The sequence below is a fragment of the Nocardioides renjunii genome, assembly GCF_034661175.1.
GTDB classification, from domain to species: Bacteria; Actinomycetota; Actinomycetes; order Propionibacteriales; family Nocardioidaceae; genus Nocardioides; species Nocardioides renjunii.
Window position 1 is genome coordinate 1 of record NZ_CP141058.1, and the last position, 57,671, is coordinate 57,671.

The following is a 57,671-nucleotide window of genomic DNA, read 5'->3' on the forward strand; positions in this document are numbered from 1 at the left end:
GTTCACAGCTTGTGGAGAACTCTGTGGACTGTTGCGGCTGCAAGAGCCCGTGCGAGACGCACCGGGTCAGGCATCAGGGCACGACGACGGTGGAAAGCAAGGCGATCCGGTGGATGAGCAGCAGGTAGACCTCCAGACGGCGTGGCAGCAGATCGTCGAGGACCTCCAGCCCAACCAGCGGGCCTGGCTGCGACCCAGCGTCCCGATGACCGTGCACGAGAACACGGCGATCATCGCGGTGCCCAACGACTTCACCCGCAACCAGCTCGAGGGCCGGCTCCGCAACCACATCGAGGACGCGCTCAGCGAGGCCTTCGGTCGCGAGATCCGGATGCTCGTCACGGTCAACCCCGCGCTCGAGGACGCCGAACAGCTGGTCCCGGTCGATGAATCGCCAGATCGATCTGTCTCTTTGTCGACAAACGACCACCAAGCCTTCGACCCGACCCCGCCGGCCATGGTCGAGCACGAGCCGAGCCCCGGCCCCAGCGAGCGCCGCCCGTCAGCCCTGGAGACGCGGCTCAACCCCAAGTACACGTTCGAGACGTTCGTCATCGGGTCGTCCAACCGCTTCCCGCACGCGGCCGCGGTGGCCGTCGCCGAGGCGCCCGGCAAGGCCTACAACCCGCTCCTGGTCTACGGCGAGTCCGGCCTCGGCAAGACCCACCTGCTGCACGCGATCGGCCACTACGTCCGCAGCCTCTACAGCAACGCCAAGGTGCGCTACGTCTCGAGCGAGGAGTTCACCAACGAGTTCATCAATGCGATCCGCGACGACCGCCAGGACCGCTTCAAGCGGCGCTACCGCGACGTGGACGTGCTGCTGATCGACGACATCCAGTTCCTCGAGGGCAAGACGCAGACCCAGGAGGAGTTCTTCCACACGTTCAACACCCTCCACAACGCCAACAAGCAGATCGTGCTGACCTCCGACCGGGCGCCCAAGCGGCTCGAGGCGCTCGAGGACCGACTGCGCAACCGGTTCGAGTGGGGGCTGATCACCGACGTCCAGCCGCCCGACCTCGAGACCCGCATCGCGATCCTGCGCAAGAAGGCGGCGATGGACCGGCTCACGGCGCCGCCGGACGTGCTCGAGTTCATCGCCTCCAAGATCCAGACCAACATCCGCGAGCTCGAGGGTGCCCTGATCCGGGTCACGGCGTTCGCCAACCTCAACCGCCAGGAGGTCGACATGACGCTGGCCGAGATCGTCCTCAAGGACCTGATCCCCGAGGGCGGCGAGCCGGAGATCACCCACGCGCTGATCATCGCCCAGACCGCCGCCTACTTCGGCGTCTCGCTCGAGGACCTCACCGGCCCCTCGCGCGGTCGGCACCTGGTGATGGCGCGCCAGATCGGGATGTACCTCTGCCGCGAGCTGACCTCGATGTCGCTGCCCCAGATCGGGCGCGAGTTCGGTGGACGCGACCACACGACGGTCATGTACGCCGACCGCAAGATCCGCCAGCTGCTGGCCGAGCGCCGCGCTGTCTTCAACCAGGTCAGCGAGCTGACCAACCGGGTGAAGATGCAGGCCCGCCAGGCCTGAGGCCCGCCCCCACGAGGCGGCCGGTCCTGCGGACCGCGCCGCCAGCCACTGGCGTGTGGAGAACATGTGGTTCGGCCCGGCCCGTCGTCCCCACCCCCTGTGGATGCGCCGGGACGAACGACACGAACCGGCCCGGCGTCCACACCCGCCACCAGCGGGGCCGTGCTGCGTCCACACCCGTCATCCACATGGTTTCGGTGCCCTGACCTGCACGAACGCCGCTCATCCACAGTTTCCACGGACCCTATGACGACTATGGACCTGAAGACTGGTCCCCTCTCCCACCAACACCGAACGGCCCGTCCTCTGGGGAGAACCCTGCCGCGGCCACCGCGGCGCGTGGCAGGATGCACTTCCCACACGCTCATGTGTGGTTCCTGCCTGCCTGCCACCCGAACGCTCCACCCCTCCTCGAGGAGACCCTTGTGAAGTTCCGCGTCGAACGCGACGTCTTCGCCGATGCCGTTGCCTGGGCGGCCCGCAGCCTCCCGGTCCGCCCGAGCTCGCCGGTCCTCGCCGGGCTGCTCATCGAGGCGAGCGACGCCGGCCTGGTGCTCTCCACCTTCGACTACGAGACCTCGGCCCGCGCCACGCTGACCGCCGAGGTCAACGACGAGGGCAAGGCCCTCGTCAGCGGCAGGCTCCTCGCCGACATCTGCCGCAGCCTGCCCGCCAAGCCGGTCGAGCTGACCCTCGAGGGGCCCCGCGTCTCACTGACCTGCGGCTCGGCCCGGTTCAGCCTCCAGACCATGCCGGTCGCTGACTACCCCACGCTCCCCGAGATGCCGTCCGCCACCGGCACCGTGTCCAGCGCCGACTTCGCCCACGCCGTCTCCCAGGCGGTCACGGCGGCCGGTCGCGACGACATGCTGCCCGTGCTCACCGGCGTACGCATCGAGATCGACGGCTCCACGATGGCGCTGCTGGCCACCGACCGCTTCCGCCTCTCCCACCGCGAGCTGACCTGGAACCCGCAGTCGCCCGACGAGTCGGTCGCGGCGCTCGTGCCGGCCAAGGTCCTCGGCGACACGGCCAAGTCGCTCACCTCGGGCGCCGAGGTCACCATCGCGCTGAGCGCCAGCGGCGCCGGCGAGGGCCTCATCGGCTTCGAGGGCACCGGCCTGGGCGGCGTGCGGCGTACGACGACGCGCCTCCTCGACGGGGAGTTCCCCAAGGTCCGGTCCCTGTTCCCGGCCGAGCACCTCACCGTCGCCAAGGTCAACAAGGCCGAGCTCATCGAGACCGTCAAGCGCGTCGCGCTGGTGGCCGAGCGCAACACCGCGGTCCAGATGAAGTTCGGCGAGGACCAGATCGTGCTCGACGCCGGGTCCGGCGACGAGGCGATGGCCACCGAGGCCGTCGACGCCGACATCAACGGCGACGACCTGACCACCGGCTTCAACCCGCAGTTCCTGCTCGACGGCCTGACCGCCATCGACGGGGAGTTCGTCGACCTGGCCTTCACCCAGGCGACCAAGCCGGTCGTCATCTCCGGGACGGACGCCGCCGACGACGCGGGCACCTTCCGCTACCTGCTGATGCCGCGCCGCCTGCTCTCGTAACCTGGTCGAACAGCCGCGAGGCACAAGCGGTGTTTGGAGACTTCCTGATCAGGGGGTCTCGAGACAGCACGTCGCGACCTCGTCCCTGGGTCGTGGCGCCACTCGACCTCCCTCGACGCGCCGTGCACTCGTCCCTCGCGCCCGGCTAGTCTCGTGACATGGACATCGGACTCATCGGGCTGGGCAAGATGGGCGGCAACATGCGCGAGCGCATGCGCCGCGCGGGACTCACGGTCGTCGGCTACGACCGCAACCCCGACGTCAGCGACGTCGACTCGCTCGAGGCGCTGGTGGAGGCGTTGCCGAGCCCCAAGGTCGTGTGGGTCATGGTGCCGGCGGGCGACCCGACCCGCGCGACGGTCCAGGAGCTGTCCGGGCTGCTCGGCGAGGGCGACGTCGTGGTCGACGGCGGCAACTCCCGCTGGACCGACGACCTCGCCAACGCCGAGCTGCTCGCGGAGAAGAAGATCGGCTACGTCGACTGCGGCGTCTCCGGCGGCGTGTGGGGCCTGGAGAACGGCTACGCGCTGATGTACGGCGGCGACGAGGCCGACATCGCCAAGGTGCAGCCGGCCTTCGACGCCCTGGCGCCCGAGGGTGACTTCGGGTCGGTCCACGCCGGCAAGGTGGGCGCCGGCCACTTCTCCAAGATGGTCCACAACGGCATCGAGTACGCGATCATGCAGTCCTACGCCGAGGGCTGGGAGCTGCTCGAGGCGGTCGACATGGTCGACAACGTCACCGAGGTGTTCCGGTCCTGGCGCGAGGGCACCGTCATCCGCTCGTGGCTGCTCGACCTCATGGTCGCGGCGCTCGACGACGACCCCGGCCTGAGCAAGATAGCCGGCTACGCCGAGGACTCCGGCGAGGGCCGGTGGACCGTCGAGGCGGGCATCGAGCACGCGGTCGCCACCCCGGCGATCACCGCGGCGCTCTACGCCCGGTTCGTCTCCCGCCAGGACGACAGCCCCGCCATGAAGGCCGTTGCGGCGATGCGCAACCAGTTCGGCGGCCACGCCGTGCGGACCCCGGCCCCCAAGGGCGGCGACGCCGAGGGCGGCGGCCAGGCTCCCCAGACCGAGACGTCGCAGAAGGCCGGCGCCGGCACCACGGAGGAGCCCAGCGAGAGCTAGGGCCATGCCTTGCACGTAGCCCACCTCACCCTCCACGACTTCCGCTCCTACGCCGACATCGACGTCGCGCTCGAGCCGGGGGCGACGGCCTTCATCGGCCGCAACGGCCAGGGCAAGACCAACCTCGTCGAGGCGATCGACTACCTCTCGCGGCTGTCCTCCCACCGTGTCGCCACCGACGCGCCGCTCGTCCGCGCCGGCGCCGACCAGGCGATCGTGCGCGCCTCGGTGGTCAAGGAGGGTCGCACCGCGCTCCTCGAGGTCGAGCTCAACCCGGGTCGCGCCAACCGCGCCCGGATCAACCGCTCCCCGCTGCCGCGCCCCCGCGAGATCATCGGCCTGGTGCGGACGGTGGTCTTCGCGCCCGACGACCTCACCCTGGTCAAGGGCGACCCGTCCGACCGGCGCAAGCTCCTCGACGACCTGCTGATGCTGCGTACGCCCCGCCTGGCGGGGGTGCGCTCGGACTACGACCGGATCCTGAAGCAGCGCAACAGCCTGCTGAAGACGGCCGGGCTCGCCCGCGGCTCCTCGCGTGACGCGGCGCTGTCGACGCTCGAGATCTGGGACGACAACCTCGCGCGCGTCGGCGCCGAGGTCCTCGGCGCCCGCCTGGCGCTGGTCGAGGACCTGCGGCCCTACCTCGGCAAGGCCTACGAGGCGGTCGCACGCGGCGCGAGCCGCGACGACGCCGACCTCGAGTATCGCGCGAGCATCGACCTCACGTCGGTGGCCGCCACCACGGAGGCGTTGCAGGCCGCGCTGCTGGAGGCGGTCGCCGCGAAGCGCAAGGAGGAGCTCGACCGCGGCATCTCGCTCGTCGGCCCGCACCGCGACGAGCTGCTCCTCACCCTGGGCAACGCCGAGCTGCGGCTCCCGGTCAAGGGCTACGCCTCGCACGGGGAGTCCTGGTCCTTCGCGCTCGCGCTGCGGCTGGCGTCGTACGACCTGCTGCGCGCCGACGGCGACGACCCCATCCTCGTCCTCGACGACGTCTTCGCCGAGCTCGACACCGAGCGCCGCAGCCAGCTCGCGCAGCTCGTCGCCGGCGCCGAGCAGGTGCTGGTCACCGCGGCGGTCGCGGCAGACGTACCCGCGTCCCTGCAGGGAGTGCGCTACCTGGTCGCCGACGGGACCGTGACGCGCGATGAGTGACGAGCGCCCCGATCCCCCACACGAGGCGGACGGGGACGACGTAACCGAGCCAGGAGCCGCACCCGAGCCCGAGCACCAGCCGGACGGCCTCGACCTGGCGCGCGCCGCTGCCCGCGCCGCGGCTGCCAGCGCCGGTACGCCGCCCGCGCGGCGGCCGGCCTCCCGCACCCGGCGGCGGACCACCACGACGTCGTCCGGCGCGCGGCCCGACGACCGCGACCCCCAGCTGCTGGGGCAGGCGATGGGCCGGCTCGTCGCCAACCACGGCTGGGAGCTCGACCTCAAGGTGCAGGGCGTGTTCGGGCGCTGGGCCGAGCTGGTGGGCGACGAGGTCGCCGACCACTGCACCCCGGAGTCGTTCGACGACGGCCGGCTGGTGGTGCGGACCGACTCCACGGCGTGGGCGACCCAGCTCAAGCTGCTCGCACCCACCGTCGTACGACGCCTCAACGAGGAGCTCGGGCACGGCACCGTCACCCTGATCGAGGTCCTCGGCCCGCACCTGCCGAGCTGGAAGAAGGGCCGGCTCTCCAGCCGGGACGGACGCGGACCGCGCGACACCTACGGGTGACGCCGGGAGCCCCGATCTGCCGATCTGGGAGCCGCCGAACCGTATGGGGCCCCACCGACCCCCCTGTTCGGGCCTGTGAACGGGCACCATGGGGCCGCTGGGGGCATGTTTGCCGCCGAATCCATCCCCAGCCCGGGGCGGTTACTTCGGTGAAGCCCCGCTGAGGGGTAGCATGGGGCCTACGAGTCGCACGTCGTGTTGCCCCGCAACCGCAGCGACTCGACTCATGTCGAGCGCCCCCGGACCACGCGCCGGGGCGATGAGCAGAAGGCCGTGCCTTGAGCGAAGAGAATCCCGAGTCCACCGCAGCCCCGACCCCCGATTCCGCTCCTGACCCGCAGCCCTCCGAGGCCGAGCGCGCCGCTGCGCTCGCGGCGGCGGTCGAGGAGTCCGCCGACGAGCCGGCAGCCGAGAGGCGCTCGTCGACGGCCGTCGACAAGAGCGTCGAGTACGACGCCTCCGCGATCACGGTCCTCGAGGGCCTCGAGGCGGTCCGCAAGCGACCGGGCATGTACATCGGCTCGACCGGCGAGCGCGGCCTGCACCACCTGATCTGGGAGATCGTGGACAACGGCGTCGACGAGGCGCTGGCCGGCTACGCCACCCGCATCGTGCTGACCCTGCAGGCCGACGGCGGGGTGCGCGTCGAGGACAACGGCCGTGGCATCCCGACCGACACGGCGCCGGGCCAGGAGATGCCGGCGCTCACCATGGCGCTGACCATGCTCCACGCCGGCGGCAAGTTCGGTGGCGGCGGCTACAAGGTGTCCGGTGGACTCCACGGCGTGGGCGTCTCGGTCGTCAACGCGCTGTCCACCCGCCTGGTCGCCGAGGTGAAGAACAGGGGCCACCTGTGGCGCCAGACGTTCCGGCTCGGCGTTCCCGAGGCCGACCTCGAGCAGGTCCGGCCGATGGAGGCCGGCGAGCAGACCGGCACGACGGTCACCTGGTACGCCTCGGAGGACATCTTCGAGGAGACCACCTACAACCTCGAGACCATCACCTCGCGGCTGCGCGAGATGGCGTTCCTCAACAAGGGCGTGGAGTTCGTCGTGCGCGACGAGCGGCCCGAGGCCGAGTCGCGCGTCGACGCCGTCGAGGACGACACCGTCGACAGCGAGGTCGACAACGCCGGTCACGACGCCATCAAGCGCGCGGAGACGGGCGGGCTCGAGCAGGTCTTCAAGTACGACCGCGGGCTCGTCGACTACGTCGAGCACCTCAACCGCCGCAAGACCGCGGCCAACGCGAGCGTCATCTCCTTCGAGGCCGAGACGGCCGAGGGCGCCACGGGGCAGCACATGAGCCTCGAGGTCGCGATGCAGTGGAACACCTCCTACACCGAGTCGGTCCACACCTTCGCCAACAACATCAACACCCACGAGGGCGGGACCCACGAGGAGGGCTTCCGCGCCTCCCTGACCTCGCTGGTCAACAACTGGGGCGAGGAGTGGGGGCTGATCAAGAAGAAGGAGGACCGGGTCTCCGGCGACGACATCCGCGAGGGCCTGACCGCCATCATCTCGATCAAGCTGTCCGAGCCGCAGTTCGAGGGCCAGACCAAGACCAAGCTCGGCAACACCGAGGCCAAGGGCTTCGCCCAGCGGATCATGAACGACCAGCTCGGTGCCTGGTTCGAGCAGAACCCGGCCGAGGGCCGCGACATCGTCCGCAAGTCCCAGGCCGCCGCCAGCGCCCGCATCGCCGCCCGCAAGGCGCGCGAGCTCGCCCGCGGCCGCAAGGGCCTGCTCGGCGGCGGTGGCCTCCCCGGCAAGCTGAGCGACTGCCAGTCGACCAACCCGGAGGAGTGCGAGGTCTTCATCGTCGAGGGCGACTCGGCCGGTGGCTCCGCCCGTCAGGGCCGCGACCCGCGCATCCAGGCGATCCTCCCGATCCGCGGCAAGATCCTCAACGTCGAGAAGGCGCGCATCGACCGCGTGCTCGCCAACACCGAGGTCCAGGCGATCATCTCCGCGCTCGGCACCGGCATCCACGAGGAGTTCGACCTCGAGAAGCTGCGCTACCACAAGGTCGTGATGATGGCCGACGCCGACGTCGACGGCCACCACATCAACACGCTCCTGCTGACGCTGCTCTTCCGCTTCATGAAGCCGCTCATCGAGCACGGCTACGTCTACATGGCGCAGCCGCCGCTCTACCGCCTGCGGTGGAACAAGCCGGCGACCCACGAGTTCGTCTACTCCGACGCCGAGCGCGACGCGCTGCTCGCCGACGGCCTGGCGCAGGGCAAGAAGCTGCCCAAGGAGAACCCGGTCCAGCGCTACAAGGGGCTCGGCGAGATGAACGCCGACGAGCTGTGGGAGACCACGATGGACCCCGACGCCCGCCTGATGAAGCAGGTCGGCCTCGACGACGCCGCGCAGGCCGACGAGATCTTCTCGATCCTCATGGGCGAGGACGTCGAGCAGCGGCGCTCCTTCATCCAGCGCAACGCCAAGGACGTCCGATTCCTCGATATCTAGGTCGCTAGCCGTCTCTACGCCCAGCCCTAGACATCGATAGAACGCAGGAGAGAACCCCAGATGACTGAGACCCCCACCGGCACCGGAGCCGGCGGCTTCGGCTTCGGCGACGAGCGCATCCAGCCGATCGAGTTGCAGACGCTGATGCAGCAGTCCTACATCGACTACGCGATGACCGTCATCGTCGGGCGCGCGCTGCCCGACGTGCGCGACGGGCTCAAGCCCGTGCACCGGCGCATCCTCTACGCGATGTACGACGGCGGCTACCGCCCCGACCGCGGCTTCTCGAAGTGCTCGCGCGTCGTCGGTGACGTCATGGGTCAGTACCACCCCCACGGCGACTCGGCCATCTACGACACCATGGTCCGCCTCGCGCAGCCGTGGGTGCTGCGCGCGCCGCTGATCAACGGCCAGGGCAACTTCGGCTCGCCGGGCAACGACTCCGCCGCGGCCATGCGCTACACCGAGTGCCGGATGGCGCCGCTGGCCATGGAGATGGTGCGCGACATCGACGAGGACACCGTCGACTTCCGCCCCAACTACGACGGTCGCTCGCAGGAGCCGACCATCCTGCCCTCGCGCTTCCCCAACCTGCTGGTCAACGGCTCCGCGGGCATCGCGGTCGGCATGGCGACCAACATCCCGCCGCACAACCTCCGCGAGATCGCCGAGGGCGCGACCTGGGCGCTCGAGCACCCTGATGCGACCAAGCAGGAGCTCCAGGACGCCCTGCTCGAGCGGGTCAAGGGCCCCGACTTCCCCAACGGGGCGCTGATCGTCGGCCGCCAGGGGATCGAGCAGGCCTACCGCACCGGGCGCGGGTCGATCACCCAGCGCGCCGTCGTCGAGATCGACGAGGACGCCAAGGGCCGCACGATGCTGGTCATCAGCGAGCTCCCCTACATGGTCAACCCCGACAACCTCGCGCTCAAGATCGCCGAGCTGGCCGACTCGGGCCGGATCCAGGGCATCTCCGACGTGCGCGACGACACCTCCTCGCGCACCGGCCAGCGCCTGGTGATCATCCTCAAGCGCGACGCCGTCGCGCGCGTGGTGCTCAACAACCTGTTCAAGCACACCGAGCTGCAGTCGAACTTCTCGGCCAACATGCTCGCCCTGGTCGACGGGGTGCCCCGCACGCTGAGCATCGACGCCTTCATCTCCCACTGGGTCACCCACCAGATCGAGGTCATCCAGCGGCGTACGCGCTTCCGCCTCGCCGAGGCCGAGCGCCAGGCCCACGTCTACCGCGGCCTGGTCAAGGCGCTCGACGCCCTCGACGACGTCATCGCGCTCATCCGGCGCAGCCCCGACGTCGAGGAGGCCCGCACCGGCCTGATCGAGCTGCTCGACATCGACGAGGTGCAGGCCAATGCCATCCTCGAGATGCAGCTGCGCCGGCTTGCCGCCCTCGAGCGCCAGAAGATCATGGACCGCCTCGCCGAGCTCGAGCGCGTCATCGCCGACCTCGAGGACATCCTCGCCAGCGAGCCGCGCCAGCGGCAGATCGTCTCCGAAGAGCTCAAGGAGATCACCGACAAGTACGGCGACGACCGCCGTACGCAGATCATCGCGGCGGACGGTGACCTGTCGATGGAGGACCTGATCCCCGACGAGGACCTCGTCGTCTCGATCACCCGCGGCGGCTACGCCAAGCGCACCCGCGCCGACCAGTACCGCCTCCAGAAGCGCGGCGGCAAGGGCGTGCGCGGTGCGACCCTGCGCGGCGACGACGTGGTGCAGCACTTCATCGCGACCACCAACCACCACTGGCTGCTGTTCTTCACCACCGCCGGCCGGGTCTACCGCACCAAGGCCTACAACCTCCCCGAGGCGGCCCGCGACGCCAAGGGCGGCCACGTGGCCGGCCTGCTGAGCTTCCAGCCCGACGAGGACATCGCCCAGGTGCTGGCGATCCGCGACTACGAGCAGGCCCCCTACCTCGTGCTCGCCACCCGCACCGGGTTGGTCAAGAAGACCAAGCTCGGCGACTACAACAGCCCCCGCCAGGCCGGCGTCATCGCGATCAACTTCCGCGAGGAGGACGACGAGCTGATCGGCGCAGAGCTGGTCAACGGCGACGACGACATCCTGCTGGTCTCCCGCAAGGGCCAGTCGATCCGCTTCAAGGCCGACGACGAGCAGCTGCGGCCGATGGGTCGCGCCACCGGTGGTGTGCGCGGCATGAAGTTCCGCGACGGCGACTCGCTGCTGTCGATGTCGGTGATCCGGGCCGCGCAGGTGGCGGCCGAGGAGGCCGTCGAGGGCGACGCCGCCGACTCCGACGAGGTGAAGGAGCAGTACGTCTTCACGATCACCGACGGCGGCTTCGCCAAGCGCAGCCGGATCAGTGAGTACCGCCTCCAGACCCGCGGCGGCATCGGCATCAAGGCGATGTCCCTGGCCAACGAGGACCGCGGCGGCCTCGTCGGCGCGTTCATCGTGGAGGAGGACGACGAGGTCCTCTCGATCACGAGCGGCGGCCAGGTCGTGCGCAGCCCGATCGACGCCAACTTCCGGCCCACCGGCCGCTCGACGATGGGCGTGAAGTTCGTCGCGCCCAAGTCGGGGGACTCGGTCGCCGTCGTGGCCCGCTCGGTGGAGGCCAAGATCGCCGAGGAGGTCGAGCAGCTCACCGCCGAGACCGCCGAGGCGGTCGAGGCCGAGGCCCGCGAGGCCGCTGCCGAATCGCCCGACGTGGTCGACGATGCAACAATCGACGGTGAGGACGCTGTCGAGGCGCCCGCCGACGAGAGCACCGAGGAGTGAGTGATCCCGTGTCGGAACGCACCGCGACTCCCCGTCGTACGTCTGAGGACGAGCCTGCCAAGCGGTCCCTGACCGGCCGCCTGCAGGACACGCTGTCCAGCGCTGCCGAGGAGCACCGCGCCAACGCGGGGCCCTCGGGCGCCAAGGGCAACCGCGCCCGTCGTGAGCCGGGGCGCCAGCCCCGCCGTGCCCGGCTGCGGCTGACCCGCATCGACCCGTGGTCGGTGATGAAGACCGCCTTCCTGCTCTCGGTCGCCTTCGGCGTCGTGACGTTCGTGGCGATCTTCATGGTCTGGTCGGTGCTCGGCGCCGCCGGCGTGTGGGACTCGATCAACTCCGCCGTGGCCAGCATCGTCGAGGGCGACAGCGGCAACTCGACCTTCGACGTGACCGACTACGTCGGCATGTCGCGCGTGCTCGGCTTCACGCTCCTGGTGTCGGTGCTCGACGTGATCCTGCTGACCGCGATCGCCACCCTGACGGCCTTCCTCTACAACCTCGCCGCCGCCCTCCTCGGCGGCATCGAGGTGACGCTCGCCGAGGACGAGAAGTGATCCCGACCCTCGATTGGCACCGCCCGACCGGGGTCAGGTAATCTTCGGCGTCGCTGCTGCTGCAGCGTGCGGGCCTATAGCTCAGACGGTTAGAGCGCTTCCCTGATAAGGAAGAGGTCGGAGGTTCAAGTCCTCCTAGGCCCACTCCACCCGCATCACCTTCGTCCGATCGCCGCGATCCCGAGGAGAGTCCCGTGAAGAAGCTCCTGCTGGTCGTCCTCGCCGCCGCCGGCGCGGCCCTCGCGAAGAAGAAGATGGACGAGGGCAAGAACGAGCAGGCCCTCTGGGCCGAGGCCACCGACAACGTCGACCGGGCCTGACGCTCAGTCGTTGTTCGCCGCCACTCGTCCGTGAGTGGTCGGCACACCAGGGGCCTTGGCGCAATTGGTAGCGCACCTGCTTTGCAAGCAGGGGGTTGCGAGTTCGAGTCTCGTAGGCTCCACCAGCAAAACCCCAGGTCAGCCTGGGGTTTTGCTCTTTTCTGGAGTGTTCCGGTCGACTTCGAGATCGGCCTCTAGGGGGACTGGTGGGGGAAAGACCACGGGATCGACCGTGGGTCGGCTCCTTTGGCAAACTCGAAGCGCGGCCGCATGGTCGTCGTTACGGTCCTGAGCATGGACGACGCGGGGACGCCGGGCGAGAAGCGAATGCGCCTGCGGTACGCCGGGGCGTGCCGCGTCTGTGAGGTCGCGCTGCCCGCCAAGACCGAGGCGATCTACGAGCGGTCGACGAAGACCGTGCGCTGTCTGGGCCACGAGAAGTCGGGTGTCGATGTGGTGACAGTCGAAGCACCGATCAGCGCCGGCACTCCGGGTGGTTCTGCTCGTCGGGAGTTCGAGCGCCGTGAGCAGAACAGGGAACGACGGATCCGCGAGAAGCACCCGAGGTTGGGCGGGCTCATCCATGCCTTCAGCGACGAGCCGCAGTCGACGAAGGCCTGGGACTCCGGCGCGCTGGGCGAGGAGCGCCTCGGCAGCCGCCTCAACGAGCTCGCCTCCGACACCCTCCGAGTCCTGCACGACCGGACGATTCCTGGAACCAGGGCGAACATCGACCACCTTGCGGTCACCCCCACCGGGGTCTTCGTCATCGACGCGAAGAAGTACGCCGGCCGCCCGCACCTCAAGGTCGAGGGCGGGCTCCTCCGGCCGCGCGTCGAGAAGCTGATGGTCGGCAGCCGCAACTGCACGAAGCTCGTCGACGGGATGCTGAGGCAGATCGACGTCGTCCGCGGTATGCTCGGCGACGATGTCGCAGTACAAGGCGTGCTCTGCTTCGTCGAAGCTGACTGGCCACTGCTAGGGGGCTCGTTCACCACACGCGGCGTCGAGGTGATGTGGCCCAAGAAGCTGTACCCGTTGTTGCGGGCCGGCGATGCTGCGGACGTCGATGGCGTCGAGCCTGTGTACCGACGGCTGGCGTCCGCCCTGCCACCAGCCTGACCACGGTCCAGGCCCGCGAATACTACTTTCGTGAATCGTCCCCCAGGCGCGGTGCCAACGGCAGGATGTGCAATGCCTGCCGGCAAAGACGGCAGCCAGGACGGAGTTGGAATGTCGATCGTGGCAAAGCCGCTGAATGCGACGCTCATCCATCACACAGGGACCTTCATCCGGTTCCGCAAGACCGACGCGGCGTCGCTACCTCCCGCAGAACGCAAGTGCGAGATCGAGCTCCCCGACGGTCGAGTGGTCGCTGGCAAGTTCGCCGGTAATCGGGACCTTTTCAATGTGAATGGTCCAGAACTCATTCGGTGGATCAAGTCATGGCTTCCAGACACCAAGAGCGCGCGCGTCGTTGTGCACCCGGTTGGGACTGCAGACAAGATTCGACTTGAACTACTCGGAGCATCTCCAGCCGCCCTGTCTTCGAAGGATAGAAGGTCACTTCTCGCCAGGGCTCCGAAGACCAAAGGGCTCGCCGGAGACCGAAAGCGTCAGGAGTTCAGTCGATGGGAGCGCGACCCGGCTCTCCGCCGATTCGTTCGGGGCGTTTGGGGTTCACGATGCCAGGTCGTCGGATGCAGCACGCAAGACGCCGTTTCGAAGACCGCCGCAAGCGACAGCCTCGTTGACGTACATCACCTGATGTCGGTCAGCCTCAGGGGCGACGACTCTCCAGCCAATCTGGTTGTGCTGTGCATGATGCATCACGGGCTCATCCATCGATCTTCAGGCGTCACTACGACGGTGAATGTTGGCTCGGTCCGCATCGCTGCGGACGGTGTCAGGTTCGAGATGAAACGCGACCTCGAGACTCTCAACCGAGCCATGTCCTGGCGTCCCTGACGGACCCAGGATCTGTCGAAATAGCCACTCGCGGCCAGAGATTCGCCCAAATCGGCAGAGGTTGGCAAGTCTCGGCAGTAGCCTCGATCCGTGATCGAGCCCTGGGTGTCCGCCGACGACATCGCTGCGCACCTTGGCGTCACCAAGGACTCCGTCTACGCCTGGATCGCCAAGAAGGGTATGCCCGCACATCGGGTGGGGCGTCTTTGGAAGTTCAAGGTCTCTGAGGTCGACGACTGGGTCCGCAACGACCGGGCCACGGACACCGCCGGGAGTGTCTGAGCCGTGGAGATCATCGACAACATCAACCGTTTGCTTGGGGATGATCTCAAGCAAACGATAAGCCGCGGCTCCAAGGTCAGGGTCGCTGCTTCAACGTTCTCGATCTACGCGTTCGAGGCACTACGCAAGGAGCTGGAGGGCGTCGAGGCACTGGAGTTCATCTTCACGGCGCCGACTTTCGTCGCCGGCCAGGCCACTGACAAGGTCAAAAAGGAGCGCCGGGAGTTCTTCATCCCCCAGGCCAAGCGCGAGTCCAGCCTCTACGGTTCGGAGTTTGAGATCAGGCTCCGCAACAAACTGACACAGCGGGCGATCGCTCGCGAATGCGCTGACTGGATCAAGACCAAGGTCACATTCAAGTCCAACACCACTGGTGCCCCCATGCAGCAGTTCGCCGTTGTCGACAACGAAGCGGCGTACACACCACTTCAGGGCTTCACCAGCACCGACCTCGGCTACGAGCGTGGCGACGCCGTCTCCAACCTCGTCAACAAGATCGACGAAGCCCCGCTCACCGCGGCCTACCTCCAGACCTTCGACGCCATCTGGAACAGCCCCCAGCAGGTCCAGGACGTCACCGAGTTGGTGCACGAGCACATCGCATCTGTCTACGCCGAGAACAGCCCCGAGCGGGTCTACTTCCTGGTGCTCTACAACCTCTTTGCGGAGTTCCTCGAGGAGGTGAGCGAAGACGTCCTGCCAAACGACCTGACCGGCTACAAGGACACCGAGATCTGGAACCGGCTCTACAACTTCCAGAAGGACGCAGCTACGGGAATCATCAACAAGTTGGAGACCTACAACGGATGCATCCTCGCCGACAGCGTTGGCCTCGGAAAGACCTTCACAGCGCTGGCAGTGATCAAGTACTACGAGCTCCGCAACAAATCGGTCCTAGTGCTGGCGCCCAAGAAGCTCGAAGACAACTGGACGACCTACAACAGCAACCTGACGACCAACATTCTCGGCAAGGACCGGCTCAACTACGACGTCCTTGCCCACACCGACCTCACTCGGACGAGCGGGTACGCCGGCCAGATCCGTCTCGACCGCCTCAACTGGGGCAACTACGACCTTGTCGTGATCGATGAGTCTCACAACTTCCGCAACGCCGACTACGCCGAAGAGAAGGAATCACGATACCAGCGGCTTATGAGGCAGGTAATCCGACAGGGCGTGAAGACCAAAGTCCTGATGCTGTCGGCCACCCCGGTCAACAACCGATTCCTCGATCTCAAGAACCAGCTCGCGCTGGCGTATGAAGGCGAGTCGGAGAACCTCTCGTCCAAGCTCGACATCTCTACCACCGTCGAACAGGTCTTCCGTCAGGCGCAACTTGCCTTCAGCAAGTGGTCGACGCTGCCCCCGGAGGAGCGCACCGCCAACTCGATCCTGTCGATGCTGGAGTTCGACTTCTTCGAACTACTAGACGCGGTCACCATCGCCCGAAGCCGCAAGCACATCCAGGCGTTCTACGACACCGCTGAAATCGGCGTCTTCCCGAGTCGGCGGCCCCCACTGTCGCTTCGGGAGCCCCTCACAGATGTCGAGCACGCCCCGACGTTCAATGAAATCTTCGAACAGCTCCAGGAGCTCACCCTCGCGATCTATGCCCCCCTGTCCTACGTGTTCCCGAGCAAGCTGCAGAAGTACGTCGACCTCTACAACGTCAGAGGCGGCACTGCCCGCGGCAACCTAGATCACGCTGGTCGTGAACGCGGCATCCAGAAGCTCATGACCGTCAACCTGCTCAAGCGGTTGGAAAGCTCGGTCGAAGCCTTCCGGATCACGCTCAACAAGGTTTACACCGCCGTCGACGCAGCCCTGGCCGTCATCGACGATCACGACATCGCCATGGAAGACCTCGCGGCAGCCTTCGCCGACATCGGTGCCGAAGACGACGACTTCGAGGTCCCCGAATCCGGGAGCGTCGGCAGGAACTTCCAGGTAGAGCTGGCCGACATGGACACGGTGTCATGGCGACGAGACCTGTGGAACGACCGCGAGACCCTGAGCGAGCTCATCGACGAAATGGAGCGCATCACTCCAGACCACGACTCCAAGCTCCAGCGCCTCATTCAGCACGTCGGAGACAAGGTCCAGCACCCGATCAACGACGGCAACAGGAAGGTCCTGATCTTCTCGGCTTTCGCCGACACGGCCAACTATCTCTACCGCGAACTGGCCCCGACTCTCTCGGAGGCAGGCCTGGAGCTGGGCGTCGTGACCGGCAGTTCGAACAGCACCTCGCTCGGCAAGGGCTTGGACTTCCAAGAAATCTTGACACTCTTCTCGCCACGGTCGAAGGACAAAGCGCTTGTGATGCCGGCGGAGAGCCGCGAGATCGACGTCCTCATCGGGACGGACTGCATCTCCGAGGGCCAGAACCTCCAGGACTGCGACTACGTGATCAACTACGACATCCACTGGAACCCGGTGCGGATCATCCAGCGGTTCGGCCGCATCGACCGCATTGGCTCCACGAACGCGACCATCCAGTTGGTCAATTTCTGGCCCGACATCTCGCTCGATGAGTACATCAACCTCAAGGAGCGCGTTGAGAACCGCATGGTGATCGCGGATCTCGCGGCGACCGCCGATGACAATGTGCTCACCCAGGAGGGCAGCGAGACCGCCTTTCGGCGCGAACAGCTCCGCAAGCTGCAAGAAGAAGTGATAGAGCTTGAAGACGTCCGGACGGGCGTCTCGATCACGGACCTCGGCCTCAACGAGTTCCGCATGGATCTCCTTGCGTACGTGAAAGAGTACGGCGATCTCGGATCCTCCCCAAAGGGCCTCCATGCGGCTGTCCCCGCCGACCTCACCAAAGGACTCAAGCCCGGAGTCATCTTCGCCCTTCGGAGCGTCGACGAAAACGTCGAAATCAACCGGCACAACCGACTGCACCCCTACTACCTCATCTACCTCGATGAGTCCGGCCATGTGATCACGGACCACACGGAGGTCAAGCACCTCCTTGATCTCGTCCGTAACAGTTGCCACGGAGTGTCCGAGCCAGTGCCAGCGGCATACCACGTCTTCAACAAGGCAACCTCGGAAGGAGCCGACATGACGGCGTACTCCGACCTATTAACCCAGGCGATCCGGTCGCTGATCGATATCACCGAGGAGCGCGACATCGACAGCTTGTTCTCCGGGAGCAAGACCACGGCTCTGACGCAGACGTTTGCCGGCCTTGAGGACTTCGAGCTACTCGCGTTCATCGCCGTGGTCGATCCCGCCACCCGATTTAATGGATGACGCCGGGCCGCTCTTCCGGTGGCCGTCCAAGGGTCGCGTGGGTCGCACCATCCCGAAGGAAAGGCTATACGCCGAAGCGCGCATCACCAGTCGGGTCAAGCAGCGATTCGTCGAAGACCTCCAACGCGTCACCTGGGCGTACAAAATCGGTGAACAGGCACTGCCACTCAAGCCATGCGACTCGATGACGGAGTTTCAGATCTTCGAGGTAGAGCTCAAGGCGGACGATGTGGCAGACCAGGTCCTGAAAACGATCGACGGAGCAGTCCCATCACCTGTGATCTTCGAACTAATTCGGAACCGCGCCGGCCACGCCGAGATCCAGGTGGCCGCTGCACGCAAGGAGCTCGGCCAACGTGGGCCCAAGCTCAGCTCCTACTTCCGCAGCCACTGGGGACCTGGGGACGCCGTGCGTTCCGATCTACCAGCAGCGCTCGACCTCGGCGGGCTCTATGACGGAGTTCTGGCCGCCCTCTTGCCGCTCAGCGCACGTCCGGGTGAAGACCTGTCGGAGGCTATCGGCAGAATGACGCGGGTCGCCCAACTCGAGCGTGAGATCGGTGCACTCGAGCGCCGGCTCCGCAACGAGCGCCAGCTCAACCGCAAGGTCGCGCTCCGGCGCGCCCTCAAGACCAAGCAAGCAGAACTCGAGCAGCAGAGGTAACTGGTGGAGAAGCTCCGCATGACGTCCCCCGATATGACCGCGGCCAATGTCGACAAGATCGCCCAGCTGTTCCCCACTGTGGTTACCGAGTCCCTGAACGGGCACGGCGCCCCCGTTCGCTCCGTCGACTTCGACTTGCTGCGCCAAGAGCTCTCCGACCACGTTGTTGAGGGTCCGCAAGAGCGTTACCAATTGGACTGGCCCGGCAAGCGAGCGGCGGGCCTCGCAGCCAACGCCCCCATCGCCAAGACCCTCCGCCCGGTGCGGGAAGGCTCTGTCAAATTCGACACCACCCAAAACCTGTTCATCGAGGGCGACAACCTCGACGCCTTGAAACTGCTGCAGGAGTCTTACCTCGGCAAGGTCAAGCTGATCTACATCGACCCGCCCTACAACACTGGCAACGACTTCATCTACGACGACGACTTCGCCGAGTCGATCGCCGACTATGAACGACGTGCTGGCGAGCGCGACGCCGAGGGCCGACGCATGGTTGCCAACACCGAGGCCAACGGGCGCTTCCACTCAGACTGGCTCTCGATGATGTACCCCCGCCTCAAGCTCGCGCGCAACCTGCTGCGCACCGACGGCGTGATCTTCATATCTATCGACGACCACGAAGTCGACAACCTCCGCAAACTTTGCGATGAGGTCTTCGGAGCCCAGAACTTCGTTGCACAGATCATCTGGCAGAAGGTCTTTGCGCCAAAGAACTCCGCGCGGTGGTTCTCCGAAGACCATGACTACATCCTGGTGTACTCCCGCGACGCACAGTCCTGGACGCCCAACCTCCTCCCGCAGACCGAGGAGATGCTTGCCCGGTATAGGAACCCCGACAATGACCCGCGCGGACCTTGGACTTCATCAGACATGGCCGCTCGCAACCGCTACGACGCGGGCCTCTATCCAGTCACGACGCCATCCGGGCGCGCAATCGAAGGTCCCCCACGCGGAAGCTACTGGCGCATCTCAGAAGCGAAGTTCAGGGAGTACGACGCGGACAAGCGCATTTGGTGGGGCGTAGATGGTTCGAACGTCCCTCGACTGAAGCGATTCCTCTCCGAGGTGCGGGCAGGCAAGACACCGCAGACCCTGTGGACCTACCAAGAGGTCGGACACACCCAGCACGCGAAGAAGACTCTGCTCAAGTACATCCCTTTCGAGCACACCGAGAACGTGCTCAACTCGGTCAAGCCAGTAGAACTGCTGCAGCGGATCCTGCAACTGGCCACTGCGCCGGAATCCGACGACATCGTGCTCGACTTTTTCTCGGGCTCCGGCACGACGGCCCACGCTGTGCTGAAGCAGAACGCAGAGGATGGCGGCCGCCGCCGATTCATCGGTGTCCAGGTCCACGAACCTCTGCGTATCCCAGAGCCCGGGTTCGACTCGATCCTTGGCATGAGCCTGACCCGGATCAAGAACGTTGCCGAGGAGCTGATTAATCAGCCCAGCCTCAGTGGCACGCCCGATACCGGCTTTCGGCTACTGCGAGTCGACACCACCAACATGGCGGACGTCCTGCGCACCCCTGACCAGACGGATCAGGAGGCCCTCGCCGGGCTAGACGACAGCGTCAAACCCGGGCGGAGCAACGAGGACCTGCTCTTCCAAGTCCTACTCGATTGGGGACTTGAGTTGACGATGCCGATCTCCCTAGAGAGGCTCCATAGCCAAGAGGTGTTTACGGTCGAGGATGGCGCGCTAGTTGCCTGCTTCGACTCCTACGTCAGCCCTGACGTAGTGCGCACGATGGCCAAGCGTCAGCCGCTCCGGACTGTATTCAGGGACTCAGGCTTCGACTCGGATGCCGAGCGGATCAACGCCGAGCAGATCTTCCGGGAGCTCTCCCCCTCGACCGACGTGAAGGCGATCTGACATGGAGCGACTGGATCTCACCTCGCACGACACGCTCGAGGAGAACCTCGTCTACCTGGCCGATCGTTTTCCACATGTGATCACCGAGTCCTTGGCGGCTGACGGCACGCTCGTCAGGTCCGTCGATTGGGATGCCCTCCGTCAAGAGTTCAGCGAACGGGTCGTTGAGGGTCCCGCCGAGCGATACCAGCTCACGTGGCCGGGCAAGCGTGACGCATTGCTGGCGGCAAACGCTGCAACAGCCCGGACGTTGCGGCCTCTGCGACAGGAGTCGGTGGACTTCGACGCGACACAGAACCTCTTTGTCGAGGGCGACAACCTTGAGGTCCTCAAGCTTCTCCAGGAACCGCTGCTCGGCAAGGTCAAGATGATCTACATCGACCCGCCGTACAACACGGGAAGCGACTTCGTATACGCCGATGACTTCGCCGACTCACGACGGGCCTACTTGCAGCGTTCCGGGCAGGTCGACGAGGCGGGCACTCACTTGGTGTCGACCTCGGAGACCGGCGGTAGATTCCATTCGGCGTGGTTGAGCATGATGTACCCGCGGCTGAAGGTCGCGCGCTCGCTCATGGCCGAGGATGGCGTCGGGTTCGTCAGCATCGACGGTAACGAGGTCGCGCAGCTCAAACTGTTACTCACCGAGATCTTCGGGGCCGGCAACGTCGTCGCAACGATTGCCTGGGTGAGCAACCTCAAGGGACGTCAGATCTCCGACGGCGGTCCTGCGGGCACCCACGAGTACATCCTCTGCTTTGCCCGTAATGCCGAGGCCATCGGGCAGTTCCGGGGCTCCGGGGCCGGGTTCCGCAAACTCATGCCGGATGTCTACAAGGGTGCCGGCTATGCGCTCAAGCACGACGCCAAGGGACCGTACGTAACAAAGAACGAGCTCTACAACACCAACTCGAAGTTCAACGAGCGCACCGCCCCGACGATGATCTTCCGGATCCACTACAACCCAGACACCGCAGACGTGAAGGTCAGCGACATCGACGATCCCACGACGTTCGAAGGCTTCATGACTGCAATGCCTCACACCAACGCAAGACCGGGGCTGAACTGGCACGCGTGGCGCTGGAGTCGCGCCAAGATTCTGGCCGAGCCCGAGGACCTCGAGTTCGACACCAGCGGCGGCAAACTCCGGATCCGCACCAAGATCCGCGACGTCGACGGAATGACGATGAAAGATGTCATCATCGGTCCGTCGACCGTTACGGGCCAGGCCGACTTGGAGGCACTCGGACTCGGTCGGCTCTTCGACACACCCAAGCCAGTCTCCCTACTGGAGACGCTTGTGTCGGTCGCGACAGAGCCGGACGATATCGTGCTGGACTTCTTCGCCGGCTCGGCAGCGGCTGCGGAAGCGGTCATGCGCCGCAACGCTGACGATGGAGGCAACCGTCGATTCGTCATGGTCCAACTGGATGAGCCATGCGCTCCCGGCAGTCCCGCAGCCGATGAGGGCTATACGACGATTGCGGCTATCGGTCGAGAGCGGGTTCGGCGAGCCGGAGTCGCGCTTGTGAAGTCGGGGTTCGCCGGAGACACCGGGTTCCGTGCCCTAAGGCTGGACAGCAGTTCCCGCTCGGACGTCGAGCTCACGCCCGACGAGACCACCCAGGATGTCCTGCTCACGTTCGAAGCAACGGTGAAGCCGGATCGTACCGAGGAGGATCTTCTCTTCGACGCACTGCTCGACCTTGGCCTGGACCCCGGCCTGCCCATCGAGCAACAGCAGGCTGCAAATGGTGCGGTCATTTACAACGTCGATGACGGTGCGCTTCTGGCTTGCTTCTCCTCTGAGCTCGGCAGCGAACTACTCACGACAATCGGCAAGGCCGAACCGCTCCGCGCGATCGTCCGCGACTCGGCATTCGCCTCCGACTCCGAGCGGATCAACGCCGAGCAGCTCCTCAAGCAACTGAGCCCTAGCACGACCCTGGCGACGGTGTAGGTAGACAATGAAGTTTCAGTTCAAGGTCCAGCAGTACCAGACCAAGGCCGTCGACGCCGTTGTCGACGTGTTCGCCGGTCAACCAAAGGCAGACGGCATTTCCTACCGGATCGATCCAGGTCGCACCCCGAAGTCGGCCAAGGCTGATGAAGGGCTCTTCGCGGATTCCGGCTTTCGGAACGCTGAGATCGCGCTGAGCAAGCCGCAATTGCTCGCGAACGTCCAAGAGGGGCAGCGCACACGCAACCTGCCGATCTCCAAGGAGCTCAAGGACAGCAAAGCTGCACCGGGTGCGCCCAACCTGGACGTCGAGATGGAGACGGGTACGGGCAAGACCTACGTCTACATCAAGACGATCATGGAACTGCACAAGCGCTACGGCTGGTCGAAGTTCATCATTGTCGTGCCCTCTGTCGCGATCCGCGAGGGTGTCAAGAAGTCGTTCGACATCACTGCCGAGCACTTTCAGCAGACGTACGGCACTAAGCCGCGCTCCTTCATTTACAACTCCTCCCGGCTGCACGAGATCGAGCAGTTCAGTTCTGACGCTGGCGTGCAGGTAATGATCATCAACATCCAGGCGTTCAACGCGGCAGGCAAGGACAACCGTCGCATCTACGACGTCCTGGACGACTTCCAGTCGAGGCGGCCCATCGACGTCATCAGCGCCAACCGGCCCATCGTGATCATCGACGAGCCGCAGAAGATCGGAGCCGCGAAGTCGCTGGAGGCACTCTCGCGGTTCAAGGCACTTTTCGTACTGCGCTACTCAGCCACCCATAAGGTCGAGCACGTCAAGGTCCACCGACTGGACGCGCTGGACGCGTACAACCAAAAGCTCGTCAAGAAGATTGCCGTGCGAGGCATCACAGTGAAAGGCCTCAACGGTCTTTCCGCGTACCTCTACCTGGATGCAATCGAGGTCAAGAAGGGCCAACTTCCCAGTGCCCGCGTAGAGATGGAGGTCGCCACCGCTAACGGGCAGATCAAACGACAGCCCAAGCGAGTCATCAAGGGCAGCCGACTGCATGACCTCGCCAACGGCATCGAGGCCTACAAGGACATCGTCGTCACCGACGTCAGCGCCATCGACGACACCATCACCTTGAGTAATGGCGATGTGGTCGTGGCTGGCCAGCTCGCCGACCGAGACGTCACTGAAGAGACCAAGCGTCGCATCCAGATCCGTGAGGTGATCCGCGCGCACATCGATAAGGAGCGCGACCTCTTCAGCCAGGGCATCAAGGTGCTGTCGCTGTGCTTTATTGACGAGGTCGCGAAGTACCGCGACTACGAACGCGAGGACGCCCTGGGGGACTATGCCCGTGTCTTCGAGGAGGAGTACGCGCAAATCGTCCAGGACGTCCTCGACGAGCTGGAACTGGACGAGCCCACGGGGGCGTATCAGGAGTATTTGCGCCGCGACCGGGTCAGTGCAGTTCATGAGGGCTACTTCTCAGTCGATAAAAAGACCAAGCGGCAGGTGGATCCAACTGTGGCTAGGCGGGGGGAAGACGCGGGGCAGTCGACGGATGTGGATGCATACGACCTGATCCTCAGGGACAAGGAACGCCTCCTCTCCTTCGAGGAGCCGGTGCGTTTCCTGTTCTCCCACTCAGCGCTGCGGGAGGGCTGGGACAATCCCAACGTATTCGTCATGGGCATGCTGAAGAAGAGCGACAACACGATCTCGCGGCGCCAGGAGATTGGACGTGGTCTTCGGCTCGCGGTCGATCAGCACGGCGAACGCATGGACAACCCCATCACCGTTCACGAGATCAACAAGCTGACCGTCGTGACCGATGAGTCGTACACCGACTTCGTCGACGGCCTTCAGAAGGAGATCGCCGAGTCGTTGGCTGCCCGTCCTCGCAAGGCGAGCGTGAAGTACTTCGTGGGCAAGACTTACCGGACCGAGGACGGCGAGAGCGTCGTCGAAGACGTCCTTGCTCAGGCCCTTTACAAGTACTTGATCAAGAACGACTACCTGAACGATGACGACACCGTCTCCGACGGCTACAAGACCGCGAAGGAGGAAGGCACGCTAGCTGAGCCGACCTCTGACGTACTCAGGCCTGTGATCGACTTCGTCTGGCCGCTGGTTGACGCGCTCTACATCGACTTCCCGCTCCCGACCAACGACCGCAAGCCCAAGAAGATCCCCCTTAACGAGGCCAACTTCGCAAGGGAGGAGTTCAAGGCGCTTTGGAGCCGCATAAATCAAAAGGCCGTCTACCAGGTCGAGTTCGACTCCACCGAGCTGATCGCCAAGTGCGTACAGGCACTCGACAAGCACCTCAACGTCGCGGCGATGCAGTACGTGATCCAGGCAGGTTCGCAGCGAGACACCCTTGGGGTGGACGACCTTGCCAATCGCGCTGGCTTTGACCTCGGCCGCACGGCAACACACACCGAGACCGTCTCTGCTGGCTCCCAGGTGAAGTACGACTTGCTCGGTGAGATCACCGAGAAGACCCAACTAACCAGGCGCACGGCCGCAGCGATGCTAAGCAAGGTGGCGCCGGAGACCTTCGCCAAGTTCCGCCTCAACCCTGAACAGTTCATCTCCGAGGCAGCGCGGCTGATCAACGAGCAGAAAGCGACTGTGATTGTCGAGCACCTGGCGTACGACGCACTCGAGGACCGGTTCGACGCCGCGATCTTCACGCAAAGCCAGACCGCGCAGGACTTCTCCAAAGCGGGGGAGAAACTCACCAAGCACATCTACGACTACGTGGTGACTGACTCCAAGATCGAGCGCGCCTTCGTCACGGAGTTGGACACCAGCGCGGAGGTGGCGGTCTACGCGAAGCTGCCTCGCGGGTTCTTCATCCCGACCCCGGTCGGCGACTACAACCCCGACTGGGCAGTCGCCTTCACTGAGGGAAGCGTCAAGCACGTCTACTTCGTTGCCGAGACGAAAGGATCCCTGTCAACCCTCCAGCTCAAGGGCGTCGAGGAGGCGAAGATCGATTGCGCGCGCAAGTTCTTCGCCGCTCTTAGCGAGAAGCAGGATCAGAGCGTCAAGTACGACGTCGTCACCGACTACACCGAGCTGATGCAGTTGGTGGTGGGCTAGGTGACCTCGCCGGTTCCAGCTGGACTACACAGGTGACCACCCTTCGTACTCAGCGTGGGCGGCCAGGTGACGACATATCGACCGCGTAGCCCCTGGACAGCCATTCCATAGATCGAGGGCGGGGCGAAGCGTCGGTCTAGGTCGAGGCACGCGGCCTCGCTCTTCATCTTCGCCAAGAGGGCATCGGCTGGCAGCGGTCACAACTCACAAACTCAAGGCCCACGCGCATCGCGTTTGACCGAACAATGACGAGTCCGTAGGTCGCCGCTCTATCCCGTGCATCGGAGCCTTCAAACCGAGCGGCACGCATGCTACGAAGGTCCGTAGATCGGTCCGCCCCTCGGGGCGGGCCGAGCGTCATTTCAAGGCTAGGTGACGAGTGCTGACGGGCGGTGACGAGGCCGATGCACGGTGGAGTGAAGTTCTATCGGGGCTCTGCGGCCGCCGCGCGCGCCTACGTCGAGGCCGACCACTCGCGCGCCGATGACTACTACTTGGCCGAGGGAACGGGTCTGGCCGAGCACTACATCGCCGGCCGTGGCGCGGTGCGGCGGGTCGGTGATCTCGACGGCGCGGCATACGAGCGCTGGGTCGCCGGGTACGACGTGCTGACCGGCGCGGCCAAGGGTCGGCTGCGTGACGACGCACGCGGGCTGCGGTTCGTCGAGGTCGTCGTCAATGGGCCGAAGTCGTGGTCGCTGGCCGCGGCGCTGCACCCCGACATCGCGGCGGCGTACGACGCGGCGATCGATCGAGCGGCTGGTGAGGTGATCGGGTGGGTGGCCGAGCATGCCACCACCCGGGTCGGGCCACGTGGCCGGCAGGTGCAGGTGCCGGTGGAGATGGTCGAGGCGGCCGTCGTGCGCCACTACACCTCGCGCGCCGGCGACCCGCACCGCCACCTGCACGTGCAGATCAACGCACGCGTTTTCGCGGCCGGGGCGTGGCGTGGACTGCACTCGGTCGGTGTCCTGGACAGCATCGAGGCGCTCAACGGGATCGGGCATGCGGCCGTGATGTGCGACCGGCAGTTCCGGGCGGCGCTTGCCGCGCGCGGCTACACGCTCGACGACGACGGCGAGATCCGTCAGCTCGCGCCGTACGCCGGTGGGTTCAGCCAGCGCGCCGCCCAGATCAACCGCAACGTCGACCGGTACGAGGCCGACTGGCGAGCAGAGTATCCCGGCCAGGAGCCGGGGCCGCGCCTGCGGCGTACCTGGGACCGCCGTGCCTGGGCCGACGCACGACCGGACAAGGTCGTGCCGCACAGCGGCGCCGACCTCGTCGCCGCGTGGAACAACGAGCTGCGCGACCTCGGGTTCACCTCACCATCCATCCCGGCGACCGAGCCGGGTGTCCAGATCGGTCGGCTCAACCGCGACGTCGCCGCGGACCTCGTGCTCAGCCGGCTCGGCGCCAAGCGGTCGGCGTGGAACGCCGCCGACATCCGTGGCGAGGCCGAACGGCTGGTCGCCTCCGTCGGGGTGGTCGCCGACCGAGCGATCCGGCACGAGCTGGTCAAAGACATCGCCGAGCGTGCCCGAACACAGTGCGTGCCGCTGCTGGACCGCGACGACGTCCCCGAGCACGTCCGGAGCCTGACGTCCGATCGAGTCCTCACCGTCGAAGCCGATCTGGTCGACAGCATTACTCGACGCGCCGCTCAGCCGGTGAGCGGCGCTGTCCGGCTCCGCGGCATCGAGCATCTGGACCGGGCCCAACGGCGCGTCGTCGCTGCGCTGGCCGGGGACGCCGGTCTGCTGGTGATTGAAGGCGCGGCCGGCACCGGGAAGACCACGACGCTGGCCGCCGCACGCGACGTACTCGACGACGCGGACCGGCGGCTCGTGGTCGTCACCCCAACCCTCAAGGCCGCCCAGGCAGCACGGCAGCAGGTCGGTGCCGACGCCTTCTCCGCCGCCTGGCTCATCCACCAACACGGCTACCGCTGGGATGGCGATGGCCACTGGTCGAAGACCGACGCCGCACCCGAGGCCCGCGCACGTCTGCTCCCAGGCGACGTCCTGCTCGTAGACGAGGCCGGCATGCTGGACCAGGACACCGCCCGCGCACTGTTCGCGATCGCCGATCGAGCACACGCAGTCGTCGCGCTCCTCGGCGACCGCCACCAGCTGCCGGCAGTCGGTCGCGGCGGCGTCCTCGACCTCGCCGCCCGCTGGGTGCCACCCACAGGCCACCTAGAGCTCGAGTCCGTGCACCGGTTCAGCGATCCCGCGTACGCCGACCTCAGCCTGCTCATGCGCACTGGCGAGCGGCCCGGTGAGGTCTTCGACGCCCTCCTCGAGCGCGGGCAGTTCGTCCTCCATGCCAGCGAGGTTGAACGCACAGCAGCACTCGCCGCGATCGGCGCCAACCATGCTCACACGGGTGCCAATGATGGTGACCTGCTGGTCATCGCCGACACCCGCGACCAGGTCGCTGCACTCAACGCCGCCATCAGCGACTGCCGCCACGGCGCCGGCGCGCCGCTCGGTGAGCAGCAACGTGAACAGGCTGGCGAGCCCTCTGGTGAGCGGGCTGGTGAGCCCATCACGCGCCGTGGTGAGCGGATCGGTCTCGGCGACCGGGTCGCCACCCGACGCAACGACCGCGACCTCGCGGTCGCCAACCGGGACACCTGGACCGTGGCCGGGATCGGTCAGGACGGCAGCCTGCTCGTCACGGGCCGCGCCGGCCAACGCGCGCTGCCCGCCAAGTACTTCCGCGAGCACGTCGAGCTCGCCTTCGCCACCACCGCCTACGGAGCCCAAGGCGAGACGGTCGACTCCGCTCACCTTGCGCTCGGCGAAACCACCGGCGCCGCCTCCGCGTACGTCGCCATGACGCGAGGGCGCCACCACAACGTCGCCCATCTCGTCGCCGACACGGTCGGCGACGCTCGCAGTCAATGGGTCGAGGTCTTCAGCCGCGACCGCGCCGACCTCGGGCCCAGCCACGCCGCGCACAGGGCCGCGAACGACATCGACAGGCACGGACCCAGTGCGCCGCCAGCGCCCATCGGACTGCAGGCCGCGGCGCTGCGCGATCGCCAACAGCGGCGGCCGGAGCCGATCCCGACCTCCCCGCCCACTTCCCACGGGATCGGTCGCTGACCAACTTCCTCGACTCGAGTGATCGCCCGGAAAGGCCTGAAGGACATAGGAGACCGGGAGAGGCACCCGTCTCGACAGCGGCGGTCACCAGATGCCCGATCCGCGAGCGCGCGGTTGCTTCTCCGGCCAGGTCGCCGAATCCGTCAGCGGCCACGACGAAAGGCGACGTGATGGTGACACCCATCGGCATCCCCGACGACTGGGACGACAACAACCTGATCCTGTTCGAGGAGTTCTGCGACCTCATCCGCACACCACAGCGCACCGTCCGCGACTGGCGCCGCCGAGGCGTCGGCCCACGCTGGACCCGCTTCCAAGGCGTCGGCCGGCTCTACATCACCGTCGCCGAAGCCCGACGTTTCCTTGCCGCCGCCACCGACCCACGCGCGGATGGGCGATCCGATGACTGAGCGACCTCCCATCCCGGTCTACCTCAGCCTCGACGAGGCCGCCGAGGCCATGTCGGTCTCGGTCAAGACCATCCGCCGCTGGATCGCAGCCGGCACCCTCCCCGCCTACCGCTGCGGCAAACGGGCCATCCGGATCAAGCTCGAGGACCTGGAGGCGACTCCGCGGCAGATCCCGTCAGCGCGGTGGTGATGCAGCAGAACGTCGACTCAATGGTAGGTCTGTCTGAACCCGACCGACGTCCACACGGATCGATCAGGCTCGATGCCCGCCAGGCCGATTCGAGTGCCGGACAGGATGTTCGGGCACGTGCCTGACGACTATCACGGCCTCGTTGACCGCCGCAGCATCAGAGTCAGCCGCGTCACCAGAATTGACCAACTAGGCCGACTCGCGAGAAGGCTGCCGCGGCGGAGTGACTCGACTTAACGCGGGTCGATCGGAACGCGGCGTCAGCGATCGCTGCGCTCAATTGCGCCCCGCAGACCGCGCCCTGCGCGGTTCGAGGAACGACTTACGAGCGGTCCGAGAAGTTGTAGAAGAGGCAACGGAAGTCGATTGAGTTCTTCCGCCACAACCTCTTCGCTTCGGACCCATACGGCGTCCGCACCTACTGTTGAGCGAACGGTGGAGTCAGGCGGCTTGACCTGACCACTGCCGGCGCCGATCCAGCCAGGGTGGCCGAACAGCCGGGTCGACCAGCCATCTGCCCTCATCACCATCCAAATGCGGGTTCGGCACGCACGTTGACAACACTGTCAATGTCGTCAGTCGACTCGGTCTCGCAACTCGCCGTGCAACTGCCCCATCTGACCGCCGACCAAGGTCCAACCGTCGATGAGCAGCGGCTCGGGTCGACCGAGGAAGTAGGCACGTGAACGAGCCCGCCTTCGAGTGTCGGCGGTGCCTATTCAGACGACGTGACTGCCTTGGCGTGGGCCGAGGAGCTTCCCTGACCGGCTGTCGCGGACCTGACCCGTGTATCCGGCCTTCCGAAGGACGACGAAGCTGCACGCGAATAGCTCGAACTGGAGGGCCGCGGTCTTGTCCTTCAGGTGCAACCCGCCTGGACGCCCGTGGATGATGTCGTTCCGGACCGACGTATAGGCGCGAAGCTCGGCGGCTGTCGCTGGCACGCCGAACGTCTGCAGCAGCTGGGCGAGCCGGTCGCCAGCGGGTGGGAAGAACAGACGGGAGTCGATCTTCGGCAGGTCGCTCTCCCAGGTCGTTCCTGGCGCCTCCTGTGCGGCGACGGTGGCCAAGCCCAGCCGGATGGCGTCCTTCTGCGGCTTGGTGAGGTTGTAGCTGTTCTTCGTAGGCGGAAGGAAGGAGTCCGCGAGGAACTCCAAGGTCATCGCGCCGCCGGCGATTCCCGGCTCCAGGTCGCCACGGATCGCTGCGAGCGAGTCCATCGCGACCTTCAGCGCGTGCTGCTCTGGTCCTGGGAGGGCATCCCAGGCGGGGGCGACCTCGTCTAGGAAGCGTGAGAGAACGACCATCATGTGGACCGATCGGCGTGGTCGCGAGACCAGACTGCGGCCAAGGTCGAGCAGACGGCCGACTCGCTGCTGCGGGTGCCAGAGACCGCAGAGGGTTGGCCGCGCCCCGGAGTACAGCTGAAGCAGGCGGCACACCGGGTCGAGGAGAAACAGTTCCGCGTCCCGGCCCGACGTCGGCTTCGAGAACGCGAGTTCGACGCGAAGCAGTCGAGCGACGTCGGGTTGGAGATCGGCCCTGCGCCATGTCGCCCATTCAGCCGGGGCGCGGAAGGAGCCGAGCGTAGGGCGTCGCGCCCAAGCACTGATCCCCGAATAACGGTCCGGCACTGGGTACGCCGCCAGCGACACCTCAACGTCGGACACGCTGCCATTCCAGTGGTCACTGAGCGCGAACGGGCCGATCAGATGCGCAACCCAGTGCGTCGATGACACGGACGCGTCGCCGATCTCGACGAGCTCCGCTGTTCCAGTCAAGTAGGAGTCGATGTCGTCGTCGTCAGTCCGGTGATTGAAGAACACGCCGTCGATCAGGACGGGTGGGTTTGTATCCGCCTCGACGTGCCGCACCTCGGGCATAAGGCCGGCGGACTGGGGCCAGCGCTGGTTTTGAAGCGGTACGCGTGGCCGCATGACCACACGCAGGTCTCTCCCTCGCAGGGCGTCGTAGGTCACCGTAATGGAGGCGTCGACGTCGACGACCCGACAGGGAAGCGCGAGCTGGCACGTTCCCAGACGCAACCCGAGAAGAACCTGTTCTAGAGGGCCGTCTGGGTTGACACCCACGGCCATCTGTTCGAGGCCGATTCCTGTCCGCTCCGTCCACGTGGCGGCCAGCGACGCCATTCGACGCTGGAGATTCGCCCTGCGAGCGGTCTCGTCTCGACGTCGGGCTAGGTCGAACAGGCGGGCGCTCACTCGATCCTGCAGTCCCGCCACCCATTGATTGCGCATGGTCGAGACTAGGACACCGCGACGATCCAAGCCCTACAGCAACCCTCGCATTGCAGCGTCGCCGACTTCATACCGGTCCTCGGCTCCAGAAACGTCATGCGCGGCGGCGGAAAGTTGAGCATTCGCGGTCAGCGCTGGTTCTCTGCACGACCGAGATCGCCGACAACTCTGAGTCGGACGACTACTCACTCCCACTACGCGTCGCAGAGGTCATCCATGAGTTTGAGTTCGGCTGGGCCTGGACCTGCGCCTGCCATACGGAACAATAGTGTTCGAGCTGGAATGGCCGAAGCGGCGGTGCAGGACCTCGGGCCCGTCGAGCTCGCGCACGGTTCGTCGCGTCCTCAAAGAGTTGCCGGCGGTGTTCGCCGAGCCGCTTCAGGCCTATGGACCAACCGCGTCCACGTGGTCAGACCGAGCAATGTCCTGGCCGTCCACCACGCCCTGTGGACCTTCAGGCGGCCACGGGGCATCTGCAGCCAAGGGGTATGAGCCCAGCAGCAGGTCCTGCGCACTTGGCGGGTGACGCACCCGAGACCGTCCGGATCTCGGCTAGCTTCGGAAGTTGAACGGCACGCTGACAGGCGGTTCAAGGACTCATCGCTGCAGGTCGGTGGACGGACTCTCCGTGCCATTGGGACGAGTTGCGTCGGTGAGGTCCTCAGGCTCGCCCGGGTTTCCTCGCGCGAGAAGCACGTGGCCGACCGTTAGCGCCGGGTCGTTCTCGATGAACTCGACTACAAGCGTCCCGTCAGCGCCGAGACCGACGGCGACAGCGTTCGGGCGCCCGTGCTGCTTCACCTTCTCCTCCCAATGCTGACGCATTCGCCGGCGCAACGGGCGCCCGGAGTTCAGTTGGTCGACCATGAGCGTCACGCTGTAGTCGGCGAAGACGAAGGTGCATGCGGACCACCCCACTTCTCGGGCGCGAATCGTGGTGTGGCTCATTGCGTCCACAAGCCTCTCGCGCACCTCGTTGTCGCCGTTGAGAATGAGCAAACTCGCGGTAAGCCAGTGGTCTGGCCGGTCCCGTGCGAGGGCAAGGAGCAGCTGCCGGATCTCATCAGGCATCGGTTGTTCGGGCTTCGGGAACGGCTTGCGCAAGACTCCGGCACGGCTGAAGTACCAGGTATCGATGGGGCCCGTGAAGGAAGTCAGACGTAGCACGTCTGGCGCATCCGGTCGTTCGAAGATGTCATCGAAGAACAATCCGTGGGCGAGGTAGTTGCCGACCCAGTCCAACTCGTCGTGCGTCTCCACCCTTTGTTCCGCCTCCAGTCGGAGCCGCCGGGTGATGTAGTGCACCAGTTGGGCACCTTCGAGGAGGTCCGTCACCGCCATGAGGTCCGTCAGAGAAAGCACCCACGGCACCTGAGGAGTGTCGGGCAGAGCCACGAGGCGTCGAAGCTTGTGTGTCTGGGTGGCCCAGACGGTGACATCGTCGAGGCAGACAACGATCTCCACAGACAGGGGCGCCTCAAGCGCTGCAGCTTGGTCGGCGTTGAACCCTAGTTCGGCGGATGTGTGAGCCTCGAGGGCGTCGGCGAGGCGGGCATGCTGGTGGGCAGCGTCGTTGATGACTGTCTTCACGTCCTCGGCCATCGAGGGTGCCCCACGACGGGCGGGAGGAGAGATACGTCCGGCTTTGGCTTGGATGCGGGCACCGAAGTCATCAACGCCTACCAGACCGTCTAGGTCGCTCGAGTCGTCGTCTGACGCCCACTCGACCCCGACCCAGGACTTCGCACCAGGCAGGGCCCCAGCGATCCTTTCAGTGGCCGTGCGTTCGACCCATATGGCCCGGTGTCGCTCATAACGCGCCCACACCCTGCCCCCCGCCTCCCTGAGAGCGTCTTCCATCACCGGCCGTAGGGCCTCCCAAAGTGCCGTAGGCACGGGCACTAGGTAGCCGTTGGGGACTTCGAGGACCGGACGCTGCGTGATCGGGTGACCACCAGCCGGTTGCCGGTGGAACATCTCGTTGTAAGCGTCCGATGGGCAGGTGAAGGCCTGCAGCCATGCGTCAGCCGATGCTTCATCGACGCGGACGGTGCGCCTGTGACCCGGGAAAACACGGGCATCGAGTGACTCATCGTGGTCAGCGCCGCGGTGGGTTTGGGCGCTGAGATCTGCTGCGGTGACGGTCATCAGGGGCAACGCGTCCTTAAGCGCCTCCATCTGCAGGCGCTTCTTCAGCCAGTTCTTCTGCTGGGTGGGGGTAAGCGCGGCCATCCACTTGGGAAGGAGTCGCTTGAGACGGAGCCTCTTTAGAGTCTTCTCGTGGCTGGCGTAGTTCGTGAACATCGTCGCGAGGCGTCCTTCAACCCGTTCGACGATGACGACGTTCACAGCCTCCGAGAGTGACCAGGCTTCATCTGCGGTGAACCCCAGGATGGTCTTGCAATCTGCGTCGAATGGACCAAGGCACCCGTCCAGCACGGCGGCTATGTGTTCGGCATAGGCCGCCCCGCGAATGTTCAGTGACTGCAGGAGGGTCTCTCGGCGGAAGTCCTCGAACCCGACATCCACTCCTGGCTCGTTGACCTTAAGGATCGATCGCATGTACAGCAGGTCGGTCGACTGCTCGAAGAGTTCACGGACGGCTCCGATGGCACGATTCGTCGTCGCGTACGTCTCATAAGCGGCAGATAGCCAATGCGGCTCTCCGCCGTGATGTGTTTCGGACTCGCTCTCCTGCACCGCCGCAGCAGCGTCGTTCTCGCTCGTGCTGGCGTCGGCGTCACCGCCGGTGTAAGCCGTCGTAGTGGTGGCGGAGCTCGGTGTGCCGTTGCGGCCAGCGGTTTCCTCAACGTCGTCTGAGACCTTCACCGCGGGAGGATTCGCCTGGGCGCCCAGCGCGGTTAGTGCCAGGAACTCGATGTGGGTGGGGAAGTTGGTGTCGTCCGTTTCGCGGTAGGTGTCCGGGTCTTTGTAGAGGTAGACAGCGCTAGCGTGCGCGAGGATTTCGAGCGGGTCGGCGTCTGCGAGAACGCTGTCGAGTCGGTCTCGGGTCGACTCTCGTGCGGCTTCGAGTTCGGTGACCCCCACACGGAGTGCTTCGAGCCGACGTCCAAAGTCTTCTGGGTCTGTGTGCGACTCCATGAAGATGTGACGACCTACACGGATGGCCGAACCGCCCTCGAACTCGAGCGTCTCAACCTCTTCGTCTGCTGGGGGCTTGCGACTCCCGCCCGCCCCACCGCCCCGCTTCTTCGTCATGGGCGTCATTCTGTCGACATCAGCCGACATCTCCGATCGTGCACTCCCCGGCACGATGCGTGCGCGTCAAGTCAACCTCCCCTAGCCAGCTGATTCCCAACCGGCCTGGGTGCATCAGATGTGCCATCTCAGCAGGTTGTTGAACGGATCGCGGCGGTATGACGCGCCGGTATGACGCGCGCAACTGCCCGCGGATCCTCTTGAATCGCTTCGCTAGGCACAGGCAACATTGCTGGCCAACAAGGCCCTTGCTGAACGGGCACGCTACCGCCAGTCTTGCGGCGTGACCTCGGCTCAAGGCGCCCGCGCCAAGATCGCGCGCGCGCTCGAACTGTTGCTTCAACTCGACGATGAGCTTCACAACTATCTGGACGCCGATCCCATTCGCCTCCAGCAGGAGATTCAACCCGACGGCGAGACGCTGGTCATCGCACTCCGGGTGACCGACCCCGCTCCATTGAACTTGGGTTTGCTGGTTGGCGAGATCGCGCACCAGATGAGGTCCGCCCTGGATCACCTCGCGTATGCGTTGGTCTTGGCGGCTGGCAACACGCCCACGCGGCGCACTGCCTTCCCCGTCCTAACCACCCGCCCCGCCGGTGGCCTCCGGATCGAAGGTGGTGTCTCACCCGCAGCCATGGCAGCGGTTGAAGAGTTCCAGCCCTACCAGCGAACGGATGCGGCGGCACATCCGCTCCATCGTCTGACGGAACTATGGAACATCGACAAGCATCGGCATCTGCACCTCACTGCGCTCTTCGCTACCGGAACGCAAGTGTTCATCAGCATGCCGGATGGATCGGCGATGGTCGGCGGCCAACTCCAAACAACTGCGGTCGGAGATGACGGGGTTCTAGGAGTGTTCCGTTTCGAAGGTGGTGAGATTCATCCGGACCTTGAGGTTACGGCGAGCGGCTCGAACTTCATCGCGCTCGGAGATCAGGGCCCCTGGCCTCACGACCAGCCCGTGCAACTGCTGCTTGAAGAGTTGCACCAGTACGTCGCCCAGGTTGTACTGCCCCGGGTCGAGGGGCTGTTGCGGACCTCGTAGTGCCTCGGCAGCGAGAGCGACTGTCCTTCGTTCAAGTCGGGTCTCTCTACCCTCCCTTAGAGGAACCCAGGCGCTTCGGTGCCGGATCACGCCGACTGACCCATTGTGCGGCCGTCATCTCGACGTGGACCGAGCGCGCAGCCGCAGTTTCTTAGCTTTGCCGGCCCCGGGATCGCTGCATCCAGGCGCGGCCCTTCTCGACGATCTGAATCGTCGCCGTGACCGGGCCCATTCTTCGGGTGCGGCCATCGAACACAGCGGGTTCGTCATGGAAGCGGTTCACAATCGGGTTCGGGTAGTGGAAGAACTGAGACCGAGCCGCGAACCCATCGTCCCTCCACTCGTAGCGGACGCCGAGCGGTCCGACGTAGGCCACGAAGATGTAGTTCGTGAACCGCGTGAATCCCTCGTCGGTGCGAACTGCATCGGGGCTGATTGTGAGTCCGTCGGGGTTGGCTTTCCGAATACTCGCCGTGGTCACCAACGCCATGTGAGCGTCCGTCATGTCGGAGTCACCATCCAAGAACTGCCGCAGCGAGTCGGGCACGGGAATTCCTGTACGAACCATCCGACAGCCAAAGTGCTTGGCGTAATAGCGCGCCAAGTCGAGGTTTCGCTCTGGCCATGAGTAACCGTAGAGGCGCTCCAAGTTTGCGCCTGGCAGATACGGAGACCAAACGTCGCTGGCGAACCGGGAGTACTCATCGTACGCCGTGTCGAACGGTTGCGATCTGTCGTTGTTACATGGTGCACAGAGCGACTTCACGAACTTGACGACACCGTAGCGATCGCGCGCGGCGCCGCCCTTGCCTCGGATAGGACGAACGTTGCCTTCGTGGTCGCGCCAGTAGGCCAAGTCGTCAGTCATCATCCTCGTGAGGTCGGTGCGCTTAAACTTGTGCTCCCCAGTGGTTGCTGGCCGTTCTTGACACCACCAGCAGGTGCCCGTGTCGGCGGTGAGTAGATGTGCAACCTGCTCGCGACCGAACGGGACGCCTAAGAACGAATATTCGGACACACCGCCAATTGCATCATCGAACGGGGAGATTCGTCACCTAACGGACGGGGCAGCCACTCGCGCCGACAATCCCGGCAAGGCTCTGACGCCTAAGTCACCGCCTACAGGCGCGCAGCGACCCTTACGCTAAAGCGCGGATCGTCTTGAAGCCTGGCCAACAGGCTCGATCGAGCCACACGGCGGCTTGCAGTTGCGCGCTTCCGGGCGCTCTCGCTGTGTTTCCCCGCGCCCTCGTTGTTTTGACATGTCACCAGCTCGGCTGCGAAGGCACGGCGCACACGCGGATCAGGGTCGGATGCGAGGCGATCACCCACTGCGGCTGGCACGGTAGTCCGGGCCCAGAGGATGGCAGCAAGGGACCTGAGAGCCCACCCCTGCCCGCTGAGGAATCCGATGTCAGGGGCCATCGATTCACCTAGTCGTTGAAGAGCACGAGTAGTCCAAACCTCCGATGCAGCCGCATCGCCGATCAACGAAAGGGCGGCCGAACGTACCCGCTCCTTCTCGGACGCCGTCTTTGCAAGACCAGCTGCGACGTATGCAGCCTGGGCACGGCTATCAGTCTTGCCGGTGATCCTGAAGCCGCCAAGTGGATGGGCGAAGCGTGCATCGGAGGCATCGGTCACGTATCGGGGTGGCGATACGACCAACGCGAGCGCCTGCTCGAAGAGCTCTTTGGCAGTCGTCCTAGCGCGGGGAGGCGCAAGATTCGAAGCGGCCAGGAGGTATGCCCCACGGTCAATTGAATCAACGTGCAAGTCAGCGGCGTTGGCGAGCATCCGCCTCAGCGCGGCCACCTGATGGGTCGGCGAAAGGCTGCGCACGAGAATGGAATCCGAAAGTGCGCCCGCCCCCGGTCCCACTGTGGTCACCCCTGGCACTGACTCGAGAGATGCTTCCAAGCGAAGACGAGCTTCGTGTGCTTCCTCGACTGTGATCTCGCTCGGACGTTCAGCGGCCAACGTCTCCCGAGCCCAGAGGTTTCCATTCTCGGCCAGGGCCTCGAGCAAAGGTCGGGCCTTGTCCATCCGATCTGTAACGGCGGCATACGCCTTGTCCTTGCGCGAGGTGGATGAACGCGCTAGGTGGGCCACGAGGTGTGATAGAGCCCTGTCCTCCAACTCCAGGTGCGTGCTGAGGATGCCCGCCACCGCTTGAGCCTCGTCATCGTCGTGGTACCGATAGTGGTTCTCGTCCACGGCCGGTTGGGATTCGAAGAACGCAAGAACGCATTCCGCCTGAACGTCATCCAGACGTTCCGAAAGCCCCCCAATTGCGGCGATGGCACCCAGGAACCGGGAGTCCATCGTCACGGTCATGTCGACCAGCTTGTTGGCTCGCGCCGATTGCAGGTCTCGAACCACGGCGTCCGCGACGACGGCGGCATAAGCATCCGGGACGAGATCAGCTTGATGCGCCAACAATCGGTACGCGGCTCCAACGACCCAGTAAGGCTTTGCGTCGAGATATTCAGTCACGTCGAGGTAAACATCGCCGACCTCACTGGCAAGACGCTTAAGACCGCCAGTGTTGCCGGCACGCACCAAGTGATGAGCGGCTTCACCTGGCTCGCCAGATGCCTGCAAGACGTCCGCGAGGACGCGACGAGCCCTGCTCTCACCCGCCCAGTCGGCAAGAGTGACGGCGTCCCGAAGTGCTCGCTGTGCCGCGATGGCGGCCGGACGGAGCTTGTCCTCACCCAGTTGGGTCAACGCTTGCTCCAGGGCGTCCTCGTCGCGCGGCAGAACAGTCGCATCAGGCCCCTTGGCGAGCAGCGCCGTCTGAATTGGCAGCAACTCCTCGCTCGTGAACAGCCTCCACCTAGTGCGAAACGCTCGGCGGCTGAACGTCCACGTAGCAGCGTCGGTCCAGTGCTTCGCCAGACAGGCAGCTCCAGACGCCTCGTCCCAAGCGAGGTCCGCTCCCTCGAAGTTTTGCTGACCTGCGAGGTGCCTCGCGTGCCTTGCATTCACGAGCCCGATGAGCTCGTGCCCGAACTTTAAAGTTCTCGCATCCTTAAGAATCTCCGTCCAGCGACCGGACCCCTCGGCGGCGAGAAGTCGCAGGCGAACTCGCAACACATCACCGTCCCGTTCATCCGCAACCCTGTCTGCAAGTTGGCGAAGTCGCGTCGCGTTTGCGGCCAACCAAGGTTGATTGTCGTCCGACAGGGCGATCTCGCCCGCTAGGGCGGCGAGCCGTGCTCGGTCGTCTGGCTCGCCGGTCAAGAGTTCCTTAAGGGGCGGTACGTGTGCGACAGGATTCTCGTACAGTGCGAGAGCAGCCTCGGCGACGGCAGAATGATCTCGCGCGGCACTTCTCTTCACCTGCATTGCAAGTGTGCGAATCTCGCTGCCCGCGATGCTGGCATGGATGCCTTGCCCCTGACCTAGCGCGGCCCAGAACTGGTCCAGCCTTCGACGAGTTGCATCAGTGCCTCTACCAACGTCAACCAGGAGCGACGCCCGGAGCGCCTCATGCCGTGCCGCATGGCCGGCGAATCCTGCCTCTTCCAGAGCACCCTGGGCGCGATTGACTAGATCAAGTGCGTGCTGAGGGCTGGCTCCAGCAAGGCGCTTGGCCTCGTCAATCATGACGCCTGCTCCTGTGGTGACCTCAGGAGTGCGTGCCATCGCCTCGCGGATGGCAACGACATCATGGCTCGGTACGACTGTGGTTCCGACGACGAACGGCCTGCAAAATGCCTCGGCGACCAGATTGCCGAAGTACTCGATGACGATGTGAGGCGCGCCCTTGAGCATGACGGAAAGTTCTCGCTGGTCCCACATGATGAGGTCAATTGGCCTCAGTTCTGCGCGGAGCGCCTTGAATCGGTCGACCGCAGCTGTGCTCCTTACTTGGCAGCTCACCGCAATGATGAACTTTGAGACGGGAAACGGCCGCGTCGTGGATCGGAAGGCGTCCACGGCCGCAGCAATTCTGGCGGGCCCAAACTGCTTGACGTCTTTGCTCTGCAGTGCGATGCCAGAACCATCAGCCTCCTCGGCGACCATGTCGAGTCCAAGTTGCTTCTGGCCGGGCAGACCGTAGATCTGTGGATTTCGGAGACCTTCGACGTCGCGCAAGACACGCCAGAGAAGTCCCTCGAAGTCAGTCCATTCGAGTTGGTCAAGAGGCAGGATGTCGAGGGTTCCTCGCACCACGACAATTGGCCTGCTCACCGGTGGCCGCTCGATTACCGAGTCGATTCCTGCTCGTTCCCATGTCCCGACCTGCGATGTGGCCATCAAGTTCCCCGCTCTCCGACTGTTGGAGCAAGTCTGACCGAGGTAACACGGAATCGTGGCAGTCACTGACACAAAGGCCGCTTGATTGTTGGCGACGTGTGGCCTCGCCGGCGAGACGCAGTCTGGGCTTGCAGTCTCCTGCCCGATTCCCTCGTGCCGCCTAGACGCCAGCGACGTACGCGGTGAGGAAGTGGACGCCGTGGCGGTCGAGGTTTGCGCAGGCACGGTCGTAATGCTCCGTAGGTGCCGACCGAGGACGCCATCAGCCCGGCCTGTCCGATGTGCCGGATGTATAGCTCGATGTGGGTGCGCGGGATCCCGGGTGGGCGGGTCGAATGCGTTGGTCTCGCACCAGGCGAATAATTGCCGCAGCTGGGAGGCGTACATGGGGTGTGGGTACGCCCGGAGTAGCGAGCGAGGTACGACACGGCAGCGAGCTGGGCCGGCGTCATCGCGTCCGGTTTGAAGGGCAGGAGGGTGTTCACGGATCTCACCTGGCGGGTCGGCCAAGCCTCGCAGCGTTCGCCGCACAAATGGCGAGAGGCGCTTGCCTGACGCTAGGCCCCCGGTGTTGCCCGGAGCACAGGTCGCGGCGGCATCGCGGCGGGAATTGCGCAGCTATGTCCTGTCGGAACTGGGACCGCGCGCCTACCGCTGCCCGCCGTCGACATGATCACATATGGCCATGCAGATGCAACCCCCCGTGTCGACGCCATCCAACATCATCGAGAAGGCCTCGATGGCCAGGCTGACTTTTGGAAGGTTGACGGAGGCATGGAAAGGCGAGGCCACCGACTTCACGCCTCTGCTTGCTGCACAGCTCGACGCGCTCGGTGATGCGATCGGCGTCGACTTGACCTCACTCGGCGAGTCAGAGGTGCCGACCACTGGGGGGCGGCGTATCGACATCGTTGCGCAAGACGACGGCGGATCAGAGTTTGTCGTTGAGAACCAGTACGGGCGTGCTGATCATGACCACCTGACGCGAGGATTGGCATATGCGGTGGCTAGGGAAGCGAGGGGACTAGTCGTCGTCGCTGAGCAGCACCGGGACGAGTTTCGCGCCGTCGCGCAGTACCTGAACGACCTCGCTGAACATTCTCCCGAGCGCGGAATAGCTGTTTGGCTCGTGGAGGCAAGGGCGGTCCGCATCGAGGAGAGCAAGTGGGCACCACTTTTCACCGCGGTGGTGCAGCCGAACAGGTTCACCGCGACGGTCGAGCAGGCGAAGCAACTTGAGACGACGGTCAAGACTCTTGACGAGTTCCTGTCGCAGGTCGGTGACGACCCGCTCAGAGACGCGTTAACCATCCTCGAGACCCAGTGGACAGCGGCGGGTCACCGGCGCAGGTTTGGCTCAAACCACATGGTGCTCATGGCGAAGGGTCCGTCGGTGAACGGTCTGCGCACAGTGGTTGCGGTCTTCAACGACGGAGCTGTCATGGTTCCCTTCGGTTCGTATGCGGGACAGAACAGTGGCATCGCCGTAGACGCACTGACTACCGATTCATTCCGCACCGGCGCCAACGGGCTCTTCCACTTTGCTGGCACGGAAAAGCAGGCACGGACCAGCGCGGGATGGCTAACCCCCGAGAACGTCGGCGCGCTCCTGGGGTTCGCGCAAGAGGTGTCCACCGCGTACGAGCAGGCGCTACAAGAGACCAGTTAGTGGATCGACCGCACGCACTCCTTCCACACGCCGAGTCATCGTCGGTGTCGTGACGTTCAGGCTGGCGGAAAGACCCCTGCTTTACGCATCGGTGACAGAGCGAGGCTGACTCCACTCCGACTCTCCCACGCCGCTGTCAGGACTGTCCTACTCGATATACGGCTCATAGGTGACACAGGCGAGATCGGGTGTCGTCAGGTACTTCCACTCGCGTCTAACCGCGTCCACCTGGGAGCGCTCAGCATCAACTCTGAGGTGATACAGGTGTGGGTGGTGACAGCCGGCGACAAGCAGGTCGGCTGCCGCAACCACATTCGGCAGAGCGACTAACTCGACGGTCGCGGCGGAGCGGGTCACCGCGCGGTAGGAATCCGCCCGACGGTTCACTATGCGCTCGCGTTCCGCGTTGTAGTTGTCGATCTCCTCGGCGTCCCAGCCGTCCGCATCGTCGAGACGGCGTTCCTTTGCCAGGAGTAGGCGATGATCGTGCTCGGCGTCCGCGACCTCTGTGCACGCGGCGAGAAGGTCTGAGTACGCCACGCGCTTGTCCTGAATCCCAACTTGTCCTTGCGGGCGTCCCGACCACGCATGTGAGACATCGACAAGTCACTTGGCCAACAACCCGACCGAGATGCCGGCGATGGCGCGCGACCCATACCTGCCGAGGCCTCGGGTCGGGTTTGAAGCCGAACTGCGTAGCGGGGAGGTCTCGTACCTCATCGCTGCTTTCCGACTATGGACACCTCGTCGACGGCGTTGCTGATCTCCGCACTCTCGCTTGCGCTCGCCGGCATGTCGCTAGGCTGGCAGATCCTCCAATGGCTCTTGTCCGCGGGACGAGCCAAGGCGACGCTGTTGCACGGCACTATGCAGGGGACCGCCAGCTATTCCGGACCGGTAAAGGACGGCAAGCTGCATGACCTGTCTAGCTTGCGCAGCCAAGGGTTCGGTGGTGAGGAGGTCGTTGGGATCCGCGTCGTCAACCACGGCCGGGCGCCTGTCACCATCGGTCGCGTCGTAGTGCATGCTCGAGGTGGGAGGGTGACGCTTAACCCGGTTGGAAACCTCATTGGCACCCCTCTTCCGCATGTGCTGCAGCCCGGCACCAATGAGAACTGGTACGTCGCGGCCTCCGATGCGATCCGTCTGGCCACGTCCAGTCGCGAGATCTTGAACGACTCAGTCAGTGGCATCTACATGACCGCCGAACTTGGCACGGGCAAAGTAGTCAAGACGCGCGAACTGCTGAGACTCTGACTTGCCGTCAACCCGCATAGCAACATAGGAGAGCCGACCACATCGGAGGCCGCAGTCCTAGCGCTGAGTCCTTGCCTATGCTTCGAATCACAAACGGTCAGCGGTCGCGCCTCTATTGTCGTGACTCCAGTGATGCCAGCGAAGGAGGTTCGGCCTTGACTGAACAGGACGCCGACTGTCCTAGCGCCGAGGCGAGCCAGCCGCCGGCACTCCTGCGTCTGAGCGAGGCGCCACCAGAGCTGTTGGGTTGTGTCTCTGACAACAGTGGTGGTCGCCTAGTGATCGTGACCGGCGCAGGCTCGTCGATGGACTGGCCGACAGGTCTGCGGTCGGGGGCCGAGTACTCAGAGATGGCATTCTCTGCTTTGGTGCAGGACCAACTCCTAGCGTCAGATAGTTGTGATCAGCCCCGCGACCTGTCGTTAGTAGCGGACGCCGTGTTCGATGCTTACGGATCCCAGAAGAATCTCACGGACCGGCTGCCTCGATCTGACTGGAGAAACGCTTCCCCGAACGAGGGCCACAGGATCGCCGCCGCCCTCTTGATTGACGGTCTTGTCCGAGCCATCGTCACGTTGAACTACGACATGGCGTTTCAGGCCGCCTTGTCAGAACTTGGGGCGCCTAGCCAGGTCACGATCGCCAAGGGGCCGGAAGATCACGCAAAACTCAGCGGCCGATCGTTGATTTACCTTCACCGGAGTGCCGAGTCCGATCCAGAGACCTGGGTTCTGCGCAAGGCGGACCTTGACGAGGGTTGGAGGGGCGGCTGGGAAGCGATGATCGCCGCTGGCGTTCTGTACGCTCCCGTCACCCTTTTCGCAGGCTTAGGCAGCCCTGCCGCGGTACTGACGGAAACCGTTGGCAACCTTGCCGGTCTGGGATCGAAGTACTACCTCGCCGACCCATACGGGGGTGGGGCGTTTGAGCAGGCCCTATCGGGGCAACTCACGGCAGCCCTGCAGTTGGGCTGGGTGGAGCTCATGCGTGCGCTTTCCGTGCGCGCCGCCACCGCGCAGGCGAAGCAACTGGAACTTGACTGTAGGGATCGGGCCAAGGCCCTTGGCCTCGAGCACGATCATGTTGAGAAGGTCTGCGAGATTCTAGGCGAGATCGGCATCGTCTACCTAGGCCGATTGCGGTCGGCCTGGCTCCTACACAGCAAGCAATTCTCCCCTCGTCAAGATGGCCCACAATCAGCGCACCTCGCCGACCTAGCCCTGGCTCTCAATGCTGCGATGCTGACACTCGAAGCGGACCTCGAGATCACGGAGGATGGCGGCCTCTGCGAGCTTGTGATCCGCGATAGTGGTCGTACGGTCTCCGCCCAATGCGTCCACGGCATGGGTCTCCACACGTGGTCAGCAATGCTTGCTCGGCTAGAGATGCGCACGACGCGCCGGCTCGGCTCGGGTAGAGCGCGGGTCGTTATTGCCGCAGGAGTGGTGGAGGAGTCGCGTGCCCTACCTGACGACCTCGTCGAGGGGAGCCCCACCTCAGACGACCTGGTGCGCGGTCCAGAAGCGGTGGTTCTCTGGAAGGCATCCGAACTCACTTCAAAGACGCTGAACCGGGATGCGTTGCTTGGGCGGTTGGTGTCGTGACTAATCAATCACCAGATGACGCCGCTGTCATCCTGAGCCGCGAGATCCGATCGTTTCTCGAGTCCTCTGGTTCGCACCCTGTAGCGCGAGGCCGAACTGGGGATGGACCGTTACACGGGATCTTTGAAGATGCTCTGACTGTCGTCGGGTATGTCGTTTACCAAACCGTAGGCGAGCTGCTGAGTTCTTGGATGGACGCCCAAGATCAAATGGCGACGGTGATCAGTCGTTCCGACTTCGATCTTGGCGCGAAGGCGTGGGACGGGTATCTGATCTTGGCGACTCCGGAAGGCGCGACATCCGACCAGTCCGTTGAACTGACCGCGATCAGGTCGAACACCCGTCGCCTACGCAAACTGCTAGTCCTAGGAGAAGACGTCCAGCTCATTGGGCAAAGAAGTCTGGCAACCGGGGTTGCTCGTTCCTTGGCAGCGCTTGCTCCCTTGGAGTTGCCGTTGGGCACGGGGATGGCCGATCCACTGGCAGGTCTCGGGTCCAGAGTTCAGGTCCCCGGGTTGAGTGCTGGTGACATAGACGCGGTGGTCAGTGCGTACCGGGAGAGTCGGCCGCTGATCCAGGTCCTACATGAGCGAACCAGCGGACACGAGGGCACATGAAGTTCCGAAGAGCCACCATCTCCGGCTTTGCCGGCGTCGCGAGGTCTGTGACCGTCGACCTCGATGCCCAAGTTGTCGTCCTGCTCGGCTCCAACGGGTTCGGGAAGAGCACAATTTGCGATGCGCTTGCGTGGGCTCTGACCGGTGCTCACCCTCGTGGCGCCGATCCGCGGAGTTGGTACGGGTCCGGAGAGACCTTCGTCGAGTTGGAGGTTCTGACTTCGGCATCGGAAGCAGCGACGGTCCGGCGCATCGTTTCGAACCCTGGCGAAGAGTCGTTGAAGCGTTTAAAGACTTCCGTCATCGTTCGGCGGGAGCGAGAGCAACTTCGTGGGATCGAGGCTGACCGGTGGCTGTCAAGTTGGTTGCAGAATGCGACAGGGGGTGCAGATTTCGACAGCGAGCTGGAGGACAAGGCGATTACGGGGCAGACGGACTCGTTCTACTTGCAGCAAGACAGTCTGCGTGCCTTTCTCGCCACCCGCTCCGATGACGAACGATTCGCGGCACTATCTCAGATGGTGGGCGCACGAGCGCTCAGCGATCTTGTAGCTGCATTCGATTCAGCAAACCGGGCATGGACGAAATCTGTGGCGCAGGAAAGTTCGGACGTCGATCGCCTGCGGGCGGCCGTCGATGCCGTCGGAGCTGAGATCAGTGCCACCGAGCGACGGCTTGAGAACGCCCGGGCGCTCGGATTCAGCACATTCGAAGCGTGGACCAGCCGGGTTCTCAGCCATCTAGCGGCGTTCGGTCTGGACGAGTCGACCGGCGTAGCTTCGTCCCCGGCCGAGCTCGCTTCGTTGCTCGAACGAAGTATCGCTGCCCAAGGCGCCATGCGTCGCGACCTGGACCGCCTGAAGGAGCAGGTGCGCACCATTCAGTCCCGTCTGGCGAGTCCACCCCAGCGCGAGTCGGTCAGCGAGTCTGACGTGTTGGCCTTAGAACGAAACCTCCAAGGACTGGAGACAGTGCGACTGCAGGCGACAGCCACGGTCGAGGAGGCCAGGCAGCAGCTCCAAGCAGCGCAAACACGTGTTGAGGAACTCCGGGCATTAGCCGAGCTGGCACTTCGGCACGTTTCCGACAAGTGCCCGACCTGCGGCCAAGATGTAGACCCAGACGAACTAATCGCTCGATTGAGTGAGTCCATTGGTGGTGGTACCGCGATCGGTTTGGCTGGAGAGGGCGAGCGTCTGGCCCAAGCAAATCAAGCGCGCGATGCCGTGCTCACAGCGATTCGTGCCGCAACCACAGAGCTTGAAGAAGCAAGGGCTGCGAGGGATGCACAGCGGCGCGCCGACCTGGCGAGGGCGACTGACACTGAGGCGTTGGCCAGGCTCCGAAATGAGGTAGGACGGATTGTCCACAACGCCCTGCCGGCTAATTCTCAGGAAACGCAGCCGGTCCCCGACGATGCGGTGCTCGCAATTGATGGGTGGATTGCAGCGGCGAGCGAAATGCTAAACGAGTTCCGCACTCTGGAGCCCGCCCTCGCTCTGACATCGACCGAGGACCGGATGGCGTCCCTCGTGGAGGAGGAGTCGCGGCGGCGGGCCGAGTACGCCCGCGCGCGCCAAGGAGTAGAGGCCCGCCAGCGGACCCAAGCGCTTGCCGAATCGCTTCTCCGTGGCCTGAGAAAAGATTCAGAGAATTTTTTGAATGAACGACTTCGCGCGATTCAGCCCATTCTTGATCAGTTGTATGCCGCAATAGACCCGCACCCCACGCTCAGGGGAATGTCGCTCGAAACAAGAAGCTGGTATGGCAAGAACCGCCTTTCGCCTGTACTGGTCGACTCCGCCGCCGATGTAAGAGTGGACGACCCTGGTCGCACTCTTTCGACATCGCAAGCCAACGCGCTTGCCGTAACGTTGTTCCTGGCCTTCAACCTCGGACTCCAACCCACTCGCGTAACTTCGGTTATTCTCGACGACCCCCTTCAAAATCTCGACGACGTCCACCTGCTTGGGCTGGTCGACCTCCTTCGTCGGGTCCAGTCTCACCGCCAGATCATCGTCACGACTCACGATGCGACCTTTGCCGACCTTCTGGCGCGCAAGATGCGCCCAACGGATGCGGGAGAGCGGCTAAACCTCATCCGGCTGGAGGCATGGGACCGAGAGGGGCCGCGGATCATCAACGAGCAAGTGCAGGTTGATCCCAGGCCGATCAAGCTCGCAGTCAGCTAGATACCCCATCCGGTCGCCGATCCCGGCGCTATGTCATTCTGGCGCAAGGACTCATCAAGGTCGGCCACCGGAGGTCTCCGTTGGAACTGACGGTCGGCTCTCGCGCCAGGCGTCGTAAGTCGCTCCGATCTTCTCCGCGAGCGACCTGTCGCGGTCGAGAGTGGCGTGCTGGTATATCGCCATCGCGGCCTGTGATGCGTGGCCGGCACGCGCCTGGAGCTCGGCGGCCGTGGCGCCGTGCTGACCGGCGAGGGTCAGAGCGGTGTGGCGCAGATGGTGGATCGTGAGGTCGGCACGCCCCGCCGCCTCGCGTGCCGGGCGATAGCGGTCCATCAGATAGCGCACGCTCATGTGGTCGGTGCGGTCGCCCGGGAACAGTAGGCCGGTCGGGCCACGCTCCGCGTACTCAGTCAGGTGCTCCTGAAGCATCGGGAGGAACGGCGGCGGTACGTGCACCGTGCGTACGCTGCTGATCGTCTTGGGCGCGCTGATGGCCCGACCACAGTTCGGGCAGGCGCCTCTCGCTCCGGCAATGACGTCCTTGTCAATCTTGCGGGCGACATGGATCCACCCAGACCTGTGGTCGACATCGGAGCGCCGAAGCTCCAGCAGCTCGCCCTGGCGTAGGCCGACGAACGCGGCGAGGACGATGAGGAGCTTCAACCGATCGGGCATCTCCTCGATGATCGTCGCGATCTCGTCCAGGGTCGCCGGGACGGCGACCCGCCTCACCGGAGCAGATCCGGCGCCGCGGATCTTCGGTGGCGCCCGGTCGATCAGCTCCTCCTCCTCAGCGGCTTGGAGCATCGCTCTGAGCAGGCGGTAGGCGGCGGCGTTCGCGGCTTCGGCGTCCGGGTCGAGCGAGGCTCGCCACTGCTTGATCTCCGTGAGGCTGACGTCGATCAGTGGCATCTCCTCGAAGTAGGGGAGGATGCGCGTGTTGAGGAGCTGCCGGTAGGTCCTGATCGTGTTGGGCCTCAGCCCCCGATCGACCAAGTACCGCTCGGCGAACCCGGCGACGGTGTTGTAGGCCGCTTCGCGACGGCGTTGCTCTTGAGCGACCTGCCTCGCCCTCGGTGGGATCCACTCCTCACGATCGACCAGCGTCCGCTCGGCGGCGAGCCACGCCTCGGCGTCCATCTTCGTAGTGAAGGTGCGCGAGTGGCGCGTGCCGTCGCCCATCGCGTACCGAGCCCGGTAGGTCACCACCCCGGTGGCGCTGCGCCGCCGCTCCACCTCGCCGAACCCTCGTCGCCGTGCCATCTCGGTACCCTAACCCCATAACGCAGTAGCGGGGGACCATTCTGTGGGGGACTGGTGGGGGTAGGAACGTCCGCTAGAGGGTCTATCTGTCCCCCACAGTCTCGCGTTTCCGCAGGTCAGCGAGTCTAACCCCCTACTTAAACCGAATTTGCAAGCAGGGGGTTAGGGGTTCGAGTCCCCTAGGCTCCACCACCGATCCCCGTCCCACCTCGCGCAGCGACAGCACCACAACCCCGTTGCCCTAGGCTGGCCGCAGGACCGGATCGAGAGGACTGACGAGTGGGCCGCGCGTCTGGCAGGGCCGTCACCATCTCCGCGATCGCCGCGGAGGCGGGCGTCTCGGTGCCCACCGTCTCGCGCGTGCTGAACGGCCGCTCGGACGTCGCGCCCGGCACCCGCGAGCGGGTCGAACAGCTGCTGCGGCACCACGAGTATCGCCGGCCGTCGCGACGCCAGGGGCATGCGTGCCTGGTCGACCTGGTCTTCGACGACCTGGACAGTCCGTGGGCGCTCGAGATCGTGCGCGGGGTCGAAGAGGTGGCGCACGCCGCGGGGGCGGGCACCGTGGTCTCCGCCATCCACAGCCGCGCCTCCGACCGACGGCAGTGGCTCGACAACCTCCGCGTCCGGGCCACCGACGCCGTCATCCTCGTGCTGACCGACCTCGACGGCGAGCTCGGAGCCGAGCTGGAGCGCCTCGACGTGCCGGCGGTGGCGATCGACCCGGCCGGCGTGCCGGCGCTCGACCTGCCCACGATCGGGGTGACCAATTGGAGCGGGGCCGTGTCGGCCACCGAGCACCTGATCGGGCTCGGCCACCGCCGGATCGCGCACATCAGCGGTCGACCCGGTCTGTGGTGTACCCGCAGCCGGCTCGACGGCTACCGCGCCGGGCTCAGTTCCGCCGGGCTACAGCCGGCGGCGGAGCTGGTGGTGGAGGGAGACTTCGGCTACGAGTCGGGATACCGCGCCGGGGTGCACCTCCTCGGCCTCGCCGAGCCTCCTACGGCCGTCTTCGCCGCCAACGACCAGATGGCCATGGGCGTCTACGAGGCCCTGCGCCGCAGCGGCCGGCGCGTCCCCGACGACGTGAGCGTCGTCGGCTTCGACGACCTGCCCAGCTCCCGCTGGGCCTCGCCGCCGATGACCACCGTGCGCCAGCCGCTCACGGAGCTCGGCCGGATGGCCAGCCAGATGGCGCTGCGCATGGTCGGCGGCGAGTCCATCGAGGGTCCGCGCGTCGAGCTGGCCACCGAGCTCGTGGTCCGAGAGAGCACCGCCGCGCGCTGAGCGACCGGCTCTCCCACCCCGTCGACCCTTGACGGCGGTGGTGCCCCGTGCTGCACTGACGTTGTTTCCGAAATGTTTCCGAAACACTTTCGGAGCATGATCTCGGGGCGCCGGCTGGGCCTGCCGCCTCATCGACCGACCGGCTGTGGAGGACAGGACATGAGACGACGAGTGAGGCGTACGACGGCGCTGTGGGTGATGGCGGCAGCACTGGCCGTCACCGCTGCGGTAGCCCCGTCGACGGGGGCCACGGCGGCACCCGTGGTGAGCAGCGAGGACTTCGAGGACGGCAGCTTCGACCCGTGGACGGTCAGCGGCGGGCCGACCGTCTCGGTGGTCGACACCGGCGCCGGCCGGGTGCTGCAGGTGGCCGGTCGTGCCAACGACTACGACGGCATCCAGTCGCCGGGCCTCCTGCGGCCCGGGGGGACGTACACCCTGACGATGCGCGCCCGGCTCGCACCGGGGACCACCGGCTCCGCCGACATCCGGTTCGTCGTGAAGCCGAGCTACACCTGGGTGGGCAACACCACCGTCACCGGCGACGCGTGGAGCACCGTGAGCGGCACGTTCACCGTCCCGCGCGACGCTGACCCCGCCGGCCTCTCGGTCTACCTCGGCTCGGGGGCGCTGTCCGGCAGCTCCGCGCCGTACGCCTACCAGGTCGACGACCTCGTCATCGAGGGCGGCACCGGCGACACGTGGACCCCGACCCCGGACCCCGCGTTCGTCCCCGGAGGAGCGCTCGCACCGACCAGCGAGCCCCTCGCCGCGGCGCGCGGACTGGGCAACACGGCCGCCCTGACGTTCGACGACGGTCCCAACCCCGGTGAGACCGAGGACCTGCTCGACGTCCTGGAGGCGCAGGGCGTGAAGGCGACGTTCTGCGTCATCGGCCAGAACGTCCAGGCCCCGGGCGGTGCGGCGATCCTGCGCCGGATCGTGGCCGAGGGCCACACGCTCTGCAACCACTCCACGTCCTACGCCGACATGGGGCAGTGGACGCAGACGCAGGTCGAGGCCGACCTCAAGGCCAACCTCGCGATCATCCGCGAGGCCGTCGGCGACCCACGGTTGCCCGTGCCCTACTTCCGCGCTCCCAACGGCAGCTGGGGCCAGACCGGCGCCGTGGCGGCGGCGCTCGGCATGCAGCCCCTCGGGCTGGGCAACGTCATCTTCGACTGGGACGGCAACGACCAGTCGGTCGCGACCCTGACGGCGCGCCTGCGCGAGGCGGTCCAGCGCGGGGCGGTCGTCCTCGCGCACGACGGTGGGGGAGTGCGCGACAACACCGTCGCCGCCGTCCGGACCGTCCTGGCCGAGAAGGTCGCGCAGCGGTGGACCTTCACCCTGCCGCAGGGCGGGCAGCTCTCCCCGGTGCAGCAGGACATCCCGGGTCTCAAGGACGTGCTGGGGCGTCGCGGCATCGAGCACGTGGGCGTCGCGGTGGACCAGCGGGAGACGACCGGCCGGTCCGCCGAGCTGCTCCTGCGCCACTTCAACGCGATGACGCCCGAGAACGCCGGCAAGCCGGAGAGCGTCCAGCCCGTCGAGGGCCAGTTCAGCTGGCAGGGCCTCGACCAGCTGCTCGACTTCGCTGACGCGAACGGCGTCGAGGTCTACGGGCACGTGCTGGTGTGGCACTCGCAGACGCCGGCCTGGTTCTTCAAGGACGGCACCCGCGACCTCACCAGCAGCCGGGCCGACCAGGCGCTGCTGCGCAGCCGGATGAGGGCCCACATCAAGGCCATCGCCGACCACATCGACGCCCGCTACCCCGACGGCGACAGCCCCATCTGGGCGATGGACGTGGTCAACGAGGTGATCGCGGACGGCGACAACGCCAACCCGCACGACATGCGGGACAGCCGCTGGTTCCAGGTCCTCGGCGAGGGCTTCGTGGACGAGGCCTTCCGGCTGGCCGACCGCTACTTCCCCGACACCAAGCTCTTCATCAACGACTACAACACCGAGATGCCGGAGAAGCGAGCGGACTACCTCTCGCTGATCAAGGCACTGCAGCGTCGGCACGTGCCCATCGACGGCGTCGGGCACCAGGCGCACGTCGACGTCGCGCGTCCGGTGCAGTGGCTCGAGGACTCCATCACGGCCGTACGCCGGCTGGACCCGCGCCTGCTGCAGGCCATCACCGAGCTCGACGTCAACCTGTCGAAGCAGAACACCGGGGCGGACGTCAGCTCGGGGGAGACGCCGGAGTACGAGCGTGCCTTCGCCGATGACGACGACGCCGTCATCGAGCTGGGCTACTACTACCGCGACCTGTTCGCGATGCTCGGGCGGCAGTCGAGGTCCATCGACTCGGTGACGTTCTGGGGCATCAGCAACGCGCGCACGTGGCTGCGTACGTGGCCCCTGCCCCGGCCGTGGGAGAACCCGCTGCCCTTCGACGACGACCTGCAGGCCGCCCCGGCCTACTGGGGGATCGTCGACCCGTCCCGGCTGCCCACGCGACCCGCCGACGTGCTGGCGCCCCGGATCGCGGACACGCCCACGGTGCGCGTCACGGTCCGCGGCCGCGACCGGGCGGTCAAGGTCCGCTACGCCGAGCCGTCAGCGATCGACACCGTCGACGGTCCCCGTCGGGTGACCTGCAGTCCGGCGTCGGGCTCGCGGTTCCCCGTGGGCACCACCACGGTGACCTGCACCGCCCGCGACTCCTCGGGCAACACCCGCACCAGCACCTTCGACGTGGTGGTCACCCGCCGCGGCCGCTGAGGGACTCACGACGACGGGGGCGGGCACCGGACGGGTGTCCGCCCCCGTCGTGCTGTCGAGTCTGGTAGGACTTGTCCGCCTGATCGGCGACCCTCGGACGAGACGGAGCACCCCATGGACCCCGCGCGCGTGCTGGTCATGGGCGCGAGCGGCTCCGGCACCACGACGCTGGCCCGCGCGCTCGCCGGCCGTTGGGCCGTCCCGCACGCCGACGCCGACGACTACTTCTGGGTGCCCACCGACCCGCCGTACGTCGACAAGCGGCCGGAGGCCGAGCGCATCCGTCTGATGCAGGAGGTGTTCCTGCCCCGCCCGGCGTGGGTGCTGTCGGGGTCGATCATGGGCTGGGGTGAGCAGGTGGTGCCGCTCCTGGACGCGGTCGTCTTCTGCTCGCTGGCCCCCGACGTGCGCCTCCAGCGGCTGGGGGACCGCGAGGCGGTGCGCTACGGCGACCGCATCGAGCCGGGCGGTGACCTGGCGGAGTCCCACGCTGAGTTCATCGCATGGGCGGCCGGCTACGAGGACCCGGCCTTCGACGGCCGGAGTCGGGCGGTGCACGAGGAGTGGCTGACCGGGCTCGCCTGCCCGGTGCTGCGGGTCGACACCGGGCGACCGGTCGAGGAGCTCGTGCAGGAGATCGCGGAAGATCCGAGTCACCGGGTGGCTCAGAACTTCCGCGATGATCGCTGACGGCGAGAAATGCGCGGATCAGGCCGCGAAACCTGTCGTACCCGCGCCGTCCCGTTCGTGGTAGGGGTGAGAGGCCGCCCAGCAGGGGTGGCCGCAACCGCTGGAGATGACTGCCATGCACTACCTCCTTTCCGTGGTCGACGACACCGCCAACCCCGGCCCCGCCGACGAGCCGGGCGCCGTCGACCGTTTCAACGACCAGCTCAAGCAGGACGGCTACTGGGTCTTCGCCGGTGGCCTGCAGACGCTGGACACGGCCACCGTCGTCGACGCCCGCTCCGGCGACACCACCGTCACGGACGGCCCGTTCGCCGAGACCAAGGAGTACCTCGCCGGCTTCTGGGTGATCGAGGCGCCCGACCTCGACGTCGCGCTCACCCTCGCCGAGGGCGGGTCCCGGGCCTGCCGCCGCAAGATCGAGGTCCGTCCCTTCGACGGCATCGCCTGAGCCTGCGTCCGTGAGCGGTCTCGACGAGGTCGTGGCCCGGGTCCACCGCGACGAGTGGGCCCGGGTCGTGGCCACGATCGCCCGCCGCTTCGGTGACCTCGACGTCGCCGAGGACGCCACCGCCGAGGCCTTCGCCACCGCCGTCGAGCGGTGGCGCGACGACGGCCTACCCCCCAACCCGGGCGCGTGGCTGACCACCACCGCCGGCCGCAAGGCGCTCGACCGCGTACGACGCGAGAGCCGGCGCGACGAGAAGCAGAGGCAGGCGCTCATGCTCGGTGACCAGCTCTCCGGACCTCCCGAGCCGACCGGCGCCGTCGGCGACGAGCGGCTGCGGTTGGTGTTCACCTGTGCCCATCCCGCGCTCGCCATGGAGTCGCGCGTCGCGCTCACGCTGCGGATGGTCGGCGGCCTGACCGTCGCCGAGATCGCCCGCGCGTTCCTGGTCCAGGAGACGGCGATGGCGCAGCGGATCACCCGCGCCAAGGCCAAGATCAGGGCCGCCGGCATCCCCTGGCGGGTGCCGGAGGCCGACGACCTGCCGACGCGCGTCGCCGGCGTGCTGGCCGTGCTCTACCTCGTCTTCAACGAGGGCTACCTCGCCACGAGCGCCGACGCCGACCCGGTGCGGGCCGACCTCACCGCCGAGGCCGTACGCCTGACCCGCCTGGTGCGCGAGCTCCTGCCCGACGACGGCGAGGTCGCCGGCCTGCTGGCGCTGATGCTGCTCATCGAGGCCAGGCGCGGGGCGCGGGTCTCCCCCCACGGCGAGCTGGTCACCCTCGACCAGCAGGACCGCGGCGCGTGGGACCGCGACCTCGTCGCCGAGGGGCACGCCCTCGTGCGCGAGCGGCTCGCGTCGGGCCGCCCGCCCGGCCGCTACCAGCTGCTGGCCGCCATCAACGCGGTGCACACCGACGCCCGCGACGCGCGCGACACCGACTGGTCGCAGGTCGTCGCGCTCTACGACCAGCTCGTCCGCCTCGACCCCTCGCCGGTGGTGGCGCTCAACCGAGCGGTGGCGGTCGGCGAGCTCGACGGTCCGCACGTCGCGCTCGCGCAGGTCGACGCGCTCGCCGGGTCGCTGGACGGCTACCACGCGTTCCACGCCGCCCGGGCCGACCTGCTGCGCCGGCTGGGCCGCAGCGCCGACGCGCGGGCGGCGTACGACCGCGCGATCGACCTCGCCGGCAACAGCGCCGAGTCGGCGTACCTGCGTCGCCGGCGCGACGAGCTCGGCACCGCCGAGGGCGACGCCTGAGCCACATCCCGACCCGGGGCGCGAGCCGCTCCCACCGGTCGCGGGCCGTTGGGCGGCGTACGGGACAATCGAGGCCGTGACCGCCTCCCGCCGACCCGGCCTGCTGACCGACCTCGGCGCCGCGGCCCTCGCGCTGGTGCTGGTCGCGATCGCCACGATGCTGGGGACGTGGCAGTACGACGCGTGGCAGGCGCACCGCGACGCCGAGGCCCGCGACCTGACCGGGATCACCCCCGTGCCGCTGACCGACGTGATGGGCAGCGACGACCGCTTCCCCGCGCCCGACCTCGGCCGGCCGGTCGAGGTCGCCGGTGAGTGGCTCGACGGGGGCTTCTGGGTCGACGACCGCGAGCTCGACGGAGAGGCGGGCTACTGGGCGGTGGCCCCGCTGCAGGTCGACGACTCCGCCGTGCTCGTCGTACGCGGCTGGGCGGCGGAGCCCGACCCGGCACTGCTGGAGGCGACCGGCGACGCCGACCTGACCGGCTGGCTGCAGGCGCCCGACGGCAGCCTGGTCACGGACGCGGACCCCTCCGACGACGTCTTCCCCGAGATCCGCGTGGCCGACGCGGTGCAGCGCGTGGACGTCGACCTCTACTCCGCCTACCTCGTCGCCCAGGAGCCGGCGGAGGGACTCAGTCCCGCCGAGCTCGAGGCCCTGCCCAGCCCGAGCCGCTTCACCGGGATCCGCAACCTGCTCTACGCGCTCGAGTGGTGGGTCTTCGGCGCGTTCGCGGCCTTCATCTGGTGGCGCTGGCGGCGCGACGCGACGGCTCCGGAGGTCGCCGAGGCGCTCGACACCACCGAGGTCGGGCAACCGACCCCCCGATAGGTTGAGCGCCGTGTCCCGCACCCTCACCGCCTACCGCGTCATGGCCACGATCGTCGGGGTCCTGCTCGTGGTGCTCTGCCTGATCGGCGTCCCGCTGGCCAACTTCGACGGCTCCCCGATGTGGGGCGTCTTCGACAGCACGCCCATGTGGGTCACGCCCGGGTCGGACCTCAACGAGCTCGGCGACGCCATCACGACCTACCTCGGCGTCGCCCACGGCTGGCTCTACATGATCTTCCTGTTCTGCGCCTTCCTGCTCTCGCGCCGAGCCGGCTGGGACCTGCCGTTCACCCTCGTGACGCTGGTCTGCGGCACCATCCCGGTCCTGTCGTTCTGGGCGGAGCACCGCGCCACCCAGCGCGTGCGCGCCGAGCACCCGCAGACCGCGTAGCCGCCGCGCCCCCGCCCTCACTAGGGTCGGGCCATGACCACAGCGTTCGTGCTCGGCGGAGGCGGCGTGCTGGGCGCGGTCGAGGTCGGCATGCTGCGCGCGCTGCTCGAGCGCGACATCGTCCCGGACCTGGTGCTGGGCACGAGCGTGGGTGCGCTCAACGGCGCCCTGGTGGCGCGCCAGCCCGAGCTCCCGGTGGTCGACCGGCTCACCGAGCTCTGGGCCGAGACGGCGCAGGGCGGCGACGTGTACGGCGACCGGCCGCTGCGCACGGTGCGCCGGGCCGTCACGACCGGCACCCACATCTACTCCTCCGCCCCGCTCCGGCGTCGCCTCGAGGAGGAGCTCGGCGAGACCCGCTTCGAGGACCTGCCGGTGCGGTTCGAGGTGTGCGCGGCCAGCATCGAGCGCGCGGCCGAGCACTGGTTCACCAGCGGCCCGGTCGTGCCGGCGATCCTCGCCAGCGCCGCCGTACCCGGCCTGCTCCCGCCCGCCGAGGTGGACGGCGAGCACTTCCTCGACGGCGGCCTGGTCAACTCCATCCCCGTCGGTCGCGCGGTCGAGCTCGGCGCGACGCGCGTGTTCGTGCTGCAGGTGGGTCGCATCGACCGGCCGCTCAAGCCGCCGACGAAGCCGTGGGAGGTGGCGCGGGTGAGCTTCGAGGTGGCCCGCCGGCACCGCTTCACCCGCGACATGGCGACGATCCCCGACGGTGTGGAGGCGCACGTCCTGCCTGCCGCCGGTACGTCGTCGCGCGACGACTCGCTGTGGGCGCACCGCGACTTCGCCGGCGTGCAGGCCCGGATCGACGCGACGTACGCCGCCTCGCGCAGCCACCTCGACGAGGCCCTCGGTCCCCGCCCGGACCGCCGTCCGTGAGCCGTCGCGCGGTCTGGGCCGTCCGCCGGCTCCTCGTCGCCCCGGCGGTCATCGGGCTGACGGTGCTGCTCTGGGTGACCATGCCCGCGTGGCTGCTGGTCGCGGCCGCGTTGTCGCCGGTGCTGCCCGGGCGGTGGCGCGCGCTGCGGCTGCTGTGGCTGGTGCTGCTCTACGCCACGATGGAGACGCTGCTGCTCGTCGTGCTGCTCGGGCTCTGGCTCGCCAGCGGCTTCGGCTGGCGGATCCGGTCGCCGTACTTCGCCGGGATCCACTACGACCTGGTGCAGGGGACGCTGATCGTGTTCTTCCGGGAGGCCCGCCGGGTGCTCGCCCTCCGGATCCGCACGGACGGCCCCCACCCGCCGCGGGTGCCGGACGGGCCGGTGCTGGTGATGTGCCGCCACGCCGGGCCGGGCGACTCGTTCACGCTGATGTACGCGCTGCTGCACTGGTACCACCGCGAGCCGCGGGTCGTCCTCAAGAACACCCTCGCCTGGGACCCGGCGATCGACGTCATCCTCAACCGGATCCCGGCGCGCTTCATCTCGCCGAACCCGGTCGCCGGAGAGGACCTCGAGTCGCAGATCGCCACCCTCGCGTCGGGGCTCGACGACAACGACGCCTTCGTGATCTTCCCCGAGGGCGGCAACTTCACCCCGGCCCGCCGAGACCGGGGGATCGCCCGGCTCCGCAGGCTCGGCCTCGAGCGGATGGCGGTCCGCGCCGAGGAGATGACCCACGTCCTGGCACCACGGCCCGGCGGGGTGCTTGCGGCCCTCGAGGCGGCGCCGGAGGCCGACGTGCTGATGGTGGCGCACACGGGGCTCGACCACCTGCTCACGGTCGG

40 protein-coding genes and 2 tRNA genes (1 of these 42 running past the window's edge) are annotated in these 57,671 nt (G+C 66.3%); 36 read left to right on the plus strand and 6 right to left on the minus strand.

Features of this window, described 5'->3' with window-relative positions:
* The first annotated feature begins 109 nt into the window (after positions 1 to 109).
* The 22 genes from dnaA to SHK17_RS00110 all read left to right on the plus strand — a co-directional run bounded on the left by dnaA (position 110) and on the right by SHK17_RS00110 (position 28,901).
* Entirely contained in the window at positions 110 to 1,549 is a 1,440-nt protein-coding gene (dnaA, locus tag SHK17_RS00005; RefSeq protein ID WP_405030386.1) for a chromosomal replication initiator protein DnaA, read from the plus strand.
* 425 nt (positions 1,550 to 1,974) lie between these two features.
* Positions 1,975 to 3,111, plus strand: a complete 1,137-nt coding sequence (dnaN, locus tag SHK17_RS00010; protein ID WP_172268310.1) for a DNA polymerase III subunit beta — start codon at positions 1,975 to 1,977, stop codon at positions 3,109 to 3,111.
* A 158-nt stretch (positions 3,112 to 3,269) separates the two neighbouring features.
* Entirely contained in the window at positions 3,270 to 4,244 is a 975-nt protein-coding gene (gene gnd, locus SHK17_RS00015) for a phosphogluconate dehydrogenase (NAD(+)-dependent, decarboxylating) (RefSeq protein ID WP_322423669.1), read from the plus strand.
* Positions 4,245 to 4,253: 9 nt separating this feature from the next.
* Complete coding sequence (gene recF / locus SHK17_RS00020; RefSeq protein WP_172268316.1) at positions 4,254 to 5,399, plus strand: DNA replication/repair protein RecF; 1,146 nt, start codon at positions 4,254 to 4,256, stop codon at positions 5,397 to 5,399.
* Complete coding sequence (locus tag SHK17_RS00025; protein WP_322920636.1) at positions 5,392 to 5,970, plus strand: DUF721 domain-containing protein; 579 nt, start codon at positions 5,392 to 5,394, stop codon at positions 5,968 to 5,970. Before recF ends, SHK17_RS00025 begins: the two co-directional genes overlap by 8 nt.
* 464 nt (positions 5,971 to 6,434) lie before the next feature.
* Entirely contained in the window at positions 6,435 to 8,453 is a 2,019-nt protein-coding gene (gene gyrB, locus SHK17_RS00030; protein WP_405030420.1) for a DNA topoisomerase (ATP-hydrolyzing) subunit B, read from the plus strand.
* 60 nt (positions 8,454 to 8,513) lie between these two features.
* Positions 8,514 to 11,222 carry a DNA gyrase subunit A gene (gyrA, locus tag SHK17_RS00035; RefSeq protein WP_322920638.1) on the plus strand — a complete coding sequence of 903 codons (2,709 nt, stop codon included), beginning with the start codon at positions 8,514 to 8,516 and terminating at the stop codon, positions 11,220 to 11,222.
* 8 nt (positions 11,223 to 11,230) lie between these two features.
* On the plus strand, positions 11,231 to 11,776 hold the full coding sequence (locus SHK17_RS00040; RefSeq protein WP_322920639.1) for a DUF3566 domain-containing protein: 546 nt from the start codon (positions 11,231 to 11,233) through the stop codon (positions 11,774 to 11,776).
* Positions 11,777 to 11,846: 70 nt separating this feature from the next.
* A tRNA-Ile gene (locus SHK17_RS00045) sits at positions 11,847 to 11,920 on the plus strand.
* A 50-nt stretch (positions 11,921 to 11,970) separates the two neighbouring features.
* Positions 11,971 to 12,096, plus strand: a complete 126-nt coding sequence (locus SHK17_RS00050; RefSeq protein ID WP_216652076.1) for a DLW-39 family protein — start codon at positions 11,971 to 11,973, stop codon at positions 12,094 to 12,096.
* Positions 12,097 to 12,145: 49 nt separating this feature from the next.
* Positions 12,146 to 12,221: transfer RNA gene (locus SHK17_RS00055), tRNA-Ala, on the plus strand.
* A 169-nt stretch (positions 12,222 to 12,390) separates the two neighbouring features.
* Entirely contained in the window at positions 12,391 to 13,218 is an 828-nt protein-coding gene (locus SHK17_RS00060) for a nuclease-related domain-containing protein (protein ID WP_322920640.1), read from the plus strand.
* Between the two features lie 120 nt (positions 13,219 to 13,338).
* Positions 13,339 to 14,064, plus strand: a complete 726-nt coding sequence (locus SHK17_RS00065; RefSeq protein WP_322920641.1) for a hypothetical protein — start codon at positions 13,339 to 13,341, stop codon at positions 14,062 to 14,064.
* 90 nt (positions 14,065 to 14,154) lie between these two features.
* Positions 14,155 to 14,346: a helix-turn-helix domain-containing protein gene (locus SHK17_RS00070; RefSeq protein ID WP_322920642.1), complete on the plus strand. Its 192-nt coding sequence runs from the start codon at positions 14,155 to 14,157 to the stop codon at positions 14,344 to 14,346.
* Between the two features lie 3 nt (positions 14,347 to 14,349).
* Entirely contained in the window at positions 14,350 to 17,607 is a 3,258-nt protein-coding gene (locus SHK17_RS00075; protein WP_322920644.1) for a helicase-related protein, read from the plus strand.
* On the plus strand, positions 17,600 to 18,271 hold the full coding sequence (locus SHK17_RS00080) for a DUF4391 domain-containing protein (RefSeq protein ID WP_322920645.1): 672 nt from the start codon (positions 17,600 to 17,602) through the stop codon (positions 18,269 to 18,271). Before SHK17_RS00075 ends, SHK17_RS00080 begins: the two co-directional genes overlap by 8 nt.
* 3 nt (positions 18,272 to 18,274) lie before the next feature.
* Positions 18,275 to 20,149 (plus strand): site-specific DNA-methyltransferase, encoded by a 1,875-nt coding sequence (locus SHK17_RS00085; RefSeq protein WP_322920646.1) that lies wholly within the window; start codon positions 18,275 to 18,277, stop codon positions 20,147 to 20,149.
* Between the two features lies 1 nt (position 20,150).
* Positions 20,151 to 22,109, plus strand: coding sequence for a site-specific DNA-methyltransferase (locus SHK17_RS00090; protein WP_322920647.1), 1,959 nt, complete (start codon positions 20,151 to 20,153; stop codon positions 22,107 to 22,109).
* A gap of 7 nt (positions 22,110 to 22,116) precedes the next feature.
* Positions 22,117 to 25,188, plus strand: a complete 3,072-nt coding sequence (locus tag SHK17_RS00095) for a type III restriction-modification system endonuclease (protein ID WP_322920648.1) — start codon at positions 22,117 to 22,119, stop codon at positions 25,186 to 25,188.
* Between the two features lie 416 nt (positions 25,189 to 25,604).
* A complete protein-coding gene (mobF, locus tag SHK17_RS00100) occupies positions 25,605 to 28,301 on the plus strand; it encodes a MobF family relaxase (protein ID WP_322920649.1) in 2,697 nt (898 codons plus the stop codon).
* 170 nt (positions 28,302 to 28,471) lie between these two features.
* Positions 28,472 to 28,711, plus strand: a complete 240-nt coding sequence (locus tag SHK17_RS00105) for a hypothetical protein (RefSeq protein ID WP_322920650.1) — start codon at positions 28,472 to 28,474, stop codon at positions 28,709 to 28,711.
* Entirely contained in the window at positions 28,704 to 28,901 is a 198-nt protein-coding gene (locus SHK17_RS00110; protein ID WP_322920651.1) for a helix-turn-helix domain-containing protein, read from the plus strand. The genes SHK17_RS00105 and SHK17_RS00110 overlap by 8 nt, the downstream gene beginning before the upstream one ends.
* A 719-nt stretch (positions 28,902 to 29,620) precedes the next feature.
* On the opposite strand, the gene SHK17_RS00115 is transcribed toward SHK17_RS00110, so the two are convergent.
* Complete coding sequence (locus tag SHK17_RS00115; protein WP_322920652.1) at positions 29,621 to 31,159, minus strand: hypothetical protein; 1,539 nt, start codon at positions 31,157 to 31,159, stop codon at positions 29,621 to 29,623.
* A gap of 597 nt (positions 31,160 to 31,756) precedes the next feature.
* The gene (locus SHK17_RS00120; RefSeq protein WP_322920653.1) at positions 31,757 to 34,378 is read right to left on the minus strand and encodes a hypothetical protein; all 2,622 of its coding nucleotides are present in this window, start codon (positions 34,376 to 34,378) and stop codon (positions 31,757 to 31,759) included.
* A 229-nt stretch (positions 34,379 to 34,607) separates the two neighbouring features.
* On the opposite strand from SHK17_RS00120, the gene SHK17_RS00125 reads away from it, so the two are divergent.
* Positions 34,608 to 35,429 carry a hypothetical protein gene (locus tag SHK17_RS00125; RefSeq protein WP_322920654.1) on the plus strand — a complete coding sequence of 274 codons (822 nt, stop codon included), beginning with the start codon at positions 34,608 to 34,610 and terminating at the stop codon, positions 35,427 to 35,429.
* Positions 35,430 to 35,580: 151 nt separating this feature from the next.
* Here SHK17_RS00125 and SHK17_RS00130 read toward each other — a convergent pair whose 3' ends face one another.
* Both SHK17_RS00130 and SHK17_RS00135 read right to left on the minus strand, forming a co-directional pair.
* Positions 35,581 to 36,297, minus strand: coding sequence for a hypothetical protein (locus SHK17_RS00130; RefSeq protein ID WP_322920655.1), 717 nt, complete (start codon positions 36,295 to 36,297; stop codon positions 35,581 to 35,583).
* Positions 36,298 to 36,548: 251 nt separating this feature from the next.
* Positions 36,549 to 39,629, minus strand: coding sequence for a hypothetical protein (locus SHK17_RS00135; RefSeq protein ID WP_322920656.1), 3,081 nt, complete (start codon positions 39,627 to 39,629; stop codon positions 36,549 to 36,551).
* 745 nt (positions 39,630 to 40,374) lie between these two features.
* Between SHK17_RS00135 and SHK17_RS00140 the strand changes: the two genes are divergently transcribed.
* Positions 40,375 to 41,364 carry a hypothetical protein gene (locus SHK17_RS00140; protein ID WP_322920657.1) on the plus strand — a complete coding sequence of 330 codons (990 nt, stop codon included), beginning with the start codon at positions 40,375 to 40,377 and terminating at the stop codon, positions 41,362 to 41,364.
* 147 nt (positions 41,365 to 41,511) lie between these two features.
* Here the strand turns inward: SHK17_RS00140 and SHK17_RS00145 are convergent, their stop codons facing one another.
* Positions 41,512 to 41,904 carry a hypothetical protein gene (locus SHK17_RS00145; protein WP_322920658.1) on the minus strand — a complete coding sequence of 131 codons (393 nt, stop codon included), beginning with the start codon at positions 41,902 to 41,904 and terminating at the stop codon, positions 41,512 to 41,514.
* 195 nt (positions 41,905 to 42,099) lie between these two features.
* Here SHK17_RS00145 and SHK17_RS00150 point away from each other — a divergent pair, with 195 nt between their 5' ends.
* The 3 genes from SHK17_RS00150 to SHK17_RS00160 all read left to right on the plus strand — a co-directional run bounded on the left by SHK17_RS00150 (position 42,100) and on the right by SHK17_RS00160 (position 47,034).
* Positions 42,100 to 42,621: a hypothetical protein gene (locus tag SHK17_RS00150; protein ID WP_322920659.1), complete on the plus strand. Its 522-nt coding sequence runs from the start codon at positions 42,100 to 42,102 to the stop codon at positions 42,619 to 42,621.
* 155 nt (positions 42,622 to 42,776) lie between these two features.
* Positions 42,777 to 44,225 (plus strand): SIR2 family protein, encoded by a 1,449-nt coding sequence (locus SHK17_RS00155; protein WP_322920660.1) that lies wholly within the window; start codon positions 42,777 to 42,779, stop codon positions 44,223 to 44,225.
* A 613-nt stretch (positions 44,226 to 44,838) separates the two neighbouring features.
* On the plus strand, positions 44,839 to 47,034 hold the full coding sequence (locus tag SHK17_RS00160) for an AAA family ATPase (protein WP_322920661.1): 2,196 nt from the start codon (positions 44,839 to 44,841) through the stop codon (positions 47,032 to 47,034).
* Positions 47,035 to 47,088: 54 nt separating this feature from the next.
* Here SHK17_RS00160 and SHK17_RS00165 read toward each other — a convergent pair whose 3' ends face one another.
* On the minus strand, positions 47,089 to 48,297 hold the full coding sequence (locus SHK17_RS00165) for a tyrosine-type recombinase/integrase (RefSeq protein WP_322920662.1): 1,209 nt from the start codon (positions 48,295 to 48,297) through the stop codon (positions 47,089 to 47,091).
* Between the two features lie 279 nt (positions 48,298 to 48,576).
* Between SHK17_RS00165 and SHK17_RS00170 the strand changes: the two genes are divergently transcribed.
* The 9 genes from SHK17_RS00170 to SHK17_RS00210 form a co-directional block, all read left to right on the plus strand.
* Entirely contained in the window at positions 48,577 to 49,587 is a 1,011-nt protein-coding gene (locus SHK17_RS00170) for a LacI family DNA-binding transcriptional regulator (protein ID WP_322920663.1), read from the plus strand.
* Between the two features lie 159 nt (positions 49,588 to 49,746).
* The gene (locus SHK17_RS00175; protein WP_322920664.1) at positions 49,747 to 52,323 is read left to right on the plus strand and encodes an endo-1,4-beta-xylanase; all 2,577 of its coding nucleotides are present in this window, start codon (positions 49,747 to 49,749) and stop codon (positions 52,321 to 52,323) included.
* Between the two features lie 114 nt (positions 52,324 to 52,437).
* Complete coding sequence (locus SHK17_RS00180; RefSeq protein ID WP_322920666.1) at positions 52,438 to 53,013, plus strand: ATP-binding protein; 576 nt, start codon at positions 52,438 to 52,440, stop codon at positions 53,011 to 53,013.
* Positions 53,014 to 53,128: 115 nt separating this feature from the next.
* Positions 53,129 to 53,461: a YciI family protein gene (locus SHK17_RS00185; RefSeq protein WP_322920667.1), complete on the plus strand. Its 333-nt coding sequence runs from the start codon at positions 53,129 to 53,131 to the stop codon at positions 53,459 to 53,461.
* A gap of 10 nt (positions 53,462 to 53,471) precedes the next feature.
* Positions 53,472 to 54,722, plus strand: coding sequence for an RNA polymerase sigma factor (locus SHK17_RS00190; RefSeq protein ID WP_322920668.1), 1,251 nt, complete (start codon positions 53,472 to 53,474; stop codon positions 54,720 to 54,722).
* A 76-nt stretch (positions 54,723 to 54,798) separates the two neighbouring features.
* Positions 54,799 to 55,554 (plus strand): SURF1 family protein, encoded by a 756-nt coding sequence (locus tag SHK17_RS00195; protein ID WP_322920670.1) that lies wholly within the window; start codon positions 54,799 to 54,801, stop codon positions 55,552 to 55,554.
* A 10-nt stretch (positions 55,555 to 55,564) separates the two neighbouring features.
* Positions 55,565 to 55,945 carry a DUF3817 domain-containing protein gene (locus tag SHK17_RS00200; protein ID WP_216652079.1) on the plus strand — a complete coding sequence of 127 codons (381 nt, stop codon included), beginning with the start codon at positions 55,565 to 55,567 and terminating at the stop codon, positions 55,943 to 55,945.
* A gap of 33 nt (positions 55,946 to 55,978) precedes the next feature.
* The gene (locus SHK17_RS00205; RefSeq protein WP_322920672.1) at positions 55,979 to 56,824 is read left to right on the plus strand and encodes a patatin-like phospholipase family protein; all 846 of its coding nucleotides are present in this window, start codon (positions 55,979 to 55,981) and stop codon (positions 56,822 to 56,824) included.
* On the plus strand, positions 56,821 to 57,671 hold the 5' portion of the coding sequence (locus tag SHK17_RS00210) for a 1-acyl-sn-glycerol-3-phosphate acyltransferase (protein ID WP_322920673.1). It continues 172 nt past the right edge of the window; only the first 851 of its 1,023 coding nucleotides appear in the window; its start codon is at positions 56,821 to 56,823; its stop codon lies beyond the right edge, outside the window. Before SHK17_RS00205 ends, SHK17_RS00210 begins: the two co-directional genes overlap by 4 nt.

What these genes read in the sequence shown, in the direction of transcription:
- gnd (WP_322423669.1), top strand. Translation starts at nt 3,270, where the DNA reads ATGGACATCGGACTCATCGGGCTGGGCAAGATGGGCGGCAACATGCGC.
- SHK17_RS00025 (WP_322920636.1), top strand. Translation starts at nt 5,392, where the DNA reads ATGAGTGACGAGCGCCCCGATCCCCCACACGAGGCGGACGGGGACGAC.
- gyrA (WP_322920638.1), top strand. Translation starts at nt 8,514, where the DNA reads ATGACTGAGACCCCCACCGGCACCGGAGCCGGCGGCTTCGGCTTCGGC.
- SHK17_RS00060 (WP_322920640.1), top strand. Translation starts at nt 12,391, where the DNA reads ATGGACGACGCGGGGACGCCGGGCGAGAAGCGAATGCGCCTGCGGTAC.
- SHK17_RS00080 (WP_322920645.1), top strand. Translation starts at nt 17,600, where the DNA reads ATGGATGACGCCGGGCCGCTCTTCCGGTGGCCGTCCAAGGGTCGCGTG.
- SHK17_RS00090 (WP_322920647.1), top strand. Translation starts at nt 20,151, where the DNA reads ATGGAGCGACTGGATCTCACCTCGCACGACACGCTCGAGGAGAACCTC.
- SHK17_RS00095 (WP_322920648.1), top strand. Translation starts at nt 22,117, where the DNA reads ATGAAGTTTCAGTTCAAGGTCCAGCAGTACCAGACCAAGGCCGTCGAC.
- SHK17_RS00105 (WP_322920650.1), top strand. Translation starts at nt 28,472, where the DNA reads ATGGTGACACCCATCGGCATCCCCGACGACTGGGACGACAACAACCTG.
- SHK17_RS00110 (WP_322920651.1), top strand. Translation starts at nt 28,704, where the DNA reads ATGACTGAGCGACCTCCCATCCCGGTCTACCTCAGCCTCGACGAGGCC.
- SHK17_RS00115 (WP_322920652.1), bottom strand. Translation starts at nt 31,159, where the DNA reads ATGCGCAATCAATGGGTGGCGGGACTGCAGGATCGAGTGAGCGCCCGC.
- SHK17_RS00120 (WP_322920653.1), bottom strand. Translation starts at nt 34,378, where the DNA reads ATGACGAAGAAGCGGGGCGGTGGGGCGGGCGGGAGTCGCAAGCCCCCA.
- SHK17_RS00130 (WP_322920655.1), bottom strand. Translation starts at nt 36,297, where the DNA reads ATGACTGACGACTTGGCCTACTGGCGCGACCACGAAGGCAACGTTCGT.
- SHK17_RS00140 (WP_322920657.1), top strand. Translation starts at nt 40,375, where the DNA reads ATGGCCATGCAGATGCAACCCCCCGTGTCGACGCCATCCAACATCATC.
- SHK17_RS00150 (WP_322920659.1), top strand. Translation starts at nt 42,100, where the DNA reads ATGGACACCTCGTCGACGGCGTTGCTGATCTCCGCACTCTCGCTTGCG.
- SHK17_RS00160 (WP_322920661.1), top strand. Translation starts at nt 44,839, where the DNA reads ATGAAGTTCCGAAGAGCCACCATCTCCGGCTTTGCCGGCGTCGCGAGG.
- SHK17_RS00165 (WP_322920662.1), bottom strand. Translation starts at nt 48,297, where the DNA reads ATGGCACGGCGACGAGGGTTCGGCGAGGTGGAGCGGCGGCGCAGCGCC.
- SHK17_RS00175 (WP_322920664.1), top strand. Translation starts at nt 49,747, where the DNA reads ATGAGACGACGAGTGAGGCGTACGACGGCGCTGTGGGTGATGGCGGCA.
- SHK17_RS00180 (WP_322920666.1), top strand. Translation starts at nt 52,438, where the DNA reads ATGGACCCCGCGCGCGTGCTGGTCATGGGCGCGAGCGGCTCCGGCACC.
- SHK17_RS00185 (WP_322920667.1), top strand. Translation starts at nt 53,129, where the DNA reads ATGCACTACCTCCTTTCCGTGGTCGACGACACCGCCAACCCCGGCCCC.
- SHK17_RS00205 (WP_322920672.1), top strand. Translation starts at nt 55,979, where the DNA reads ATGACCACAGCGTTCGTGCTCGGCGGAGGCGGCGTGCTGGGCGCGGTC.